This window comes from Sphingomonas sp. (genome assembly GCF_045810705.1).
In the GTDB taxonomy this organism is placed as follows: Bacteria; Pseudomonadota; Alphaproteobacteria; order Sphingomonadales; family Sphingomonadaceae; genus Sphingomicrobium.
This window is the reverse complement of the sequence record NZ_JBJMVI010000019.1, coordinates 277666-332578: the sequence shown is the minus strand read 5'-3', so window position 1 is coordinate 332578 and position 54913 is coordinate 277666. Positions and strand designations below refer to the sequence as shown.

Sequence of the window (54913 nt, the reverse complement as noted above, 5' to 3'; positions counted from 1 at the left end):
GCTTCGATGATCGCGCCGACCAGCCGCGAGACGCCAACGCCGTAACTGCCCATCATCGGCGTGACCGGGCTGCCGTCGCGGCCCGACACCTTGAGGCCCATCGCGGCGGAATATTTGTCGCCGAAATTGAAGATATGCCCGACCTCGATGCCGCGCCCGGTGCGTCGGCTGTCTTCCGGCAGCACTTCCCATTTGGCGACGTCGTGCGTCTCGTCGGTCGCGGCGTAGGTCGAGTTCACGCGGTCGAACAGGCCCTGCAGGCCAGCTTCATCGCCATAGCTCAAATTCGATTGCTGCCAGTCGAAGCCCTCGTAAGCGGCGTCGTAGAAGACTTCGCTCTCGCCGGTCGGCGCCAGCACGATGAACTCATGGCTGAGGTCGCCGCCGATCGGACCGGATGCGGCTTTCATCGGCACCGCCTGGATGCCCATGCGCTGGAAGGTGCGCAGATAGGCGAGCATCTGGGTGTAATAGCTCTGCCGGGCGCCGGCCTCGTCTAGGTCGAAGCTGTAGGCGTCCTTCATCAGGAACTCACGGCCGCGCATCACGCCGAAGCGCGGGCGGACCTCGTCGCGGAACTTCCACTGAATGTGGTAGAGCGTGCGTGGCAGGTCGCGGTAGCTCTTGACGTCGTCGCGGAAGAGCGCGGTGATCATCTCTTCGTTGGTCGGGCCGTAGAGCATTTCGCGCTCGTGACGGTCGCGAATGCGCAGCATTTCGGGCCCATAAGCGTCGTAGCGGCCGCTTTCCCGCCACAGCTCGGCCGACTGCAGCGTCGGCATCAGCATCTCGAGCGCGCCGGCGCGGTCCTGCTCCTCGCGCACGATCTGCTCGATCTTCTTGAGGACTCGGAAGCCCAGCGGCAGCCATGCGTAGATCCCGGCGGCGGTCTGGCGCACCAGGCCAGCGCGCAGCATCAGCTTGTGGCTGACGATCTGGGCGTCCGCAGGGCTTTCCTTGAGGACCGGAAGAAAGGCACGGGACCAGCGCATGGGGGCGGGCTCTAGCGGCCATTGATCGCGACTTGCAACCGCACCTCCCTGTGGCTGCACCGACACAGCGGGTCACAAAAGCAACTTCAATCAATTTCCAGCCGTGACAAGGCGGCCCGGGCGCGCTTAGTCACTCGCAGTCCAAACGAGCTGGGCTTGGGTCGAGTTCGGGGTGCGGCTGAGCGACTGGGGACGTTCGCCGCGACGACATCCAAGGGGGCTGACGAGCAATCGTCACGCAAGGCGCCCGGATCGCTGGTCGATCCGGGCGTTTGCTTTTCATGAACTCTGTTGACGCGACCCCAGACTTAAGTGATCAGCCCCGGCAGCCGAGCAAGGCGCAACGCGACCGTTGCTTCATGTTGGTTCCGGCCTATCATGGACCAAGAGGAATCTCGGTACTGACAAGAGGATAGCGGCAATGGCCAAAAATGTCGGACGGCAAGACCGGATAGTTCGAATCGTCGTCGGAGTTGTGCTCGCGGCCCTCGCCTATCTCGGCGTGCTTCCAGGCGTGGCCACGATCGTCATGTGGGTTCTTGCCGCCTACCTGCTCATCAGCGGCATTTTGTCGCGGTGCATCTTCTACAATCTCGCCGACATCGACACGACGATCCAGGAGCAACCCTACTCCAGCACGGACGATCGCGCCGGGCTGTGAGTTGATTGGGGAATCGTCCCGCTTCCTGCTTGCGTAGCGACCGCCTTCCTGAAGGCAGCGAATGACCGATCGCAAGACAGGCACGGAAACCAAGCTCGTCACCGGCGGACGCCGCAAGGAATGGCGCGGGCGGCTGGTCAACGTCCCGGTCGAGCGCGCCTCGACGATCCTGTTCGACAACGTCGACGAGCTTCGAAAAGCACGGCCGGGGCTGGGCCAGCATAATTACGGGCTTCAAGGCACCGCGACTCATTGGGCGCTGTCGGAAGCGCTGACCGAGCTGGAGCCCGGCGGTGCCGGAACGGCGCTTTACTCGTCGGGGCTCGCCGCCATCACGGGGGCGCTGCTCGCCGTGCTTTCTGCGGGCGATGAGCTGCTCGTCGTCGACAGCGTCTATGGCCCGACGCGGAAGTTCTGCGACACGATCCTGAAGCGGCTGGGGATCGGAGTACAATATTACGATCCGATGGTTGGAAGCGCGATTGCCGAATTCTTCACCGACCGCACCCGCGCGATCCTGCTCGAAAGCCCAGGCAGCCTGACCATGGAAGTGCAGGACGTGCCGGCAATCTGTGCGGCCGCCCGCGAGCGGGGGATCGTGACCTTGCTCGACAATACGTGGGCCTCGCCGTTTCTCTTTCCCGCACTCGCGGCGGGCGTGGACATCAGCATCCTCGCGCTCAGCAAATATGTCGGCGGGCACTCGGATGTGATGCTCGGCGCCGCAACCGCGAGTGCGGCCCATTTCGCGCACCTGCAGAAGACGGGCTGGGATCTAGGGCATTCGGTGTCGCCCGACGACGCCTGGCTCGGCTCACGGGGCCTGAGGAGCCTCGCCGTGAGGCTCCGGCAGCATGAGGAGAGCGCGCTAAAAATCGCCCATTGGTTGAAGGAGCAGCCGCAGGTTGGCCTGGTGCTGCACCCTGCCCTGCCCGACTGCCCCGGCCACGAGCTCTGGAAGCGCGATTTCAAGGGCTCGTCGGGCCTGCTCTCGTTCGAATTGAAGGACGCCGACGTTAAGCGGCGCGCTGCCTTCGTCGACAGCCTCGAGCTGTTCGGTATCGGGTTCAGCTGGGGCGGTTATGAAAGCCTGGTGCTGCCGGTCGACCCGGTGCGCACGGTGTCAAAAGCGCCTGCGGGGAACCTGGTCCGCCTGCATATCGGGCTGGAAGACCCCGACGACCTGATCGCGGACCTGGCGGCGGCCTTCGCTCAGGTGGGGCGCTGACCGGTGATGTTGCCGGCTTCGCTGTAGCGGCAGACGAGGAATTCCTCCTGCCGTCCAACCGCGGTGGCGCAACCGACACGGCGCGACCCGCGCCATATTAGCTGGGTGTAGTGGCCGACACGCTCGACATCGCCCGAGCGGCTGTTGTTGGGAAACAGGCCGGGACGATAGTCGGCCTTTTCGGCGGCCCAGAGCGCGACCATCGCTTCGGGCGCAAAGGCGCGCGGAGTTCCCGCCCACAAATTCTCGCCCTGAATCGGCCTGCCGGGCGCGTCGACGGAATGTTCGAAGCGGCCGGTCGCCGCGAGCTCGTCGGCCCAGCCACGCGCATCGGCGGCGAGCGCCGGGTCCCAGGCCAACGCCGGGACTCCCAGCCGCACTCGCTCGGCGTTGTGCGCCGCCAGAAGCCGCGCATTGAAGTCGGCGCGCTGCACGGTGCCACCGATCAGCAACGGGCTGCACAGCAATACAGCCAGTAACAAGGTAAAGCGGATTTTCGCCTGCACGGAAGCCCCTCTTCGAGAGAGGCATGCGTAGCGGCGGCTGCCTTGGGCTCGGGTTACGGCTTATGGTTAACGGCGCGCTTACGCTGTCGCCGCGCGGAGCGGGAGCCCGACGACGACGACCTCGTCGCCGACCCGGGTCGCATTGAACAGCCGCTCGGCGAACGGCATCGGGACACCAATGCATCCATGAGTCGCGGCGCCCCAACTGACGTTGCTGGCGTGGATCGAGACGCCATCGCCGGTGAGACGCAGCGTGTACGGCATCGCCGCGTCGTAAAGCGACGACCGGTGGTTCTGGGCCTTGGCGAGGATGTGAAGTTTGCCCGCGGGCGTCTGCTTGTTGTCGCCGCCGTAGACGATCACCGCTGTGCCGATCTCGTGCCCCGCGCGAAAGACGGAAATAAGCTGAGAGCGAAGATCGATGCGGAGCCAGGTCGTACCGGCGGGGACGCCGCGGTCATTCCACGAATAATCGCCGAAATGCAGCGGCACCCGGACGGCCAAGAGTGATTTGACTGGCCGATCGAGCGTACCGCTGGCAATCGCCTGGTCGAGCTGCGCCTTGGTCAGGAACAGGCGATCGTGCCCCGCCGGCCCGGATGCAGACGCGGCTTGTGCCGCAGCCTCGATGCTCGTTCCCCTGTCAGGCAGTGCAAAGGCCCAGGCCGCGGCGCTCGCAGCTACCACAGCGGCCGCGACGGCAATGACCCCGCCCCTCATCGTCTAGCCGATCGCCCGCCGCAGAACTGCCGCGTCCTTGCGCAGCACGCGGCCGATCAGCGCGAGGCCGACGAGCATCATCGCCCATGCTGCCGGCTCCGGCACCGGCGTCACCGGTATGGGAGGCGTGTCGGGCGCAGCCGCGACAACCGGCGGCGAGAAGATTCCGCCTCCGCCCCCACCAGGCAGCGGGATATCCGTGAGGACCGGCGGTCCTCCCGGCGTGCCTGGAACCACGCCAGTCGTCGGTGCAATCACAACCGGCGGGCCGCCCGCGACGACATTGTACAGGGGCGCTTTGGGTGGCGGTGCGATTACGGGATTGGGCGGTGCCGCGACCAGCGCCTCATAGGGGATCGCCGCGGGTCCGCGCACCTTGGGCAGCGCGCGCTCGTGAAGAGCGCTCTGGCGCTTGGGCTTGAGGTTGACGAGCGCACCGTCGGGACGCTCTCCCGGCGAACGTTCCGCCAGCATGGCCGCGACCGTCTTGACGCTCTCGATGCTGCTGCTGACGCCGTCGCCCACGGCGCGCCCCAACTTGGAATCGGACAGAATCGCGACCGACAGCGCCGTCGCCACAGCGATGCCGCCTATCGCAGCGGCGCCGCGGCGCCCGACCCGCGGGCCTGGCGATGCTGACAAGGCCGCGATTACCGACACTGCTCGACAGCCTTGATTGGGTTTGAAGGACTGTGGTTGCTTTCCGCGGCGAACAGCCGGATCCGGGTCGCCGCACCCACGCCGCGAACCTGGAGCCAATACGAGCCAGGCAACCCTTGTGCCCCGGAATCGGTGAAAGTGCCGCCGCGCCCGTTGGGCAGAAATGCCCAGGCGCGCCCCACGCCTTCCTCGGCTTTGGTGAAACAGGCACCGAACTCGTCGAGTGATCGTGCGGCCGTCGCATCGAGCAACGGCACCGACGCATTGGGCGACGCAAGCGCCAGCAGGATCAACACGCCAACCAACTGATCTCGATCCCCGTCCATCGTTATCGTTGCGTTAACCTTTGGGGACTGAATTGGTTGCGCACAACGCGCAGTCCCTCCGCTTTGGCGGGAATCGCTGAGCGAGACAGCGTCAAGCTGCCTGCTGGCGCCCGGGATCTCGATCTGACGCTTGATAGAAGGTGGTAGCGGAGGAGGGACTTGAACCCCCGACACGCGGATTATGATTCCGCTGCTCTAACCAGCTGAGCTACTCCGCCCCAAGGCTGAAACGCGCCGCCGCGAGGGCGCCGGAGGCGCGGGATATAGGTGGGCGCATCCTACCGGTCAACGCGAGGAACCGCTTACGGCTGCTCTCGTTGAGCGCAGCATTGGAGACCGACGTTCATGGACCCCCTGACCCCGCTCGACACGCTTTGCCGGATCATCCTCAGAGCCCGCGAATATGAAGCGCAAACCGCCAGCGACTATGACGCCGGCGAGGATCCGGACAATGTCGACGACGAACAGGAGGGCGCGCTCTCGGTGCTCGATGACGACATCAACACCAGCGTCGAGGAAGAGCTCCAGGCGGTGTTCGAGGACCTCGGCGAGGACCAGCTTGCCGAAGTCGTCGCTTTCTGTTGGGTCGGCCAGGGCACCTACGAAGCGTCCGATTGGGACGAGGCGATGGAGGAAGCGCAAGACGTGGTCCGTGGCGGCACCAGCAGCGCGATCGAGGAGCTGCTGGACCAGCCGATGCTGGCCTCGGTGCTTGAGGCCGGGCTCGCGGCGTTCGACCTCAGTTGCGCCGGGATTGGCGCAGTCTCCTAGCGACCGCGGAACGCATAGCTCGCGAGGGCCTCCCACGGGCCGCCAAGGTAACGGTGAAGGCCGAGGCCGGCGATGCGGAGCGGCCGCGGACGGAACTCAGCTCCGAGGCGAGCGAGCAGCGCCCGCGCTTCCTTGAGCGGCACCTTATTCTGGATCGTGATGTGCGGCCGCCAGCCGCCGCTGTCCTGTGCGCTCAGCAAGCCGCGAAAGTCTGCGGCGAGCTCGCGGCGGATCGCATCGAGCTCGGGTGAGACGACGCGGAATGCGACGCCGCCGCCGAGGTCCATCAGTCCCTCGGTGCTGGCGCGCGGCGACGGGTTCGAGGCAAGCCTGGCGAGGGTTCTGCGCGCCTCCCCTTCAGCCGATGGCGGCAAGGAATGGAACATGGTGAGGTGAGCGGGAAGCTGGTTGCGATCGGACGGATAATAAGCGCGCCGCAACTGATCGAGCCAAGCGAAATCGGCCGGCGCGAGTTCGGCCGTAACGATCAGCGCGCCGGCCATCGATCACGCGGCACTTGCTCGAGTTGGTCAAATCGAGCGTGGTCGAGAGTCGCGATGACCTGCTCGCCGTCGACGCTGGCGGCCGTCCAGGGCAGTCGACGCAAGGTTTCGCCGACACCGGCGACGCCGCCCTGCGAGACGACGACATAGCTGAGGCGCCCGCTGCGGCAGCCCGCCATGGCGTCGATGCAGCGGCCAAGCTCGACGCCGCCGCTCACGACCTCGGCGCGCGATAGCAGGGAGATCGGGAACAACGCCTCGCCCGGCGTTTGCTCGCTGGCTTCCGACGCGACCCGAGCGCCCTCCTCGACCTTGGTCTGCCGACCGAGCCAGCGCCAAATCCCGAAGATGTTGAGCAGCGTCAGCACGACATTGGTCCAGGTCAGCGCGGGCTGGTGGGTGATGAGCCCAGTCGCGAGCCAGGCGAGCGAGCCGATCAGGAACACGCAAAAACCGAAGCCGGTGATCCGCGAGCCGAGGTTTGCCGCGGTCATCGACGCGGCGATGATGGTCGCGATCGTCGCGATCCAGGAGATGGCGTCAGTCATGGCGCGGGTACGCGCGGACCGCCGCGATGGTTCAGATTTCCACCTGGCTGCCGAGCTCGACTACGCGGTTGGTCGGGAGCTTGAAGAACTCCATCGCGCTTTCGGCGTTGCGCAGCATCCAGGCGAACAATTTCTCGCGCCAGATGGCCATCCCCGGCCGCGACGAGGCGAGCAACGTCTGTCGAGCAAGGAAGAAGCTCGTATCCATCATCTTGCACTGGCTGCCGATGTCCTTGAGCTGCGCGAGCGCGGCGGGAACGTCGATTTCTTCCATGAAGCCGTAGCGCAGGATCACTCGGTAGAAGCCCGCGCCATAATCTTTGGTTTCGAGCCTTTTCTCTTCGGCGACATAAGGAACGTCCTCGATCCTGACGGTGAGCAAGATCACGCGCTCGTGGAGCACCTTGTTGTGCTTGAGATTGTGCAGGAGCGCGTGGGGAACGCCAGTCGCCGAGCTGGTCATGAACACCGCGGTTCCGGGAACGCGTGCCGCGCTCGGCGCCGCCGACTTGATGAAGATCTCCATCGGCAGGCTTGCCTCGTTCATGCGGCTGATCATCAGCTGGCGGCCCTTCGCCCAGGTCGTGAGGAAGGTGAAGGCGACGGCGCCGACGAGGAGCGGAAACCAGCCCCCGGCCGGGATCTTGAGGAGGTTTGCGGTGAGATAGGTGAAGTCGACGCTGAAGAAGAGGATCAGCAGGCCGGCCACGACCAACCGGTTCCATTTCCACATCTGCCGCAGGACGACCGAGATCAGGATGCTGTCGATGGCCATCGCTCCGACCACGGCAATACCGTAGGCCGCCGCCAGGTTGGACGAGCTGCGGAAGGTCAGGACGAGCAGGATGACCATGGTCATCAACGCCCAGTTGATGATCGGGATGTAGATCTGGCCGGCGGCGGCCTCGGATGTGTGAGTGATCCTCAGCCGCGGGACGAAGCCGAGCTGGATCGCCTGCTGAGTCACCGAGAAGGCGCCGGAGATCACCGCCTGGCTTGCGATGATCGTGGCGGCAGTGGCGAGCAGGACCAGCGGCAGCCGCAGCTGATCGGGTGCGAGATAGAAGAACGGATCCTTGACCTTGGCCAGCGCCGTCGCCGGGTCGGCCGAGAGAATCATCGCGCCCTGGCCCATGTAATTCAGCAGCAGCGCGGGAAGGACGAAATAGACCCACGAAATGCGGATCGGCTTGCGCCCGAAGTGCCCCATGTCGGCGTACAGAGCTTCGGCGCCAGTCACGGCAAGGACGACCGAGCCCATCGCGATGAACGCCCGCATGAAATCGGCGGTGAAGAAATGCACGGCGTTCATCGGATTGAACATCGCGCTGATTACCGCGGGATCGTTCCTGATGTGCATGACGCCGAGCACGGCCAGCGTGATGAAGTAGAAGATCATGACCGGGCCGAACATCAGGCCCACCCGGGCCGTCCCGCGCGCCTGGATCGCAAACAGCCCGACCAGGATCCCGATCGCTATCGGGATCACGAATGGCCCCAGGCTCGCATTGACCGTGGTCAGGCCCTCGACCGCCGACAGCACCGAGATCGCCGGGGTGATCATCGAATCGCCGTAGAACAAGGCCGTGGCGAACACGCCGAGCATGACGATGCCGCCGGTCCACTTCTTCTTGCCGCTAAGGGTGCGGTTGATCAACGCGAGCAAAGCGAGGCTGCCGCCCTCACCCTTGTTGTCGGCGCGCATGATGATCGTGACATATTTCAACGTGACGATGATCATCATCGACCAGAAGATGAGACTCAGCACGCCGTAGATGTGGAGCCGGTCGGGGATCAGGATGTGGTGTCCGGCAAAGGTCTCGCGGAAGGCGTAGATCGGCGAGGTGCCGATGTCGCCATAGACGATGCCGATGGAACCGATGACGAGCTTGTACAGGGGCCCCCGCGCATGGCCGTGCGCAGTGTCTTGTGGGGCTTCGGTGACGGCGCCCCCCGTCGCGGTGATGTTCATGTGTTGAGGTTCAGACTCGACAGACCGCGAACTCGCATCCCCTGAGCCGCGATCGAGACCTCGATCACGGACGCGCTCCACTAGCACTGCCGTTCCGGCCCCGCAATCGGACGGGACAGGGGCAAAAAGCCCGTCTATAGGCCCGCGCAACCATCGACGGAGCCAACGAATAAATGCGCATCGGAGTGCCAAAAGAGATCAAGGTCCACGAATATCGCGTCGGCCTGACACCCGCCTCTGTCGCGGAGTTGCTCGCGCACGGACACGAGCTGTTCGTCGAAACCAAAGCCGGCAACGGGATCGACTGCCCGGATTCGGCCTATGAGAAGGCGGGCGCGAAAATCCTTCCCGATGCCAAGTCGGTGTTCGATGCCGCCGAGATGATCGTCAAGGTCAAGGAGCCGCAGCCGCAGGAAATCGAACTCCTGAGGCCCGACCAAATCCTGTTCACCTATCTCCATCTCGCCGCCGACAAGCCGCAGGCGCTCGGCTTAATGAAATCCGGGGCGACATGTATAGCTTATGAAACGGTGACCGCGGCGAATGGCTCGCTGCCGCTTCTCAAGCCGATGAGCGAGGTCGCTGGCCGCATGTCGGTGCAGGTCGGCGCGCATTATCTTGAGAAGGAGCAAGGCGGCCGCGGCGTGCTGCTGGGCGGCGTTCCCGGCGTCGCACCGGCCAAGGTCGCGATTCTCGGCGGGGGCGTTGCCGGCGTGAACGCCGCGCAAATGGCGACAGGCATGCGCGCCGACGTCACCATTTACGACATCAACAACGATCGGCTCGCCGAGCTCGACATGTTCTTCTCGAGCCAGATCAAGACGGCCTATGCGTCACGCGCGGCGATCGCCAACGCGGTCAAGGAAGCCGAGCTGGTGATCGGCGCGGTGCTCGTGCCCGGCGCCGCCGCACCCAAGCTCGTCACGCGCGACATGCTGAAGACGATGAAGCGCGGGTCTGTGCTGGTCGACATCGCCATCGACCAGGGCGGCTGCTTCGAAACCAGCCACGCGACCACCCACGCCGACCCCGTCTACGTCGTCGACGGCATCATCCATTATTGCGTGGCGAATATGCCTGGCGCCGTCGCGCGCACCAGCGCCTTTGCGCTCAACAACGCGACCCTTCCGTTCGCGCTGAGGATTGCGAACCTCGGCGCAAAGGAAGCGATGCGGCAAGACGAGCATCTGGCGAACGGCCTCAACGTCTCGAGCGGCAAGATTCGCCACCAGGCGGTCGCCGAGGCGCTCGGCCTCAAGTTCGCGCCCGCCTAGCGCGCTCCGCCTCGCGGCGGCTCGCTGAGCGCGGCGACGCCCTGCTCGACGAGCGGACGCCATTCCGCATCCTTTGGGGCGGTCATCAGGATCCGCTGCCACTGCGCCACCGCGCCCTGCCTATCGCCTGAGCGGGCGAGCGCCAGCCCGTAGAAGAAGAGCGCGCCCGGATGGCCCGGCGCCATCTGAGCCGCGCGCTGAAAAGCGAGCTCGGCCGGCGGTGTCAGGCCGCGGGCATGATCGACCAGCGCATTGCCGAGGCCGACCCACAGCTGCGGATCACCCGGGTAGCGCTTCACCGCGTTCTGCAGGACCCCGACGGCGTCCTCGCTTTTGCCGTCGCGCGCGAGCGCCTCGGAAATCCGCAGCCAGCTCTCGGCCGGGGTGAAATGACCGTAGAAGGCGTGGCGTGCGTCAGTCAGCGGGACGATATTGTGACCTTCGCCCGCGGCCGCAGGCGCGCCAGGCACGCCGGGCCTTCCTTGCAGCGCATAGCCGGAGGCACCGAGAAACAGCGCCGCCGCGCTCGCGGTAAGCAATCCGCCGCGGACCCCGAGTCCCCAGAGAAGACCAAGGCTTGCAACCGCGAGGAGCAAGAGGAGCAGCCAACCCATCAGCTCTTCGCCCTCAGCAGGATGCGTCGGCCGACCAGCAACGCGCCGATCAGCAACAGCGCCAGCGGCGCGAGCCACAACGGCCATGCGGCAGGCTCGCCTGTCGGTTTGTAGCTGATCCATGTGCCGTAGCGCTGGACGAGCCAGGTGCGGATTGCGCTCGGCCTTTCTCCTGCGGCAATGCGCCGGCGAACGAGATCGCGCATGTCTCCGGCAAGCTCGGCGTCGGAATCCGCTATCGATTGCCCTTGGCAAACGAGACAGCGCAGTTCACCCATCAAGGATTGCGCTTGCGCCTCCTGTCTGGCGTCCGGCAGCTGGCGGTTAGCCCAATAAGCCGGAGGCAGGTTGCTGTCGGCGAACGAGGGCTCCGCGGCCAGTAGCGTCAAGGCCAAGGCGACGCGCTTCACCGCAGGCTCCTCAGTTCCTGGATCAGGCCCGGAGTGTTCGCGGCAGTCAGTGGCCCGATATACTGACGGCGAATGACGCCGCGGCCGTCGATCACGAACGTCTCCGGAACCCCCGAGGAACCGAGCGAAATCTGAACATCGCTCTGTGGATCAAGGCCAATCCGCTCGTAAGGATCTCCATGACTAGCGAGGAAGGCGGCAACTGCGTCAGGCCTGTCGCGGACGGCAATCGCGTCGATTTTAACGCCCTTCTGTCGCAGCTCGCCAAGGATCGGCGCCTCGGCGACGCAGGGCACGCACCAGCTCGCAAAGATGTTGAGCAAACGCGGTTCGCCGTGGCCAAAATCCGCCGATGCAAGCGCAGGCTTTGCCGGCACCGCCGGTGCGAGCACGAATTGTGGAAGCGCGCGTTCAACCAATTGCGACGGGATCGATGGGTCCGCGGGCTTAACGAGATTCCACGCGAGGCCGCCGACGACAAACAGGAGAAGGACGATCGGGATAAGGCGCAATCCGCGGCTCATGCATAGCGTTCCCGACGCCAGTCCCGCGGTTCGCGGCGACGCCGCAACCGCCACAATCGTCCGATCAGCGCGAGCGCCCCGCCGAGCGCGATCAGCGCGCCTCCCGCCCAGATCAGGGTCACGAACGGCTTCCACCACAACCGCAGCTGCCAGCCGCCCGAGGGATCCGATTTCCCCAGCACGGTATAGAGCTGGCCGTTCCAGAAGGTTTGGATGGCGGACTCGTTCGTCTCCGTCGGCGGGTCGCTGTAATAGTGCGTCTGCGGATTGAGCGTGACCACACCCTCGCCGCGTGTTGCGCGCAGCTCAGCCTCGAGCGCCGTGTAATTCTTGCCCGCTGCGGGCGTCACGTCGCGAAGCTGAACCAGCCATGGGCCGACGCCGAGCGTCTCGCCCGGCTTCGCGACCGCAAGCCGCTCGCTCGAAAAGGCCGCGTTGGCCGCCATGCCCGCAAGCGCGACGGCAATGCCGAAATGGGCGACGACCATGCCCCAGGTGGAAAGCGGCGAGCGGAGCGGATTGCGGCCGACGAGCGGGAGGATGCTGGCGGCTGCCAGAAATGCGGCCGCCGCAAAGCCGAGGCGCGGCAGAATGTGAATGTCGGGAGCAAGGATGATCGTGATCGCCAACGCGCTGGCGGCGAGAAGAGCCGGCAGTTTCAACTGGACGAGCACGGGCCTCCGTTGGCGCCGCCAGCTGAGCAATGGGCCGATCCCGACCAGCACCGCGAGGACCAACGCCAACGGGCCCGCCACCGCATTGAAGTAGGGCGCGCCGACCGACAGCTTCTCGCCGCTCACCGCCTCGACGAACAAGGGATAGAGCGTCCCGACGAAGACGATCCCAAGGATCACGCTCAGGATCAGGTTGTTGATCACCAGCCCGGTCTCGCGGCTGACCAGCTCGAACGGTGCGCCTTCCTTGAGGGTCGCTCCGCGCACCGCGAACAAGGTGAAAGCGGCGCCAACATAGATCGCGAGCAGCGCGAGCAGGAACGTGCCGCGCTGCGGATCGATCGCGAACGCATGGACCGAGGTCAGGATTCCCGAGCGTACGAGGAAAGTCCCGACCATCGACATCGAGAAGGCGATGACGGCGAGCATCATCGTCCACGCCTTGAGCGCGCCGCGCGCGGCAAGCACGTTGATCGAGTGGACAAGAGCAGTCGCCGCGAGCCACGGCATAAGCGAGGCATTCTCGACCGGGTCCCAGAACCAGTAGCCGCCCCAGCCGAGCTCGTAATAGGCCCAATAGCTGCCGGCGGTGATGCCGAGCGTCAGCAGCGTCCAGGCCCCCAGAACCCATGGCCGCATGGCGCGCGCGAGCTGGGCGTCGACCTCGCCGGTAAGAAGCGCGCCCACGGCGAGGCTGAAGGCGACCGACAGCCCGACATAGCCGAGGTAGAGCGTTGGCGGGTGGAAGGCGAGGCCGGGATCCTGCAGAAGGGGGTTGAGCCCCTGCCCGTCTGGCGGCGCCGGGAACAGCCGTGCGAACGGGTTCGAGGCGATCAGGAGGAAGGCATAGAAGCCGAGCGCCAGCAGGGCCTGGCTACCGAGTGCCGCTACGAGCGTGCGGTCGCTGGTCCGGCGCGAGAACAAGGCGAGACATGCGCCGGCGACGGCGAGGATCGTCACCCACATCAGCATCGAGCCCTCGTGGTTCCCCCACGTTCCGGCCAACTTGTAGATGAATGGCTTGGCGCTGTTGCTGTTGGCGTACACCAGCGCGACCGACATGTCGCTGCGCGCGAACACCAGCAGCAGCATCGCGAAGGCGACCAACGTCAACGCGCCCTGCACGACGGCGACGGCGCGCATGGGCCGCACGACATCGACCGCGCTTCTCAGCGCAAGCAGCATCAGGACGAACTGGTAGGCGGAAAGCCCGGCCGCGAGCCACAACGCCGCAAGGCCCGCTTCGGCGATCATTTCTCGAGCGTCTTTCCGGCCTTGTGCTCCGCCGCGAGGTTGCCAAGCTCCGGCGGCATGTAGCGCTCGTCATGCTTGGCGAGGATCGTGTCGGCGACGAACGTACCGCCCTGCAGCTTCCCTTCGGCAACGGCTCCGCTGCCTTCGCGAAACAGATCGGGGACGATGCCACGAAAGAGGACGAGCGTTTCGGCTTTGCCATCGGTAACGACGAAGCGGATAGTTACGCCATCGCCAGCGCGCCAAACCGAACCCTTTTTGACCATGCCGCCGAGGCGAGCCGGCTGCCCGTCCGTCGCCTTGCCCGCGACGATGTCCGCCGGCGTGTAGAAATATGAAGCGCGATCCCGCAGGCCCCACATGGCGAGAACGACCGCGAGCAGCACGGCGGCCATGGCCGCGCTGATCAGCACCAGCCGTTGGTTCTTGGGCTTCATCGGCGCTTGAGGGCGTCGGCGGCGGCTTCGGCGCGGCGCATCGACGCGAACGCCCACAACAGCAGCGCCGCAGTCAGCGCGACGGCCACGAAATACGCGGCAACGACAAACGGCCACGGGTTCATTCGCGTCCCATCCTCCGCATCCGCGCTTCGACCTTGGCCTCGGCGAGCTCGGCGCGCATGCGCATCAGCGTCGCCGCCGCGAACAGGCAGGTGAAGCCGATCATCGTCAGCGGCAGCGGCCACAGGATCGAATTGTCGATCGACGATCCGGTGAGCCCGATGCTCTCGCCCTGGTGGAGGGTTCGCCACCACAGCACGGAATAATGAATGATCGGCAGGTTGATCGCGCCGACCAGGCCGTAGATGGCGGCGATGCGCCCCTCCCCGCCGCGCTCGCGCTCCGCGGACGCGAGCGCGATGTAGCCTAGATAGAGGAAGAACAGGATCAGCACGGATGTCAGCCGGCCATCCCATTCCCACCACGTGCCCCAGGTCGGACGGCCCCAGATCGAGCCGGTTACGAGGCAGATGGCCGCGAAAGTCGCTCCTGCCGGCGCCACGGCGCGGCCAGCGACGGCGGCAAGTGGATGGCGCCACACCAGCTGGCTCACCGACGCGGCCGCGATGCCGAACCATCCGGCCATGCCGAGCCACGCAGCGGGCACATGGATATAGAGAATCCGAACGGTTTCGCCCTGCAGATAATCCGGCGGAGTCAGCGTGAGGCCCGCGGCCATACCCGCAATCGCGAGCGCGGCACCGATCAGCACCAGCCAGGTCGTGGCGGGCCGGGCGAAACGCAGGAAGCGGGCCGGGTTAGCTAAAGCGTGCACGGAGGCGCTTATGCCCTGCCGATCAGCCTTTGCGCCATAGCGTCGGCGACAGCCGCCGGATCGCGCCCGCTCTGCTGACTTTCGGCCCAGATCTGCTCGAGCCGCAGCGGGATGCCCTCGATCCGCTGGCGCACCAGACTGGCATCGCCATCCCCGAGATATTCGGTGCAAACATTGATGATCCCGCCGGCGTTGATGACGTAATCGGGCGCATAGAGAATGCCCCGCGCATGTAGCCGCTCGCCATCGCCAGGATTCGCCAGCTGGTTGTTCGCGCCGCCCGCCACGATCGGGGTTTTCAGCGCGGCGATCGACTGCTCGGTCAGGATTGCTCCAAGCGCGTTCGGGCTGACAACATCCGCTTCGAGGCCGAGGATGTCGTCGGTCGAGACGACCTGGCCATTGGTCGCATCGGCGAGCTTCTGCGCCTTCGCCTGGTCGACGTCGGCGATGCTGAGTTTCGCGCCTTCCGCTGAGGTATGCAGTGCAACGCCAGTCGCGACGCTGCCGGCGCCCTGGAGCGCGATGTGCAGGCCCGACAGATTGTCCTTGCCGAGCGCGTGCTTCACAGCCGCCTTGATGCCGAGGAACACGCCGAGCGAGGTGTGTGGGCCGGGATCACCGCCGACGTCGCTACCGCTGTTCGGCAGACCGGCGACAAAGGTCGTCGAACGGGCGATCTCGACCATGTCGGCGACGTTCATGCCGACGTCTTCAGCCGTCACATAGCGCCCCGCAAGCCCGCCCACTGCGTTGCCGAACGCGTGCAGCATTTCCGGTGTCTTGGTGCGGTTCTCGTCGGCCAGAATGACCGACTTGCCGCCGCCCAGCGGGAGTCCGGCCATGGCATTCTTGTAGCTCATCCCGCGCGACAGCCGCAGTGCGTCGGTCAGCGCTTCGTCATCCCGCGCATAGTGCCAGAACCGCGCGCCGCCAGCGGAGGGCCCTAGGTGGGTCGAGTGGACGGCTATGATCGCCTTGAGGCCGCACTTTCCATCCGTGACGAAGTGGATTTCCTCGTGCCCGTCGAAATCGGGCAGGCCCCAGGGCGTGGTCATTTGCGTTTGCTGTCCGTTGGGTTGAAAAATGGGGCGACCGAGGGGACTTGAACCCCCGACCCCTGGTACCACAAACCAGTGCTCTAACCAGCTGAGCTACGATCGCCACGGCTTACGCATAGAAGGCGCTTTCTTGGCCGCGCGCGCCACTTAAGGGGCCTCAATGGTGAAGGCAAGGATGGCTCTGCGGAGGTGAGGATGGAAGCCATTGGCAGCTTTCGATGAGTCGCCGCGTGCCTTCGATGTAGACTAGTGCGTCTGCCGTTTCGTGGGCGTATCGTTGCGCGGGGAGACCGCATGGCGAGTCGGCGCACCAGGGCGCTTGGGCAAACAGCATCGCTGCGCGAGACGTTGGTCTCGGCGGGTCTTGACCCGCGCCTCGCCGACCTTCTCGATGCGATGCCCCATCGCCTGATCGAGGTCGAGCCGCGACGGCCGTTTCGCGATCCTGGCGCGCCGCGCAATGAAGTCATGTTCGTCCGTTCGGGCATATTGGCGAAGTTCAAGCCCGACGCCTCGGGAGGGCGCCAGATCGTCGCGCTGCGCTTTCCCGGCGAAGGCATCCTTCCGCGCAACGGCCCCGCGCATTACGGCATCCAGGCAGTCATTCGCAGCGAAGTGATGATCGGTCAGGCTCGCGATTTCGATCCGCTGGTTCAGCAACACCGGGAGTTGCAGCATTTCTTCTGGTGCACGGTCCAGCGAAATGAAGAGGTCGGCTACGAATGGCTGGTCAATTGCGGTCGCCGTGATTCGACGGCACGCGTCGCTCACTTGCTGTGCGAGACAGCCGTCCGGATGCACTCCGGCGACGACCGCCTGGTCAATCCGTTCACCCAGCAACAGATCGCCGACATTACCGGCCAAACCTCGGTCAACGTCAATCGGGTGCTCGCCGATATGGAGCGCCACGGCTTGATCCGCCGCAAGGGACGCGACATCCAGTTCATGGACTGGGCCGAAATGCTTCGCGTCGGCAGCTTTCAGCCCGCCTATCTCGAAGCTTGAATTCGCCGCGCGCCAATGCCGGTCTGGTGGGCGCGACAGGGATTGAACCTGTGACCCCACCCGTGTGAAGGGTGTGCTCTACCGCTGAGCTACGCGCCCGCCGTGTTGCGGAAAGCGGCGGATATAGTGCCACCGCTTCTTCTGTCCAGCTATTGCACCGCGTCCTTGAGGACCTTGCCCGGGCGGAATTTCGGCTGCGAGCTGGCCTTGATCTGCATCGGCTCTCCGGTGCGCGGATTGCGACCGGTCGAGGGCTTGCGCCGGGTAACCGAGAAATTGCCGAATCCGACGAGGCGCACTTCATCGCCGCGCTTCAGCGTCGAGGTGATCACTTCGAGCATCGTTTCGACGGCGCGCATCGCGTCGTTGCGGCTGAGCCCCGAGCGATCTGCGACATTCCCGATCAGTTCCTGCTTGTTCATGCCCCAAGCTCTCCCTCACCGGCGGCCAGACTCGCACGCGCCAGCGCCGATCCTTAAGGCAAGACTCGACGGCTGAGTCCAGTGGCTCAAATGTCCATTCGCCGTTTCAGCATGGGACTCTCCCGAAGCCAGGCATCGCGTCTATAAGCCGCAAATCCCCGATTGAAGGCGAGGAGCCAAAAATGAGAAACGATGCACCCGACCAGCAAAATGCCACCTCGGGCGAGTTCGTCAGCCGCATCGAAACCGAGCTGCTTCGCACACGCAAGGTGCTCATCTTCGGCGACATCAACGACCGGCTGGCGCGCGACGTCTGTTCGAGGCTGCTGCTGCTTGCCGACCGCGACACGAACGAACCGATCGACGTCTATATCAACTCGCCGGGCGGGCACGTCGAATCGGGCGACACGATCCACGACATGGTCCGGTTCGTCCGCAACGACGTCCTGCTGAACATGATCGGTACTGGCTGGGTCGCGAGCGCGGGCGCGCACATCTTCCTCGCCGGAGCGAAGGACCGCCGCTTCTGCCTCCCCAATACGCGCTTCCTGCTCCACCAACCGGCGGGCGGGACGCGTGGGATGGCGGCGGACATCGAGATCGAAGCCAAGGAGATTCTCCGGATGCGCGAACGTCTCGTGCGCATCATATCGGAGGAAACCGGACAACCGATCGAACGCATCAACAAGGACATCCACCGCAATCACTGGATGACCGCCGAGGAAGCGATCGACTACGGCATGGTCACGAGCATCATTCGCGATCCGCGCGACATCCCGCGCGGCTGATCGCGCAGGCTAGTGGCGAATGGCCGGTTCGCCAGTCGTTCCGGGCGGATGGACCGGCGGTTCGGCCGCACGGTCGTCGTCCTCGGTCCACTCGATCGCATGCAGCGGCTCGACAAGCGCGCGCGCAAGCACCTGATCCACGTGGTCGACGGGAATGATCTCGAGCCCTTCCTTCACGGTTGAGGGAAGCTCGACGAGGTCCTTTTCATTCTCCGCCGGAATGAGGACGGTAGTGATCCCGCCGCGCAGCGCGGCCAGCAGCTTCTCTTTGAGACCGCCGATCGGGAGCACGCGGCCGCGCAGCGTGACCTCGCCGGTCATCGCAATGTCGCGCCGGACCGCGATCCCCGACAGGGTCGAGATTATCGCCGTCACCATCCCAATGCCGGCCGAAGGTCCGTCCTTGGGCACCGCACCTTCGGGCAAGTGAACGTGGATATCCTTGCGCGCGAAAATCGACGGCTTGACGCCATAGGCCGGCGCACGCGCCTTGACGAAGCTCATCGCCGCCTGGATCGACTCCTGCATCACCTCGCCGAGCTTGCCAGTGGTCTTGATCTGGCCCTTGCCGGGGACAGTTACGGCCTCGATCGTCAGGAGCTCGCCGCCGACCTCGGTCCAGGCGAGACCGGTAACCGCGCCGATCTGGTCCTCTTCCTCGCCGATTCCATAGCGGAATTTCCGGACGCCCAGAAAATCGCCAAGATTGTCCGGGGTCAGCTCGATCTTTTCGGCTTTGCCTTCGAGGATCTGGCGAAGCGACTTGCGCGCTACCTTCGCTAGTTCACGCTCGAGCGTGCGAACGCCGGCCTCGCGCGTGTAATGCTGGATCATCTTGCGAAGCCCATCGTCGGTGAACACGAGTTCTTCGGCCTTCAGCCCATGCGCCTCCATCTGCTTGGGGATCAGGTGCTGCTTGGCGATCTGCACCTTCTCGTCCTCGGTGTAACCCTCGAGCCGGATGATCTCCATGCGGTCCATCAGCGGCTGCGGCATGTCGAGCGAGTTGGCGGTGGTCACGAACATCACGTCCGAAAGGTCGTAATCGAGCTCCAGATAATGGTCCTGAAACTTGCTGTTTTGCTCAGGGTCGAGCACCTCCAGCAGCGCCGATGACGGGTCGCCGCGGAAATCCTGGCCGAGCTTGTCGATTTCATCGAGAAGGAACAGCGGGTTTGACGTCCCCGCTTTCTTGATGTTCGAGATGATCTTGCCTGGCAGCGAGCCGATGTAGGTCCGGCGGTGACCTCGAATCTCGGCTTCGTCACGAACGCCGCCGAGCGACTGGCGGACGAATTCACGGCCCGTGGCGCGCGCGATCGAGCGGCCGAGCGAAGTCTTGCCGACGCCGGGCGGCCCGACGAGGCACAGGATCGGGCCCTTGAGTTTGTTCGTCCTGGCCTGCACGGCCAGATATTCGACGATCCGGTCCTTGACCTTCTCCAGACCGTAATGGTCCTCGTCGAGCACCCGCTGGGCCTCGGCGATATCCTTCTTGAGCTTGGATTTCTTGCCCCACGGCAGGCCAAGCAGCACGTCGAGATAGTTGCGAGCGACGGTTGCCTCGGCCGACATGGGGGCCATGGCGCGGAGCTTCTTGAACTCGGCGTTGGCGCGGTTGCGCGCCTCCTTGCTGAGGCGCGTCTTGCGGATCTTTTCGGCAAGCTCCTGGAGCTCGTCGCCGCCTTCCTCGCTCTCATTGCCGAGCTCGCGCTGGATCGCCTTCAGCTGCTCGTTGAGATAATATTCGCGCTGCGTCTTCTCCATCTGGCGTTTGACGCGGCTGCGGATCTTCTTCTCCACCTGGAGCACGCCGAGCTCGCCTTCCATGAAGGCGAATACCATCTCCATGCGCCGCGCGGGATTGAGCTCGCCGAGCAGCGCCTGCTTGTCGGCGACCTTGATCGAGAGATTGGATGCGACCGCGTCCGCCAAGGCCGAGGCGTCCTCGATCTCGCCGAGCTGGATGCCGGTTTCCGGCGGAAGGCGCTTGTTGAGCTTGGCGTAATTCTCGAACTGGTCGATGACTGAGCGCATCAGAGCCTGCGCTTCGGGGCCGCCGGCCTCGTCCTCCTCGACCTCCTCGACCTCAGCGACCGTGTAGCTGTCGCGCGGGACCATATCGACAAGGCGCGCGCGCTTCACGCCCTCGACCAGCACGCGGACAGTGCCATCGGGGAGCTTCAGGAGCTGCATGGCGGTTGCGACGACGCCGAGGTCGTAGAGCGCGTCGCGGTCGGGATCGTCCTCGCCCGGATCGAGCTGCGCGACCAGGAACAGCTCCTTGTCGGCGGCCATTGCCGCCTCCAGCGCCGCGACGGACTTTTCGCGGCCGACGAACAGCGGAACGATACGATGCGGGAACACGACGATGTCGCGGAGTGGAAGGATCGGAAGAAAGCGAGTCATGGATGAGTATATGGGCTGCACCCTTCCCGCGCGCAACAAAGGCAGGAACATTCGCGCGGCCGCGCTCGCTATGCCTGGACACACAGGACGAGGAGCCTCGAAATGGCTGATGACCGCGAGAAGATCAGCACCGGCCCCAATGACCGGCCGCTCAACGAGACGATCGCCGGCACCGGGCCGGGAATTCCCGATGAGGCGCTTGCCCCGGGCGAGGAGCTCCCCGAAGCTCCAAGTGATGAGGAAGTCGAACGGATCGCCGAAAAACTTGGCGCTCGCACGGCAGAACGCGACACGCTTCCGCTGGAAGGTGAGTAAATCGCGGCGGAAGTGAACGGAAGATTCTGTAATCGTTCAGTTTCGATGCCTAATTATATCGTCATGACCATGCGCCATGCCCTTCTCGCGCTCAGCGCACTCACGATTCCGGCCGCTGCCATGGCGCAGTGGAACGGCAATTGGCCCGTGCCCGGCCCCGTAGCGCCCCCGCCACCGCCGGCTGCGGTTGCACCGCAGGTTCCGGTGGCCGAACCGTGGATGGCGCGGCCGGCCCCGTCCGGACAACCGTGGCAATCGCCAGCCGCGGAGCAGAACCGGGCGCCTGCCATCGAGCCGATCGACCTTCCCCCTGCGATCGAGCAGGGCGTCGACATGATCTATATCGACGAGGAGTTGGTTCCTCGCGCGGCCCGCGACAGCAGCCCGGCGGGTGACGCCTCGTTGGCCGCGTGGAGCGGCGCTCCGGTCGATTTCTTCACCTCGGTCAACCCGATCTACACCGACCTGCGGCGCGGCCTGGTCAAATATCAGCAGCGCTGGGGCAGCCTGCCGCAGCTCCCTATCCCCGCCGGACCGGCGCTCAAGGCCGGGATGAGCGGCGAGCGCGTCGCCATGCTGCGCACGCGCCTCGGCGCCGCCGCCGGGGATAAATATGATGCTGCGCTCGCGGCGCAGGTGAAGGAATTCCAGTCGGTCCACGGCTTCAAGCCCGACGGGATCGCGGGCGCCGGGACGATCGAAGCGCTCAACCGCGGCGCGCAATATTATGAGCAGCTGATCATCATCAACATGGAGAGGGCTAAACGCCTTCCCGCGCCGGAGGAACAACGCAAATATGTGCTGGTCGACGCCGGCGACGCGCGCCTGTCGATGTGGGAGAATGGGCGCAAGGTCGACGAGATGAAAATCGTCGTCGGCAAGGCCGAGACGGCAACGCCGATGATGGCGGCCTACATCAAATATGCGAGCGTAAATCCGTATTGGAACGTTCCGCCCGAGCTGGTGCGCAACCTCATCGGGCCGCGCATCGTCGCCCAGGGCGTCGGCTACCTGACCGAGCGCGAATACCAGGTGCTGGCCGATTATGGCGATGACGCCAAGACCATCGACCCGCACGATGTCGATTGGCAGGCGGTGGTCGACGGACGGCAGGACGTGCGGCTGCGCCGCCTCCCCAGCCCGGCCAACTCGATGGGCATGATGAAGTTCATGCTGCCCAATTACTTCGGCATCTACCTCCACGATTCGCCGGAGAAAGAGCATTTCACCAAGAACGAGCTGTGGATCAGCAACGGCTGCGTTCGGGTCGAGGACTATAGGCGCTTCGCGAACTGGCTGTTCGGCGGCTACGTGCCCAGGGGCAAGGACCCGAAGGTCGAGGAAGAGGTCGACCTGCCCAAGCCGGTCCCCGTGTACATGACCTACCTGACGGCACAGCCGACGGCGAGTGGCGTCCAGTTCATGGCGGACCCTTATGGCCGCGACCAGCATCTGATGGAGCGGTTCGGCACGCAGCTGCTGGCAGCGGTCCGCGGGCTGCGATAGCCGATGAATTCTTGCCGGGGTTTTGCCGCGCCCCTCTAGGCAGGACGCCGCCTAGGCCGCGTCGCCGGTCTTGTCCTTGGCGGCATAGACGCGAACCGGTTCCTTGCGCCCTTCGACCACATCGCGGTCGATGTGCACCTCGTCGACGCCGTCCATCGATGGAAGGTCGAACATGGTGTCGAGCAGAATCCCCTCGAGGATCGAGCGCAGCCCGCGCGCTCCGGTCTTCCGGTCGATCGCCTTGACCGCAATCGAATGCAGTGCGTCATCAGTAAACTCGAGCTGCACGTCTTCCATGTCGAACAGCTTGGCATATTGCTTGATGAGCGCGTTCTTCGGCTCGATCAGGATCTTCACCAGGGCCGTCTCGTCAAGGTCGAGCAGGGTCGCGATCACCGGCAGGCGGCCGACGAATTCCGGAATCAGGCCGAACTTGAGCAGGTCCTCGGGCTCGCAGTGCTGGAGGATCTCGCCGGTCTTGCGCTCGTCCGGCGCAGAGATATGGGCGCCGAAGCCCATCGACTTGCCCTGCATCCGGTCTGAGATGATCTTGTCGAGACCGGCAAAGGCCCCGCCGCAGATGAACAGGATATTCGTCGTGTCGACCTGGAGGAATTCCTGCTGAGGGTGCTTGCGGCCGCCCTGCGGCGGAACGCTCGCGGTCGTGCCTTCCATCAGCTTCAGGAGTGCCTGCTGGACGCCCTCTCCCGACACGTCGCGGGTGATCGATGGATTGTCCGATTTGCGGCTGATCTTGTCGATTTCGTCGATGTAGACGATGCCGCGCTGCGCCTTTTCGACGTTATAATCTGACGCCTGGAGCAGCTTGAGGATGATGTTCTCGACGTCTTCGCCGACATAGCCCGCTTCGGTGAGGGTCGTCGCATCGGCCATGGTGAATGGCACGTCGAGAATCCGTGCAAGCGTCTGCGCCAGCAACGTCTTGCCGCAGCCGGTCGGGCCGATCAGCAGGATGTTCGATTTGGCGAGCTCGACCTCGTTGCCGGTTTTCGCACCGTGCGACAGGCGCTTATAGTGGTTGTGGACCGCGACCGAGAGGACGCGCTTGGCGCGATCCTGGCCGATCACATAATCGTCGAGCACCTTGCAGATTTCGGACGGCGTCGGAACTCCGTCGCGGGTCTTCACCAACGCGGACTTCGACTCCTCGCGGATGATGTCGTTGCACAGCTCGACGCATTCATCGCAAATGAACACCGTTGGGCCGGCGATCAGCTTCCTGACCTCGTGCTGCGACTTGCCGCAGAACGAGCAGTAAAGAGTGCTCTTGCTGTCGCCGCCTGAAAGCTTGGTCATTCCTGTCCTTATACTCCGGTCGCGAACGGCCGGCCTCTCCTGGGCATGCTAGCCCGCTTTATGGCACAATCAACTCTGCAAGGCGGTTAACGTATCCGCCGCCGTAATTTGCCGCTTCAATTCAAGAATATGGAGGGAGCCCAGTCCACTAGCAAGGGGCCGACTGTCACGCTTTGAGACGGTCAAGCGCCTCGCGCATCGCATCCTGAAAGTCCGACCGGCGGTAGATGTCATTATGGCCGGCCCGCTCGATGGTGCGGTCGTAGACCAGATCGGGAACCACTTTGCGCAGCGCTTCAGTGCGGTCGCCCGGCACGATTTCGTCGCGCTCGGCAGCAATGATGGCGATCGGCATCTTGGCTTGGCCAAGCGGACCCGCGGCATCGATCTCGTGGTCGAAAAGCCGGCCGATTGGCAGCCACGGATACATCGACTGAGCAACGCCCTTCAACGAATCAAACGGAGTAACCAGGATCAGGCCGTCGAGCTTGCGGGCAGCGGTGAGCTGGGCGACTACGGCGCTGCCGATGCTGAAACCAACGCCGACCACCCGCCGCGGGTGCGCGGCCCGCACGGCAGAATCATAGACCAAGGGAGCGTCGGCGATCAGTGCCTCGGCCGATGGCGACCCGGTGGACGGCGCGTAGCCCCGATAGTGGAAGGCGACGACCGCATGCTCCGGGTACAGTTCGTGGAGATATTCGGCGACATCCTGCGCGTTCCAGGCGTTTCCGCCGAAGCCGAGGATCAGCGTTTGCGTCGCATCCGGCTCGTCCGGCGGGATCAGCACGCCCTTCACCGTTTCGCCGCTCGGAGTATGCGCAGAGAGCCGCTCCGCCCCGGGCGGCAAGGGACCCGCGGGAGGTACCGCGTGCGCGGGAAAGATCAAATGGCTCTGAAAATCGAACATGGTGATTGGATGGGCACGGCCGCGGCGGCGGCGATGAGCCTTAGGCGGCGAACGCGGCGTCGATGGCGGGCGTTACCCGGTCCACCGTGTATGGTTTTTCGATAACCGGCGCGTCCTTGAACTCCGGCGGCGGCGGGTCGACGTGGCCGCCCGTGGCAATGACGAAGGGCACGTTCTTCTGGCGCAGGCGGGTCGCGACCGGCCAGACATTTTCCCCCTTAAGGTTGACGTCGAGGATGGCGAGGTCAAACCCCCCTTTTTCGGTCTCATCCAACGCGCATTCGACGGTGTCGCAGGTGCCGTGGACCCTGTGGCCCAGCGAATCGAGGAAATCCTCCAACATCATGGCGATGAGCGGCTCGTCCTCGACGATCAGAATGGAACACGGACCGGACATGACCCCCTTCGCATAACCGGCGAGGGAGAAACCGCAAACAGCTTATTTGCCCATCACCGTGCGTCGCGCCGCTTCGGCAAGCTCGATCACCGAAAAGGGCTTGGGCAGGAAGTTGACGTTCTCGATATCGAGCGACTTCCTCAGCTGCTCCTCGGCATAGCCCGACATGAACAGGATCTTGAGATCCGGCCGGCTCTTCCGCGCCTCCTGCACCATGGTTGGACCATCCATCCCCGGCATGACGACATCGCTGATCAACAGGTCGACCGGTTCATTCTTTGCGAGGATCTCGAGTGCGTCCTCGCCATTGTCGGCGGTAATCACGGTATAGCCATGCCGGGTGAGAGCGCGCTCGGCGACGCTCCGCACCGTCGGCTCATCCTCGACCAGAAGGACGGTTCCGCTGCCCCACAGCTCGTCTTTTTTCGCTTGCCCCCGGATGCGGGAACGGGCCGCGCCCGCATCCTCGCTGTGAACCGGCAAATAGATTACGAAGCGCGTGCCTTCGCCGACCTTGGAATCGGCGAAGATGAACCCGCCCGACTGCTTCACGATGCCGTATACGGTCGATAGGCCGAGGCCCGTCCCCTTCCCCACTTCCTTGGTGGTGAAGAAGGGCTCGAAAATCTTGCCCAAGACGCTCGACGAGATTCCCGTCCCGGTATCGGCCACCGACAGCGCGCTGTAATCGGCTATCGGCAGGATGTCAGAGCCGAGCTCGGCCACCTGATTGGATTTGACCGCGTAGGTCTGGATTGTGAGCGTTCCGCCGCCCTTGACGGCCATCGCATCCCGCGCATTGACCGCGAGGTTCACGATGACCTGCTCGAGCTGGCCCGGATCGGCCCGGATCGGCCCTAAAGAGCGGCCATGCTTGACGACCAACTCGACCGTTTCGCCGAGCAGGCGCTTGAGCAGGTGCGACACCTCGGACACTACGTCCGGGAGCTGCAACACTTGGGGCCGCAGCGTCTGCTGCCGCGAAAAGGCGAGGAGTTGCCGCGTCAGTCCCGCGGCGCGGTTCGAATTCGACTTGATCTGCTGAATGTCGTCATAGTCGCTGTCACCCGGCGTATGGCGCATCAGCATCAGGTCGCAGTGACCGATGATCGCCGTCAGGATGTTGTTGAAATCGTGGGCGACGCCGCCCGCGAGCTGGCCGACCATCTGCATCTTCGTCGCCTGCGCAACCTGCCGCTTTAGCTTAGCCTCCTCGCTATTGTCCTTGAGCAGGAGGAGCACTGCGGCATCGCCAAGACCGCGCAGGCCGGCGATCGTCAGCGCGACCGGCTCGGTTCCCTGATGAATCAGCCGTACCGCAAGGTCTCCGGACATCGCCGGTCCCCGCGAATTGCGCCGGACCGCATCGGCAACCGCGGCCTTGTCCTCCTTGACCACCAGGTCGCCCGGATAGACCGGCATGGCCGACCCCTTGAGGCCCGCCGCCTGGCGAAACGCGCTATTCATGGTCAGAAATCGGCCATCGCGGTCGACCAGCGCGAGGCCGATCGGAAGTATGTCGAGCAACGCCTGCAGGTTCGACGATTGCCCAACGGAATCGGCGTGGCCGCGATCGAACAGCAGGAAGGTCCCCGCCCCGCCTTCGCCCATCGGATCGGCAGGAACGTGAACCGCGCGAAATGCGGAGCCCGCTTCACCTTCGGCGAGGAGCCGCATCTGTTCCTTATCGCTGACCTCGACCAGATCAGCGAAGCGGGCATGGTGAATGGCGTGCCCGGTTTGAATCGCCCGATCGGCGAACAGGCTGTTCGCGGCGATGACTTGGCCTTTCAAGTCGACGACGGCAGCAAGAACGCCCGCCGCGGCGAGCCGCTGGCCAGTCGGACCGCCGATCTGACGAGCGGCGGCGCTGAGGGGATCCCCCGCCGGCGCCGCCGGAAAGTGCCACAGCAACAGGTCGTTCATCGCGCCGACGCGGTCGACCTCCACCCGGCTCGTGCCCACTTTCGTCTCGACGCCCGCAACACAGCCGCCGCCATCGCGCCACGCCATCGACCGCGCGAGCGTCAACGCCTGGCCCGCCTGCTCGCTCGCCGCCAGAGCAAGCGGCGGCGCGGCGCCGAAGCGCTCGCGGTAAGCCACGTTCACCACGAGCAGCGTTCCCTCGCCGTCGGTCAGCGCGACAGGGTCAGCGGAGATCCCCAGCGCCGAACCGACCAGCGAATAGTCGGGCCCGGCCACCAGCGGTTCGGTCGATGCTAGTGCGGCGGGCGACCGGCGCGCGAGGATGACTGCAATTCCGATACCCACGATTATTGAGACGAGGCCGACGAGCGTCTGCCCGGCGATCTCGAAGACGACCGCGCCGGTGAGACCAGCGGCCGCCGCCAGCGCAGGAGCGAGCCAACGCTCCCAACCGTCGAGCGGGGTGGATTCGATACGAGGCAATTCCTGGTACAGCATGGGCGTCGCCGCCCATGCTACCAGAAGTGCATCATCCTACCAGATGCGGACACGGTCCGCCGGAGCGAGGTACAACTTCTGACCGGGCTGCACCTCGAACGCCTGGTACCAAGCATCCATGTTGCGGACGATATTCGCGCGCTGCTCCGACGGTGAGTGCGGATCGGTGAGCAGCCGCTGGCGCAAGTTCGCTTCGCGATAATTCCGCCGCCACACCTGCGCCCAGCCGAGATAGAAGCGCTGGTCGGCGGTGAAGCCGTCGATCAGCGGAGGCGCCTTGCCGCCCAACGAGGCGAGATATGCGTCGTGCGCAGTCGTCAGGCCGGCGAGGTCGGCGACGTTCTCACCCATCGTCAGCTTGCCGTTGACGTGCATCCCCGGCAGCGGTTCGTAGGCATTATACTCGGCCTCGAGCCGGTCGAGCCGCGACTTGAAGGCGGAGACGTCCGAGGGCGTCCACCAGTCGGTGAGCTTGCCCTGCAGATCGTACTTTGCGCCCTGGTCATCGAAATGGTGGCTCATTTCGTGGCCGATCACGGCGCCGATTCCGCCGTAATTCACCGCCGGGTCCGCATTCGGATCGAAGAACGGCGGCTGCAGGATTGCCGCCGGAAAGGTGATCGCGACGATCTCGAAATTCGCCTGCGCATTCACCGTCATCGGGGTCAGGCCCCATTCCCAGCGGCGGATCGGCTGTCCCAGCTTCGAGAGATTGTCGTCGCTATGCCACTGGACCGAACGAAGCTCGTTACCGAAGGCGTCGCCGGGGACGACTTGCAGCGTCGAATAATCGTGCCACTGCGAGGGATAGCCGATCCGCGGCGTGAATGCCGCGAGCTTCTGGTGCGCCTTGACCTTGGTGTCGGGGCTCATCCAATCGACCGCGTCGATGCGCCGGTTCATCGCCGCGATGATGTTGCGGACCATTTCGTCGGCCGCCGCCTTGGTTTCCGGCGGGAAATATTTGGCGACGTAGAGCTTGCTGACATCATCCGTCAGGCTGCCCAACGTATAGTCGACGGCGCGCTTCCAGCGTTCCTCCTGCTGCGGGGTTCCCGACAGGGTCGTTCCGTAAAAGGCGAAATTCTCCTTGTCGAACGCGGCCGGAAGCACATCTGCATAATTGTCCAGCGAGCGCACGAGCAGCTGGTCTTTCAGCACCTGGAGTGGCGTCGCCCCGACGAGCCGGGCAATCCCCTTCACGGCTGAAGGCTGGGCGACGATCAACTGGCCAATGTTCGCGCCGCGCGCCTTGAAATAAGACGGGAAATCGAAGCCGGGCGCGAAGCGCCCCAGCGCGGCGAGGCTCATCTTGTTGTAGGTTTTCTCGGAATCGCGGCTTTCGACCTTGGTCCAGTGGACTTTGGCAATGCCGGTTTCAAAGGCGACCAGCGCGCGGGCCCGTGCATCGGCGTTGGCCTCGCCGGCCAGCGACAGCATGGCGGCGACATGCTTCACATAGACGGCCTTGGTCTGAGCGAGCTTGGGATCGGCCGAGAGATAATAATCACGGTCCGGCATGCCCAACCCGGCCTGGGCCAAGTTCATGATGTAGCTGTTCGGATCCTTGTCGTCGGTCTTGACGAAGCTGGCGAGCGGCCCGCCGACGCCGTTGCGGCTCGCCACGGCGACAAGCGCGGAATAGCCGGCCTTCGACTTGAGCCCTCGGATCTGGGCCAGCCACGGCTGGATGGGCGCAAGACCCTTCGCCTCGATTGCCGCGCTGTCGAGATAGGTCCCATAGGCAGCGCCGATCTTCGAATTCGGGTCGGTCTTCGCCTGTTCGAGGATTTCCTGTGTGCGCGTGTGCGACAGATCGTCGAGTAAGTTGAAAGCGCCGTAGTTCGACTTGTCCGGCGGGATCGGCGTGTTCCGCGCCCAGGTGCCGTTCGCGAACTGGTAGAAATTGTCGCCCGGCGGAACGCCGCGGTCCATCCCCGCGACGTCGAAGCCGAACGTGCCGTATTGCGACTTCGGCACCGACGGGAGCTCGGCTGCCGCAGCTGGAGCCGGCACGGCGACGACAGTCGGCGGCGGCGACACCTGGTTGGCGCAAGCTGCCAGCGCCGTCGTTGCCAGTGCGAATGCGATTGTTCGAAACATGAATGACCCCTCCAGTGAACGGCTCCTGTTGAGCGGACGGCTCGACACCCTGCGAACATCAATCGACGACCGCAAGTCTATTGGCTGCGAACGGCGGTCATTCGGGCTTTGAGCGGCGGCGTTGCTGCCAGCGGCTCCCCGACCACAGTCGCCACCCAATCGTCGCAACGACATAGCCGATGACCGCGGCAATTGTGGCGATCGTCAGAATCCCCATTGCGATCGGCCCGGACGCCTGGTGAATCCAGAACAGCATGCGGCCGAGCTCGCCGGAAAAACGCTCGGCGGTGCCTGGATTGATCACGCTCGCGTCGTGATGGAGCTCCCACGAGCCGACGCGGTACGCGGCATAATAGAGCGGCGGGATCGTGAGCGGATTGACCAACAGGGTCAGAAGCGCCGCGACGGCGACATTGGCGCGAGCGGGAATCGCGAGGAGCGCGGCGACGAAGGTGTGCAGCACGGGGATGATGACAGCAACGAATAGCCCCACCGCCACGCCGCGCGGGACCGACCTGCGGTTCATTCGCCATAGTGACGGATGGCGAAGATGCGACGCGAACGGGCGCAGCAGTCGATATTGATCGATCGTCTCGCGGGTCGGGATATGGCCTTTCAGCCACTTGAGGAGCGAAAGGCGCGCCTCAGCCATTGCTTCTGAGCAGCCGCTGCTGCTCCCGCTTCCAGTCCCGCTCCTTCACCGTTTCGCGCTTGTCATGCACCTTCTTGCCCCGGGCCAGCGCCACCTCGACCTTCGCCCTGCCGCTCCCGTTAAAATAGACGGACAAGGGGACAAGCGTCAGGCCCTGGCGCGTGACCGCGCCGTGCAGCCTGGCGATCTCACGGTTCTTGAGCAACAATTTCCGCGGCCGCCGCGGCTCATGATTGAGGCGATTGCCGTGGCTGTATTCGGGAATGTGGCTGTTGATCAGCCAGATCTCGTCGCCTTCGGCGGTGGCATAGCTCTCGGCGATCGAGCCCTCGCCCTGGCGCAGCGACTTGACCTCGGTCCCGGTGAGCTGGATGCCCGCCTCGAACCTCTCCTCGATGAAATAATCGTAACGCGCGCGGCGGTTTTCGGCCACGACCTTTTGCTTGTCGAACGGCTGCGGAAGCGGCTTGGCCATCGCGTCGTCAGATCAGCCCCGCGTGCTCGAGCGCGGCATCGACCGCGCGCTTCGAGGCGTCCGACGCTTCGACCAGCGGCAGGCGAACATCCGCCGGAAAGCCAGGCCGCACCCGCGTCAGCGCATATTTGGTCGGCGCCGGCGAGGCATCCGTGAACAAGGCGGCGTGGAGCGGATAAAGCCGGTCCTGCAGCTTGAGCGCGTCGTCCCAGCGCGCTTCCTTCATCGCTCCTTGGAACTCGGCGCAGAGCTTCGGCGCGACATTCGCGGTGACCGAGATGCAACCGACACCGCCCATCGCGTTGAAGCCGAGCGCCATGTCGTCGTTGCCCGACAACTGGATGAACTCTTCGCCGCACGCGAGCCGCTGGGCAGACACGCGTCCGAGGTTGCCCGTTGCATCCTTCACCGCGACGATTTTCGGGTGCTTTGCGATCTCGGCCAGCGTTTCGACCGAGATGTCCGCGACCGTGCGGGAGGGCACGTTGTAGACCACGATCGGCAAGGGCGACGCATCCGCGATCGCGGTGAAATGCGCCGCGAGCCCGGCCTGGCTCGGCTTGTTGTAATAAGGCACGACGACCAGCGCCGCATCGGCCCCGACGTCGGCCGCGGCGCGAATGCGCTCGATCGAGCCGGCCGTCGAGTAGGTTCCGCAGCCAGCGATCACCGGCACCCGGCCCTTCGCGACCTGGACCGCGTGCGCGATCAGTTCGCGAAGCTCGTCGGCGCTCAGCGTCGGCACCTCGCCGGTCGTCCCGCACGGCACCAGCGCATTCGAGCCCTCGGCGATCTGCCATTCGACGAACTCGACGAATGTGTCTTCGGCGACACGGCCGCCCGAAAATGGCGTCACAAGCGCCGGAATCGAGCCGAAAAACATGAACTTGCCTCCTTGGAGGAGCGTTAAATTGCGCGCCGGGCCAGCGTTCACGGCCTGATAAGGAGCGGGACGGCAAGATGTCCAGCATGTGGCGTGTCGCTGTGATCATTCCGGTGCTGCTGGCCACCGCGCCTTCGAGCTCCGCGCAATATGCGCCGCCGGCGAGTTATGCCGCCGTGCCCGTTGGCGCACCAGGCGTCTCCTCGTCCCTCGGGTTGTGGCGCACGCTTCGCCAGAGCAGCAATTACCGTTTCAGCGATTATGCGGGCTTCTTGATCGCGAACCCGGACTGGCCCGATGCGGCCAGGATGCGCGGCTGGGCCGAACGCGCCATGCAGCCGGGAGAGAATCCGGCGACGGTCCTCGCCTTCTACGCTAGCCTAAAACCGAAGACGGGGACCGGCTGGGCAAGGCTCGCCGATGCTTTTGCCTCCGTCGGCCGGTCGGCCGACGCGCTCGATGCTGCACGCCGCGCATGGGGCTCGGCTGATCTCGGGCCTAACGACGAGCAGGCGATCTGGAATCGCTACGGGAGCAGCTTCACCCGCGCCGACAATGATGTACGCGTCGATGCGCTGTTGTTCGCCAAAAAGCCGGACGATGCCGCGCGTTTCCTCTCGGCGACGAGTCCTGAGCGGCAGGCGGCTTTCGCGGCGCGCGTCGCCATGCAGCAGGGCACGATCGACGCCGACAGCCGCTACCAGGCGGTAATCGGCAGCGTGACGACCGACGCCGGGCTGCTGATGGATCGTGCGCGCTGGCTTCGCGCCAACAATTATGCGGCCGCCGCGGCGCAGTTGGCGGCCCGGGATCATCAATTCACGGTCAGGCCGACCGATCCCGAACGATTCTACGACATGCTGATCCTGATCGCGGGCGACGCAGCCGCCGACCGTCAGTGGAACACGGCCTTCAATGTTGCCAGCCAGATCGACGACGTCCTGCCTGCGGGCGTTAGCGTCGCCGACCAGCCGATCGCGATCCGCGACGATTACACCACGCTCGCCTGGCTGGCGGGAACCGCCGCGCTCGACCGGCTCAACCGCCCCCAAAGCGCGATCGCGATGTTCGACCGCTACGCCCAGGCCGGGCGCTCGCTGCAAGTGCAGACCAAGGGCTATTATTGGGCGGGCCGAGCGGCGCTGGCTGCAGGCCGGCTCCAGCAGGCCAACGCCTATTTTCTCCGCGCCGCCGCTTATCCCGAGCTGTTCTACGGACAGCTCGCACTCGAGCGGCTCGGCCGTTCGGTCACGGCCCCGCCGGAAGCGCTGCCGCGATACGTCGCCAGCTCGCCGCAGCGCACGGCGTTCAACAATCGGAGGCTGGTGCAAGCGATCCGCCTGCTCGGACAGCAGGGCCGGTCGACCGAACAGGCCCTGTTCGTCAAGGCCTTGGCCGAGTCGCTCGACAATGACGGCGACCGCAACCTGGCAGTCCAACTCGGTCAGCAGATCGGCCGTGACGATCTTGCGGTGTGGACGTCGCGCATGGCGCGGGTGAAGGGGTCGGCCTTCTACGTCCGCCAGGCCTATCCGACGCTGCGCACCTCGGTTTCGGGCGAGCTGTGGTCGCTCGCCCACGGCATCAGCCGACAGGAAAGCTCGTTCGACCCCTATGCGGTCAGCCACGCCGGCGCGCGCGGCATGATGCAGCTGATGGTGGGTACCGCGCGCGAGCAGGCCGGCAAGATGGGTGTCGGCTTCGACAGTTACCGGCTAATCAGCGATCCCAGCTACAATGTGATGATCGGCTCGGCCTATTTCCGGCGCATGCTCAACATCTGGGGCGGCAACGTCCCGCTCGCCGTGGCCAGCTACAACGCCGGTTCCGGAAATGTCGGCAAGTGGGTCCGGCAATATGGCGACCCGCGCGGCCAGGTCGACGTGCTCAAGTGGATCGAGGCGATCCCGTACACCGAAACGCGCGCCTACGTTCAGCGCGTGATAGAGAATAGCGTCGTTTATGATTCGCTGCGGTCGAACCCGCCGCAGCAGGCGGCGGTCCACGTCTCCCGCTACCTTGGGAAGGACCGGCCGGCCTGATACGCAGCTGGCGTGGCGGACCGTTTCATCACACCCGGAGGGCTCGCGCGGATCCGCTCCGAATATGACGAATTATTCGCGGTCGAGCGGCCCAAGGTCGTCGAAACCGTCTCCTGGGCCGCGTCGCTCGGAGATCGGTCCGAGAACGCCGATTACATCTACGGCAAGCGACGCCTACGCGAGATCGATCGCCGGCTGGCGCACCTCGCGCGGATCATGAAGCAGGCCAAGGTGGTCGATCCCGCCGCCCAGCCGACGCGGGATCAGGTGAGGTTCGGCGCCACCGTCGAATTGGCCGATGAGGACGACAACCGCCGCAGCGTCACGATCGTCGGCGACGACGAAACCGATGCGTCGGCCGGACGGATCGGCTGGAGCGCTCCCATTGCCCGGGCGCTGATCGGCGCCAAGGTCAGCGATGAGCGCATCGTACGCCTGCCCGGCGGCGAGAAAAGCTACGAGGTGATCGCGATCCGCTATCCCGGCTAAGCCACGCGAGGGCTGGTCACGACCTGTGGCAGCCGGGCCGGCATAGCCTTCGACCAGGCCTCGGCCACCGCTTCGAGCGCGGCAAGCGCCGCCTGCTGTTCGTCGTCGCCATCGATCGTCCGCCACGGCGACCAGCGCGTGTCGGTGTTGCCACGCAATTGCTCCAGCGCGGTCTGGTACGCAGGCTCGTCGGCGCGGATGTAGTCGTCATCGGCACCCCGCACCCGCCAGGGACTTTGCCGCCGGCGCGCGACGCGCTGCTCCTGCACGTCGGCGCTGACGTCGAAGTAGAGCTTGACCAGCAAGGTGCCGTAATCGCGCTGCTGCGCCTCGAACTCGTTGATCTCGTCGAATACGCGCGGGATCGTTTCCTCGGCTGTTCGGCCAAGCACACGATCGTCGAGCACGCGGCGGTACCAGCTGCGGAAGAAGATCGTGGTGTTTCCGGCGCTTGGCAGTTGGCGCCAGAAGCGGGCCAGCCAATGCCCCTCGCTCGCCTCCCGCCGATCGAACGGCGTCGAATGGACGGTGAAATGGCACGGATCGAACGCCGCCGTGAGTTCCCTCAACGCGAACTTCTTGGCCGAGCCCTGGAGCCCTTCGAACAGGATGATTGCTCGACGGCCGTGCGCAATTTGCGGCAGCTGCAGCTCACCGACATGCTCGCGGAGCGCCGCGAGCGTGTCATCGCGCTGGGTTGTCCATTCCGCCACAAGGCGAATTTAAACGCCGCCGGCGCCGCGAACAATCGCTAACTGGCGTTGCTCAGTCCGCGACGATCTTGATGTGCAGCTCCTTGAGCTGCTTGGGCAGCACCGGTGACGGCGCGTTCATCATCAAGTCTTCCGCCTTCTGGTTCATCGGGAAGAGGATGACTTCGCGGATGTTGGGTTCGTCGGCGAGGAGCATGACGATGCGGTCGATGCCCGGGGCCGAGCCGCCGTGCGGCGGAGCGCCGAACTTGAACGCGTTGATCATGCCCGAGAAGTTCGTGTCGACCTCGTCGCGCGAATAACCGGCGATCTCGAACGCCTTGTACATGATGTCCGGCCGGTGGTTGCGGATCGCGCCCGAGCTCAGCTCCACCCCGTTGCAGACGATGTCATATTGCCAGGCGAGGATCTCGAGCGGGTCCTTGGTTTCGAGCGCGCCCATCTCTCCCTGCGGCATCGAAAACGGGTTGTGGCTGAAGTCGATCTTCTTTTGCTCTTCGTTATATTCGAACATCGGGAAGTCGACGATCCAGCAGAAGCGGAACTGGCCCTTTTCTATGAGCTCGAGCTGCTCGGCGACGCACGTGCGCGCAGCGCCGGCGAGCCTGACGGCCTCCGCTTCCTTGCCCGCGGCAAAGAAAATGCCATCGTCCGGGCCAAGGCCCATCTCCTCGGCAAGGCGGTTCATCCCCTCTTCGCCGTGGTTCTTGGCGATCGGTCCGCCCCACTCGCCGCTTTTGCAAGTCGCATAACCGAGGCCGGCGAAGCCTTCGCTCCGCGCCCACTCGTTCATGTCGTCGAAGAACTTGCGGCTCTTCTCGGCTGTGGCTGGCGCCGGGATGGCGCGGACGACCCCGCCGCCGTCGGCGATCTTGGCGAACAGACCGAAGCCGGAGCCTTTGAAATGCTCGCCGACGTCGCTGATCAGCAGCGGGTTTCGCAAGTCGGGCTTGTCGGTGCCGTATTTGAGCAGCGCTTCCTTGTACGGGATACGCGGAAATTCGCCCGCCGGCGTGACCGTGCGACCGTCGGCGAATTCCTCGAATACGCCCGACAGGACCGGCTCGATGGCCGCGAACACATCGTCTTGCGTCACAAAGCTCATCTCGAAATCGAGCTGGTAGAATTCGCCGGGGCTGCGGTCGGCGCGCGCGTCCTCGTCGCGGAAGCACGGGGCGATCTGGAAATAGCGGTCGAAGCCGGCGACCATGATCAGCTGCTTGAACATCTGCGGCGCTTGCGGAAGCGCGTAGAACTTGCCCGGGTGGACGCGGCTCGGAACGAGATAGTCACGCGCGCCCTCTGGCGAGCTCGCGGTCAGGATCGGCGTCTGAAACTCGGTAAAGCCCTGGTCGACCATCCGCCGCCGGATCGACGCGATCACCGCCGAGCGCAGCATGATGTTGGCGTGAAGCTGATCGCGCCGGAGGTCGAGATAGCGGTATTTGAGGCGGATTTCCTCGGGGTAGTCCTGCTCGCCGAAGACGGGCATCGGCAGTTCGGTCGCTGCCGACTGTACCGTCACTGAAGTGGCGCGAATTTCGATCTCGCCCGTCGGGAGGTTCGGATTTACCGTCTCAGCCGAGCGCGCGACCACTTCGCCATCCACCGTAACCACCGACTCCACGCGGAGCCGATCGAGCGTCTTGAACGCCGGCGATTCCGTGTCGGTGACGATCTGGGTGATTCCGTAATGATCGCGCAGGTCGACGAACAGCAATTGGCCGTGGTCGCGCTTGCGATGAACCCAGCCCGACAGGCGGACTGTCTCGCCGACGTTGCTCAGGCGCAACGCCGCGCAGCTGTGGGTACGATAGGCGTGCATGAGGAAGTCCAGCCCGTTCGCGATAAAATTGTGGAGAATGACGCGCGCCGCGCTTCACTGGAGCGAACCCTTTTGTCAACCGGCGAGGGCCCCGCTAAAGCCCATCGCAAGACTCATGCGTATCCATCCCCTGATTACCAAGTCGGACGAGCTGAAGGCCCTGGTGGGCCGTCTCTCCGAGCACCCGTTCATCGCCGTGGACACGGAGTTCATGCGGGAGAATACCTATTGGCCCGACCTCTGCCTGATCCAGGTCGCGAGCACCGACGAAGCGGCGGCGATCGATCCAAAAGCCGAGGGCATAGACCTCAAGCCCCTGCTCGATCTGTTCGTCAAGAACGAGGAAGTCCTCAAGATCTTCCATGCCGGCGGGCAGGATCTGGAGATCATCCACAATTTGACCGGCAAGGTCCCGCACCCGCTGTTCGATACGCAAATTGCCGCGATGGCGCTCGGTCACGGCGAGCAGATCGGCTATTCCAATCTGATCGAGAGCCTGCTCGGCCACAGCCTCGACAAGGGCGCGCGATTCACCGACTGGGGCCGGCGGCCGCTCGACAAGCGCCAGATCGATTATGCCATCGCCGACGTCACCCATTTGGCCACGGTGTTCCCGCGCATGGTCGAGAAGCTGAAGAAGACGGGCCGCGGGGCTTGGCTCGACGAGGAGATGGAACGGCTCGCGGACCCGTCGAGCTTCGCCTTCCCGCCAGAGGATGCGTGGAAGCGGCTGAAGCTACCGAGCCGCAACGCGACCATTCTCGGGCGGCTAAAGGCGCTCGCCGGGTGGCGCGAAACCGAGGCGCGGCAGAAGAACTTGCCGCGCGGCCGGATCATCAAGGATGACACGCTCAATGAAATCGTGCTCCATCCGCCAAAGACGCAGGACGATCTGGGGCGCATCCGCGGGCTCTCCTCGGGGTGGAAGACCAACGACATCGGCGCCCGCCTGATGGGCGCGATCCAGGGCGCGAAGCCGCTTGGTCCCGACGAAATGCCCGACCGCGAGCCGCGGCGTCCCGGGCTCACCAAGGATGCAGCGCTGGTCAGCGACCTCCTCAAGCTGCTGCTCAAGATCCGCTCCAAGGAGACGGGCGTCGCGGCGAAGCTGATTGCCCGTTCGGACGACCTGGAGGCGCTCGCCGCCGGCGTTCGCAAGAACCTCAAGATCCTTTCGGGCTGGCGCTTCGAGCAATTCGGCAAGGATGCCCTCGACCTCGTCGAAGGGCGGCTCGCGTTCGGAATCGAAAGCGGCAGGCTGAAAATGAACCGGGTTGTCGCCAAGGAGACGGTCGATGCGTAGAATCGTGGCTCCCGTCGCGGCGTTGCTCGCAGCCTGCGCCGTCAACCCGCCACCCACCTCAGCCGGAGCCCTTGAGGGCGGCCCGCCGCAACCGACGCCCGTCCATGGAGTCACTCCAGGGCACAAATGCGAGGCGACCGGAACCGACCGGTTTATCGGCCAGCCCCGGACGAGCGCCACAGGCACCGCAATCAAGCGCGCGACGAAGGCTGCGGTGCTCCGCTGGTCGCCACCAAACACCTTTCTGACGATGGATTATCGCGAAGATCGCGTCACCGTCTGGCTCGACGGCAACAAGAAGATCACCAAAATCCGCTGCGGCTAAGCGGCTTCGCCGATCATGCGCGCGTCGATCAGCGCGCGGCGGATCGTTGGCAGCGACAGCCGCGCGCGCTCCGCAATCGCATAGCGGTCGACCGCTTCGACCGCCCGTTCGATCGTCCAATAATCGCGGTGCAGCCGATCGGACATGAAGCGCAGCGCATCGCCGGGGATGTGCAGGCCGCGGTCGGCGAATTGAAGCTGGATCAGCGCCGGAAAGAGCACGTCGTCCGGATGATGGATCCGCACAACCGGTGTGATTGCGAGACGCGTCTTGAGGTCCGGCAAGCGCGGGCTCCAGGCCGGCGGCACGCCATCGGCGACCATGATCAGCGGGCGACCCGTGTCCTGGGCCTGGTTCCACGCGTGGAACAGCTCCTCCTCGTCGCGCCGGTCAGCTTCGTCGAATAACCGGCCGCCGACGCGCTCGATGAAGCTGCGCGCGAGCAATGTTCGTCCCGATCGCCGCGGGCCGGTGAGGATGGTCGCCTTGACCGGCCACAAGCTAAACTTGCGGAAATGGTCGAACGCGTCCTGATTGGCGGCCGAAACGATGAAGCGGGCGTCGCCATCGCTTTGCGGCCAGTCGAGCGGGAGCGCGATCTGGTCCGGCCCCTGCTTCATGGCCGCGGCGTTGCCTGATTGGTGGTTGGCTGTGCGTTCTGGGCTGGAGGCTGAGCAGGCGGCGGCTGAACCGGCGGGGGCGGCAGCGCCGGCGGCTTTTCCGAATTCGAATGCATCCGGACAACGGTTCCCGCGAAGTCGACCACCCAGCCGCGGCTGCTGAGCGCCGCGGCAAGCTGTGAAATATCGCCTTTATATTGCACCAATATGTAGCTGGTGCCGCCCGGATTGATCTGCTGCGGAGTGGCCGAAGCAATCCCGGGCAGCGTGCGCAGATGCGCCATCGCGAAATTGTAGACCGTGACATTGTTCCCGGTGACTTGCACCTGGACCGCGGTCAGGGCGTTCGCCGCGGGTCTTGTCTCCACCGGCAGCTCTGGCAACACCGGCGGCGGCGGCAAGTTGAGCGACGGGTCGCGCGACAGCCTTCCTGCCGCCAGCGCCTGTGCGTAAAGTTGGTCGATCCGCTGCGCGCCCTGCGCCAACATCGCGGGGATTGCATCACCGTTCGGTGCGGATAGCGTGAAGCCGCCGATGATTTCATTGTCAGGCCCGTGACGAGCGATGAATCGCCCTCGCGCCGGGCCGCCGGGATAGAGCCGTTGCAGCTGCACCTCGGCGACGAGCACATCGGCCGCTCCGTACATTTCAAGCAGGCTTCGCCACCAGCCCCGGCCCGGCCGCGCGGTTTGGGCGGCATTGATGAGCAAAGGATCGGCGCCCATGCCGCTGACGCGGACATAATCGATCGGGCTCTGCGAGGTGCGGAACTGAGCCCAGGCGCGCTGCCAGGCGTTGCGCTGCTCCACCGTGGTCGCGGTCCCACCCGAGACCATCACCGGGATCAGCAACATCGGCACGGATCGCTCGACCTGCCCTCCCTCGACGCCGAGGAAGGGCGCCGCGCGCACGCGATCGAACAACACACCGAGGTCGGCGATATAGCGGGTGGGTCCGATCTCCTCGCGCTCGACATTGATCGAGCTGACGATCTGGTCGAGCGTTCCGTCGGGAAGCGTCGGCGCCTGGCCGATGGGCGCATTGTGCATTTTCGCCCACAGCAACTTGAAGCCTTGTCGCTGAGCGACGCGCCAGCCGGCATAGCGCGCGCTCTGGGCGTCCGCACCGCCGACGTCGACGTGGATTCCGCCGATCTCCAGCGTGTTCGAGCTGTCGAGCGGCGGGATACCCCGTTCACCGGTCTCGAGTTGCGCGAACAGCACCCCGCCAATGCCGGCAAAGGCGAAGAGCACCATGAGGGGGACGGCGATATGGCGAGGCAGCATTCGCGCCGCCTTTTGGCGACAACGGCGTGGAAATCCAAGCGGCTTGTCTCTACTGCCCCTCGCGGATGAGTGAGAAGCCCCTGACCTATGCCGACGCCGGCGTGTCGATCGATGCCGGTAACGCGCTGGTCAGGGCCATCGGGCCCCTCGCCCGCTCGACCGCGCGTCCGGGTGCCGATGCCGAGCTCGGGGGGTTCGGCGGGTTCTTCGACCTAAAGGCCGCCGGGTACAGCGATCCGCTCCTCGTCGCCGCCAACGACGGAGTCGGGACCAAGCTCAAGCTGGCGATCGAGACGGGACGTCACGACGGCGTCGGCATCGATTTGGTGGCGATGTGCGCCAACGACCTTGTCGTGCAGGGCGCCGAGCCCCTGTTCTTCCTCGATTATTACGCGACCGGGAAGCTCGACAGCGAAGTCGCGAGGGAGGTGGTGGCATCCATCGCCGAGGGCTGCCGCCGCGCCGGCTGCGCGCTGATCGGGGGCGAGACGGCGGAAATGCCGGGCATGTACGCCGCGGGCGATTACGATCTGGCGGGCTTCTGCGTCGGCGCGGTCGAGCGTGACAAGGTGCTGACGGGCGTCGAGATCAAACCCGGCGACCTGATCCTCGGCCTCGCCAGCTCGGGGGTGCACAGCAACGGCTTTTCGCTGGTGCGGCGGATCATCGAGCAGGAGCGCTGGGACCTCGAGCAGACCTTCCCCAGCCTCGGCAGATCGCTTGGGGCGGCCCTGCTGGAGCCAACTGTGATTTATGTCCGCCGCTTGCTCCCGCTGGTGCAACGCCGACGCATCAACGGTCTCGCTCACATTACTGGGGGCGGACTTCTCGAGAATATTCCGAGGGTTCTGCCTATTGGTTGTCACGCGGTCGTAGATACTGGTCAATGGGAGCTACCCGCAATCTTCGCCTTGCTGCAGCAGGGCGGACGCATCGCTCCCGAAGAAATGGCGCGGACCTTCAACTGCGGGATAGGCATGGTCGCAATTGTCTCCGCGGACGCCGCCGAGGCCGTCGCGCGGGAGTTGGAAGGCGCAACGGAGGAAGAGGTGTTCGAGATCGGCCGAATTGAACCAGGCCGCCGCGGCTGCACCGTCAGCGGGTCGGCCGGGACATGGAACGCAGCGGAGGACTGGTCCGCGACTCACCATGTCTGAGCGAAGCCGCGTCGCAATCCTGATTTCCGGGCGCGGGTCGAACATGGCCGCCCTGATCTATGCCGCGCGCGCCGCCGATTGCGCTTATGAGGTCGTGCTGGTGACCGGGGACAGGCCGGACGCACCAGGGCTGGACCTCGCGGACGCGGAAGGCATTCCGACCGCCCGGTTCCCTCGACCCGCCGCTAAGGACAAGAGCCAGTTTTTCGAGGCGCTGACCGAGGCGCTTGAGGCGGAACAGGTCGACCTCATCGCCCTCGCCGGATTCATGCGCATCATCCCCGCGGATTTCGTCGAGGGCTGGCGCGGGCGAATCCTCAATATCCATCCCTCGCTGCTGCCCAAATACAAAGGCGTCGGCACGCACGAGGCGGTGCTGGGAGCCCGCGAGACATCGACTGGTGCAAGCGTTCACCTCGTCTCCAACGAGCTCGATTCGGGGGAAGTCCTCGGCCAGGTCGAGGTCGCGGTGTTGCCCGGAGACGATCCGAAGACGCTGGCTGAGCGCGTGCTCATCGCCGAACATCAGCTCTATCCCCGAATCCTGTCCGAATATGCGGCGCGCCCGTTCAACTCCGAATGGATCGAAGGCCAGGTCGACGGCCTCGCACGGCAACTGCCGGAAGTGGGGCGGAAAACCAGCCACGGATCGCCCGGATGGTCGGTCGGCGGAGAGAAAGGCAAGCTATTCGCGATCATCGCCAACCATCATCATGGCGAGGACGCGGTCGGGCTGCTGATCAAGGCTAGCGGCCCCGACGAGATGACCGGCCTTATAGAGGCGCAGCCGGACGTCTATTATTGGCCGAAATATTATGGCGCTAGCGGCTGGCTGGGCGTGAAGCTCAATCGCCGCGACGTCGACTGGGGCCAGGTCCGCGACTGGCTCGAGCGAAGCTGGCGAGCCTGCGCTCCGCCGCGGCTCACCAAGTTGATGCGCGCGGCGGACGAATTCTGATGCCGTGCCAATGGAAACTTGCGGCCCTCGGGCGCTTGCTCGAAGCTGGCCGACGATGAGCGAAACCGAATCACAGGCGCGCCGACGGCGCTGGATCAACCTTGGCGAGCTGATTGCGATCGCAGCCTTGGTCGTCTCGGGGCTTGGCGTGTGGATCGCCTGGAAGAATACAAATCAGGACAAGCCGACACGCGTGGTCGAAGAGAGATCCGCCGTGCCCCTGGCGCTGCGCGGCACCGCAGACAGCGACGGGCGAAGTCTCACGATCATGCCCGCGGACCCCGCGCACGCGCTGCAATCGCTGCGCCTGTCGATCAAGGGCGCCGCTCCGATCGACGTCGGCAGTGACGGGCGTCTCTCCGCGACCGATGTGGCGGTCGCGCTCAAGGACCGGGAGAAAGAACCGAAGGACGTCGCCCGCAGCGTGCCAGTGCGGATCGATGCGCGCTATGTCGAGCGAGGATCCGACCGTCGCGGCGGCGGCACCTACGTCCTGCGCTATAAATGGGAAGGCGGCGGATTGTTCGGCGGCCGCTCGCTTCGGCTGCTCGCGCTGGCCCGTTAGTCGAATCGCTGGACAGCCGCGCGCGGATGTGCGGCTGTGGCGGCCATGAGGCCGTTTGAATCGATCGGGACGAGCGTCCTCGCAATCGCCGAAGCGACCGTGTTCATCCGCGCGATTCTTCGACCGCACCGCGAGCCCGCTTCAAGGATCGCCTGGGCTGTCGTCATCGTCGCCCTGCCCGTGGTGGGCGTCCTCGCCTACCTGTTGCTCGGTGAGGTCCGCATCAGCCTCAGGCGGCGCCTGCGCGGCCGCGAGATCGAGGCGAGGCTGCCCCGGCCGTCGGGCGACGGAACGCTCGCCGAGAAGATCGGCGCCGGCTTCTATCGCGCGCCCTTCGCGCTCGGCCGGAGCATCAATCGCCTGGCGCCAACCAGCGGCAACAAGGTCAGCCTTGCCGCCGACAGCAATGCAGCGATCGACGAGATGGTTGCGGACATGGATGCCGCAACGTCGACCGTCCATTTGTGCGCCTATATCTGGCTCGCGGACAATAACGGCTGCAAGATCAAGGACGCGCTGGTGCGCGCGGCCGGGCGCGGCGTCGCGGTCCGCGCGCTCGCCGACGCGCTGGGTTCGCGCCGGTTGATCCGTTCGCGCCACTGGCGCGAGCTTGCGGTGGGCGGCGTCCAGGTCCGCGTGGCTCTTCCGGTCGGCAACCCGTTGTGGACCTTCATCCGCGGCCGAGTCGACCTCCGCAATCACCGCAAGCTGCTGATCGTCGACAACCGCGTCGCCTGGTGCGGGAGCCAGAATTTCGCCGACCCCGAGTTCCGCATCAAGCCGCGCTACGCGCCCTGGGTCGATGTGATGAGCCGCTGGGAAGGCGCGGTCGCTCGGCATTGCCAATATCTGTTCGTGTCGGACTGGATTGGCGACGGTGGCGACGACATCAGCGGGCTGCTGGCCGAAACGCCCGCAAAGCACGCCGGGAGTGGCGGCGGCGCGATTGCCCAGGTTATCGGGACGGGCCCGACGGTGAGCTTCGATTCGATGCCGTCATGCTTTGCCGAGCTGATGCACTCGGCACGCGAAGAGCTGGTCGTCACGACGCCCTATTTCGTGCCCAACGACCAGGTGCTGTTCGCGCTTACCTCAGCCGCCCGCCGCGGAGTGAAGGTCGTCCTCGCCTTGCCCAAGCGGAACGACAGCATCGTCGTCGCGGGGACCAGCCGAAGCTATTACCAGGACCTGGTCGCCGCCGGCGTCACGCTGTTCGAATATCGCCGCGGGCTGCTCCATGCCAAGACGATCGTCGTGGACCGAAAGATCGGACTCATCGGATCCGCCAACCTCGACCGCCGCAGCTTCGAGCTCAATTTCGAAAACAACATCCTGTTTGCCGATGAGGGCTTCGCATCTGTGCTCCGCGCACGGCAGGACGAATATCTGGCCGATTCCGACCCGGTCACCCAAGCGGTAGTCGACGGCTTCGGTATCTTCGGGCGACTGTGGCAGAACAGCCTGGCGATGATGAGCCCGATTCTTTGAGAGGGCTCAGCCGACGATTTCGTCGGGCTTGAAGAAGAAAGCGATCTCGGTCGCCGCGTTCTCGTCGCTGTCCGAGCCGTGGACCGAATTGGCCTCGATCGATTCCGCATACGTCTTGCGGATCGTTCCCTCGTCGGCCTGCGCCGGATTGGTGGCGCCCATCACCTCGCGGTTGCGCAGGACGGCATTCTCGCCTTCGAGCACCTGGACCACGACCGGACCCGACGTCATGAAGGTGCAGAGGTCGTTGAAGAACGGCCGCTCCTTGTGAACCGCGTAGAAGCCCTCGGCCTGGTCGCGGGTCATGCGGATGCGCCTGGAGGCGACGATGCGCAGCCCGGAGTCCTCGAGCATCTTGGTCACCGCACCGGTCAGGTTGCGGCGGGTGGCGTCGGGCTTGATGATCGAAAAGGTGCGCGTCACGGCCATGACCGGGCGATCTCCTGTGATTGACGGGTGTGGAATTGGTCGGGCGCCTAGCCGTGCGTGCGCCCGGCTGCAAGCCTCACCCCTTCTTCACCCATTTGCCGCCCTCGCGCGCCCAGTAACGGCGCTCGATCCCATCTCGGCCGGCGAGCAGCTTCCACGCCAGCCGCGCGCCTTCCAACGCCTCATCGTCGAACAGGTAGAAGCTCCGGTCGTAGGTCAGCGCCGCCTCGCGCCACAAACCGTCGACGATCAGCATGTTGCGGGCTTGGTTGGGAGCGTCCGGGCTGGTCGACAGCAGGATCGGCTGGCTCGCGTCGTCGGCGCCACCCGCCACGCCGTGGGGCAGGAAGCTCGACGCGCCCTGGTCCCACAGCATCCGATCAAGGCGAGCAAGATTGGCTTCGTCCTCGCCCACGATCAGCAGGCGGCCGTCACCTTCCAATATCTTTTCGGCGAGCGTCGCGATCACCTGCTCCGCGGGCGTCCCGGCAAGGTGGTAGAAGTCGACCTGCACTTGTTGTTCCGGTTCAGCGCTCCAGCACGTCGGCGACATATTGGTCGAGCAGCCGCACACCGTACCCTGTCGCACCCTTGTCGTATGTCGACGCGGCCTTGTCCGACCAGGCCTTGCCGGCCATGTCGATATGCGCCCATTTGACGCCGTTCTCGACGAAGCGCTGGATGAACTGCGCCGCGGTAATCGAGCCGCCTTCGCGCGGCCCGACATTCTTCATGTCGGCGATGGGCGAATCGATCAAACGGTCGAAGCTTTCCGCGAGCGGCATACGCCACAATTTGTCGCCCGACTGATCGCCGGCCACCTGAAGCTTGGCCGCAAGCTCGTCGTTGTTCGAGAACAGGCCCGCCCATTCGTGGCCGAGGCTGATGAGGATCGCCCCGGTCAGCGTGGCCAGATCGATGATGGTCGCGGGCTTGTAGTTGCGCTGGACGTAGGTGATGGCGTCGCCGAGCACGAGCCGGCCCTCGGCATCGGTATTGATCACCTCGACCGTTTGCCCCGACATAGTGGTGACGACGTCGCCGGGACGCTGCGCATTGCCGCCCGGCATGTTCTCCACCAGCCCGCAAATACCCACGATGTTGGCCTTGGCCTTGCGGAGCGCGAGCGCCTTCATCGCGCCGACCACGGCGCCGGCGCCGCCCATGTCCCACTTCATCGCTTCCATGCCAGCGGCCTGCTTGATCGAGATGCCGCCGGTATCGAAGGTGACGCCCTTGCCGACGAACGCGGTCGGCTGGCCACCGTCGCCTGCACCTTTCCATCTCAGAATCATCAGGCGCGCTTCGCGGACGGAGCCCTGCGCGACGCCGAGCAGCGCACCCATGCCGAGCTTCTCCATCGCCGTTCGGTCGAGGACCTCAATCTCAAGGCCGGTGCCATCGACCGCAGCGCGGACGCGCTCGACGAAGGTCTCGGGATAAATGATGTTCGCGGGCTCGGTCACCAGCTCGCGAGTCAGCGATACGCCCTCGACCACTGGCGCCCAGCGCTGATCGTAGCGCTGCGCCGCGCCGGCATCGCCGCCGACAACGACGATCTCGTCGAGGGTTGGCTTCTGATTGTCCTTGAGCTTGGTCCGATAGCGGTCGTAGCGCCACGACCGCAGCGCCGCCCCAAGTCCGACGCGCGCCGCCGCGTCAGCATCGTAGCCGAGCCCGGAAAGGTCGATGACGGCGGTCTTCTCGCCCGACGTCTGGAGCCGCGCGGCCGCAGTTCCGCCCAGCTTCTCGGAAGTCTCGCCGCCCGAGGCGCCCGCGCCCACGCCAACGACCAGTAGCCGACGGGTGCTGCCGTTATCGTCGATAAATTGCTCGGAGACACTCGACGCCTCGCCTTCGAAACGCTGGCGATCGAGCGCCGTGCTCACCGTCTGCTGCGCAGCGTCGAGCACGGCCAGCCCCGAACGGTCCTTGCCCGCAACAGGGACCACGAGCGCATGGTCGCCCTGCGGTCGGGCGTCTGCGAAACGAATTTGCATTGGCTAAATTCCTGAATGGGCGAACATCTGCTGCGCCTTTAGGATGCTCGCCGAAACTTGGCAAAGCAGCGCCCCAGCCGAGTTTCGGGCGATTGTCGCCACGCCTGCGAGGTGCGATAGGCACGCTTGAGAGGCGTCATCAAAGGGTCGGGGCGAATAAGCGTTGCGCGCGAGATTGGTCTGGTGGTCGGCGCTTCCGATGTTGCTAACGCTTCCGGTCCCGGCGGCGGCGCAGGACAGCTCTACGCCGCCGACAGCCGCGCAGAGCGAAACCGTCACGTTCAGCGCTGACCAGGTCACCTACGACAGCAATGCCGACCTTGTGACCGCGAGTGGTGATGTCCGGATGAACCGCGACGGCAACTACCTCGCCGCCGACGAAGTCGTCTGGGATCGCAAATCGGGCGAGGTGCGCGCGCGCGGCAAGGTCGTGTTGCTAACGCCGCAGGGTGACAAGCTGGTTGGCGACGACGTCCAGCTGACAGACACCTTGCGCGACGGGACGGTCGACAATCTTATGGTCGTGCTCGAAAGCGGGGGCCGCATCGCGGCGAGCCGGGGGACGCGGCTGAACGGCGTGTCGACCTTCGCCAATGCGATCTACTCGCCATGCCCGGTCACCACGGCGACCGGATGTCCCAAGCGGCCAAGCTGGTCGATCACCGCGGCGCGGGTGATCGATGACCCCAACAGCCCGCGCATCCGGTTCGAAGGCGCGAGGCTGCAGCTGTTCGGACTGAACCTGCCGCTGCTCCCGGTGTTCAACATCGCCAAGGGCAACGAAGGCGTGACCGGCCTGCTCATCCCCGACATCGCCCTCTCCAGCCGCAACGGCCTCGAGCTCGCTTTGCCCTACCATTGGCAGATTGCGCGCAATCGCGACGCGACGGTCACGCCGCATGTCTACACCGCCGTGCTTCCGGCAATCGAAGCGAAATACAGGGAGCTCAACAGCCTGGGCGCGTTCCAGGTGAGCGGGTTCCTGACCTACGGAACGATCGACAAGCTAAGCTCGACAACCCCGCCCACGGCTCGAGGGTTCCGGGGCTATGTCGACGCCAACGGTCGCTGGCAACTCGATCCGGCGTGGACGGTCACGGCCTCGCTCCGCGCCGCGAGCGACAAGACGGTCACGCGCAGGTACGACCTGACGAACGACGATCGTTTGCGCAACGTCATCAACGCCGAGCGGATCACGCCCGATAGCTATGTCTCGATTGCCGGCTGGGTGTTCCAGGGGCTGCGCGTCGACGATCGCCAGAAGCAAATCCCGATCGCATTCCCGGCGATCGACGCCCGCTTTCGTCTCGACGATGTCGCCGGCGGCCATGTCGAACTGCAGGCGAACAGTCTTGCTATCGAACGGATCGAGGGACAGGACACGCAACGCGCTTTCATGAGCCTTCGCTGGGACCTGAGGCGGATCACGCCCTGGGGTCAGGAACTGACGCTTACAGCGTACGGCCGAGGCGATCTTTATCATACGCAGGGCGCCGAAGACACGACCGTCGCGATCTATCGCGGCACCGACGGTTGGCACGCCCGAGCGATCGGCGCCCTCGCCGCGGACGTCAAATGGCCGTTCATCGGCTCTCTGTTCGGTGGCATCCAGCAGCTCGTTCCCCGCGTCCAGCTGGTCCTCACTCCGCCGACCGCGAACATGGACATCCCCAACGAGGACGCCCGTTCGGTCGACCTCGAGGACAGCAACCTGTTCGCGCTCAACCGCTTCCCCGGCTACGATCGTTGGGAGGATGCATCGCGCATCACCTACGGCGTCGACTGGTCGCTCCAGCGGGGGAACCTGTCGATCGCGAGCACCGTCGGCCAGAGCTATCGGTTCGGCAGCCTGCGCGATATTTTCCCCGAAGGTACCGGGCTCACTGGGCGCGTGTCGGACGTCGTAGGGCGCACCCGCTTCCGCTACGGCCGCTTCATCGACATCACGCATCGCTACCGCATCGACAAGAACAATTTTGCGGTCCGGCGAAACGAGATCGATCTCACCGTCGGAACGACCCAGACCTATGCCCAGATCGGCTATCTCAAGCTCAACCGCAACATCGACCCGGCGATCGAAGACCTGCGCGACAAGGAGGAGCTTCGCGTGGCCGCGCGGATCCTGTTCGCGCGCTACTGGTCAGTGTTCGGTGCCAGCGTGATCGATTTGACCGACAGGACCGAGGACCCGCTCTCGCTCGCGAACGGCTGGCAGCCCGTCCGCAACCGCCTCGGCATCGAATATGAGGACGATTGTTTGCAGCTTGGCGTAACCTGGCGACATGATTATGAGCAGATCGGCACCTTCCGCAAAGGCAGCACCTTCGCCATTCATTTGGCTTTGAAGGGCGTGAGCCGCTAAGCCTGCGTTCAGCGGGCCAGCAGCATGGCAGACATTGGGAAATAAGGAAAATTCGATCGTGGCAGCAGGTTTTGGAGTGACAAAGGCGCGTCTGTGGGTTGTCGCCGGGGCGGCAATGATTGCGGCCGGCAGCGGCGCGGTCGCGCAAGATGCCGGGCAGGGTCAAACTCAGCAGCAGCCGAGCGACACCAACAGCGCGCAATCACTGAAGCTGCCGCAGAATGCGCAGATATTCGGCAATGCCATGCCCTCGATCATCAAGGCGACCGCGATCGTCAACGGCGAGGTCATCACTCCGACCGATATCGAGCTTCGGCTCGCGTTGCTGGTCATTTCCAATGGCGGGCAGATTTCCCCTGAGGAGGCCCAGCGTCTCCGGGATCAGGTGCTGCGCAACCTGATCGATGAAAATCTCCAGATCCAGGCGGCCAAAGCCGACAAAATCGAAGTCAAGCAGTCGGACATCGACCGCACCATCCAGCGCGTCGCGGCCAACGTGAAACAGACACCGGAACAGCTTGCCGCCTACCTTGAGGCGAACGGCTCGAACATCAAATCGATGCGCCGTCAGATCGAGGGCGAAATTGCCTGGCAGCGCCTGCAGCACGCGAAAATCGAGGTCAGCGTCGGCGACGATGAGGTGAAAGCCGTCCTCGACAAGATGACCGCCTCCAAGGGGACCGAGGAGTTTAAAGTCGGCGAGATTTTCCTTTCTGCCACTCCCGCAACGGAGTCGCAGACGCTCGACAACGCCAACAAGATTCTCGCCCAGCTTCGGCAGGGCGCGTCGTTCGCCGGCTACGCGCGGCAATATTCGGAAGCCTCGACGGCGGCGGTCGGCGGCGACCTCGGCTGGGTCCGCCCCGAGCAGCTGCCGGCCCCTTTGGCGACCGTGCTTCAGCAAATGCCCGCCGGCGCGATCAGCAACCCGATCCAGGTACCAGGCGGTTTCTCGATCCTCGCCGTCCAGGACACTCGCAAGATTCTGACCGCCGATCCGCGCGACGCGATCCTCAGCCTCAAGCAGGTTTCGGTGGCCTTTCCGAAAGGTACGGCCCGCGCAGCCGTCGAGCCGATCGTGGCCCGTTTCGCCGAAGCCGCGCGGAGTATCGGCGGCTGCGGCGGGGCCGAGAAGCTCGCAGCGGAATTCCATGGTGAAGTCGTCACCAGCGACCAGGTGAAGATGCGCGACCTGCCGCCGGCGCTGCAGCGGCTCATGCTGCCGATGCAGGTCGGGCAGGCGACTCAGCCGTTCGGCTCGCTCGAGGAGGGTATCCGGACGCTGGTCATCTGCGGCCGCGACGAACCCAGTTCCACCGCCCCAAGCTACGACGACGTCTATAATCAGCTGAACGATGAGCGGGTCAATTCGCGCGCGCGGCGTTACTTGCGTGACTTGCGCCGTGATGCGGTGATCGAATTCCGCTAATCCGCGTTTTCGGTTAAGGGCCGCTGGCAATGGCTCGCGCGCCCCTTACCCCGCTTGCCGTTTCGCTTGGCGATCCAGCCGGTATCGGCCCGGAAGTCATCTCCAAATGCTGGGATAATCGTTCGGCGTTCGCGCTGCCGACTTTTGTGGCGATCGGCGATCCCCGGTCGATCGCGGCCGTATGGGATGGTCCGATCGAGCTGGTCGAGGATCCGCGACAAGCCGACGCCGCGTTCGACTATGGACTGCCGGTGATCCAGCTCAACGCGCCGCGCTCCGATGTGCCGGGCCAGCCGAGCGTCGCAGGGGCCCACACGTCTCTCGACTCACTGGAAATCGCCGTGGGGCTCGCGCGCTCGGGCTCAGCAGCGGCGGTCGTCACCGGACCGGTCGCCAAGGAACAGTTGTACGCGATCGGTTTCTCACACCCCGGCCAAACCGAATTCGTCGCCGAGCGCTGCGGCGTATCGCCGGGAAATGTCGCGATGATGCTTGCCGGGCCGACGCTGCGCACGGTGCCGGTCACAACCCACCTGCCGCTAAGCGAGGTGTCTCGACATCTCAACAGCGCGCTGATCGAAGCGCGGGCACGAGCCGCGCTTCGCGGACTTGAACGCAACTTCGGGATTGTCGAGCCGCGCCTCGCGGTCTCCGGCCTTAACCCGCATGCGGGTGAAGGCGGCCAGCTCGGGCGCGAGGAGATCGAGATCATCGCGCCGGCAATCGCGGCGCTCGCCGCCGAGGGTTGGCGGGTGACCGGCCCCCACCCTGCAGACACGATGTTCCATGCTCGTGCCCGTGCCAATTACGACGCGGCACTATGCATGTACCATGACCAGGCCCTGATCCCGATCAAGGCCCTCCACTTCGAGGATGCGGTCAACGTGACGCTTGGCCTGCCGATAGTACGCACCGCACCCGACCACGGAACGGCTTTCGATATCGCCGGTCAGGACCGCGCCGACCCGCGGCCCATGGCTGCTGCGATCCGGATGGCGGCCGAGAGCGCGGCCCTGCGCGCGCAAGCCCCTTGAGCGGTCCGGCCGAGCCGCCGCGCCCTGAACCGCTGAGGGAGGTCATCGCGCGTCACGGGCTCAGCGCAAGCAGAGCGCTTGGACAGAATTTCATCCTCGACCGCCAGTTGCTCGAGCGGGTCGCGGCCATACCCGGGCCGCTTATCGGTGAGCGAGTCTATGAGGTCGGCCCTGGACCCGGCGGACTGACCCGCGCCTTGCTCGACGCGGGGGCGTCAGTCGTTGCGGTCGAGCGCGATCGCCGCTGCATTCCCGCGCTCGCAGAGCTTCAGGAGTCTTCAGGGGACCGGCTCCAGATCATCGAAGCCGACGCACTGACCGTCGACGAGCCTGCGATTGTCGGCCGGGGCGCCCACGTCGTCGCCAACCTGCCCTACAACATCGGCACGGCCTTGCTGCTCAAATGGCTAGGTGGCGACTGGCCGCCATGGTGGTCGTCTTTGACATTGATGTTCCAGAAGGAGGTCGCCGAGCGAATCGTCGCTGACCCCGGCAGCGCCGCTTACGGACGCCTATCGATCGCCGCGCAGTGGCGGTCGCGCCCGCGTCTCGCGATGACCGTAAACCGGTCGGCCTTCGTGCCACAGCCGAAGGTAACCTCGGCCGTGGTTCACATCGTTCCTGCCGATCAGCCGGAGGACGTGGACCCACGCGTAATTGAGCGCCTGACCGGAGCGGCGTTCGGCCAACGGCGAAAGATGCTCCGCTCAAGCCTCAAGCAGTTCCCCAGCGCGCTCGACGCGCTCGAGCAGCTGCGAATCGACCCGCAACGACGGGCCGAGACGCTCAGCGTCAATGAATGGATCGCAGTCGCTCGCGCGCTGAGCAGTTAGTTCGACTTCGTGCTTTGCGAAGCCTTGGCAGCGGCCACTGTCGGGCCGCGGCTGATCGCGCCCGAAAGCTGAGCGATTTGCGGACAGCCGCCCTTACAAATCGTCTGCAGCTTTTGGAGATTTGCCTGAGCGCGTGCGATGGCACCCATCTCGACCATCGCCTCCCCCTGCACGGCAATTGCGTCGGGATCGTTGGGTTCGAGCATCAGCGCCTTGTTGGTCATGCGGATCGCCTTGCCGAACAAATGCTGCTTCTCGGCCACGCGCGCGATATCGACGAAGGCGCCACGGTTGCGTGGATCGACGGCAAGGGCGGTCTCGAGCGCATCCTCAGCCTGTTCGAACTTGCCCGCGGCGACCAACTCGCGCGCCTGACGTTGCAGCTCCGCCGACTTGGGCAGAATCTGGTCGTCGGCACGCTGACTCGCGGCGGGCGCGGCGAGTGCAAAGGCACCGACGCCGATCAGCAGTAAGCGGAGAAAGGACTGCATCAAACTCTCCATCAACCGTCGTCGCCTAGCATGCACGCAGCAGCCGCGCGACGAAAAATCCATCGGTTCCGTCATACGCCGGCGTCAGCAGCGTGCCCAGACCGTCCGAACGCCCCGCAGCAATGGGCGACGCCTCACTAATCCACGATGAATGGGTGTGGAGGAAGGCATCAATCTGCGCTGCCCCTTCGCGGGACAGAAGCGAGCACACGGCGTAAACCAGGAGGCCGCCAGGCTTCACCAACTCGGCCGCCATGTCGAGCAGCCTTTTCTGAAGCGCGACGACCTGGTCTAGCCGCTGAGGCGTGAGGCGCCAGCGGCCTTCCGGATTGCGGCGCCAGGTTCCGCTTCCGGAGCAAGGCGCGTCGACGAGGACGAGGTCTGCGGACGCGCGCCAGTCGGCAAGCTCGTCGAGCTCGGCCGGCGGGCTGAGCAGACGCGTCTCGATTCGGGCGCCAGCCCGCTGGGCGCGAGGCGCAAGCTTTGAAAGCCGCTGGCGGTTGCTGTCGGCCGCGAGGATCGTTGCGCCCGGCGCCGAAGCGGCCACCGCCAGCGATTTCCCGCCCGCGCCCGCACAAAGGTCGACGATACGTTCATCGCCGTCGTCCACTGCGCAAGCGAGCGCGATTAGTTGACTCCCTTCGTCCTGCACCTCGACGAGCCCGGCAGCATATGCAGGATGATCGTCGACACTGGTGTCCGAAGGCAGGCGTATGCCCCACGGACTCAATCGGGTCGGCTCGGCGGCCTCGAACTCCTTCAAGAGGTCATCGCGCGATGCCCGTGCGACGTTCACCCGCAAATCGAGCGGCGCGCGTTCGAGCAGCGCGGGCCATTCCGCTTCGCTGACCAGCGGAGACAGATCGGGGACGAGCCACAGAGGGACAAGAGCCGCCTCTGCGGCCTCTTCTCCTGCCTCGATCGGGTTCGGACCGCGCGGTAGGCCGAACAACTCGAGCAACGCGCCGTCGTCCTGAGCGAGGCCGAGAATGGCAGAGCGCCCGCCGGTGGGTCGCTCTGCCGACCGCCGGATCGCGCGAAACGCCAATTCGCGCACCGCTCGGCGGTCCTTCGAGCCCGCGTAGCGCCGCTGCTTGAAGTATCGCGTGATGATGCTGTCCGCCGGCGGCCCGTCATCGCGCGCCGACGCGATTACCTCGTCGAGTATCTCGATTGCCGCCTGCAGGCGCGCCGCGGGCGTCATGGTCTAACGCGTGGGATAGTTCGGCGCCTCGCGCGTGATCGTCACGTCGTGCACGTGGCTCTCCGACAGGCCGGCGTTGGTGATTCGCACGAACTTCGCCCGCCGCTGAAGCTCGGCGATCGTGGTCGATCCCGTATAGCCCATGGCCGCCTTCACCCCGCCGACCAGCTGGTGGATGATGTCGCGCACCGGGCCCTTGTATGGCACCTGGCCTTCGATGCCCTCGGGCACCAGCTTGAGATGATCTTTGATGTCCTGCTGGAAATAGCGGTCGGCAGAACCGCGGGCCATCGCTCCGGCCGATCCCATCCCACGATAGGATTTATAGCTGCGGCCCTGATAAAGGAACGTCTCTCCAGGGGCTTCCTCGGTACCGGCTAGGAGCGACCCGACCATCACGCTCGACGCGCCCGCCGCCAGCGCTTTCGCCACGTCACCGCTGGTGCGGACGCCACCATCAGCGATGATCGGCACGCCATTAGCTGCCCGCGCCGCATCCATGATCGCGGTAAGCTGGGGAACTCCCACACCGGCGATAATCCGGGTCGTGCAAATTGATCCCGGCCCGATCCCCACCTTGATCGCATCGGCGCCCGCATCGGTCAGTGCCTTGGCGGCGTCGGCCGTGGCAACGTTTCCGGCGACGACCTGTACCGAGTTCGACAGGGCCTTCACCCGCTCGACGGCAACACCGACGTCGCGATTGTGACCGTGGGCGGTGTCGATCACGATGCAGTCGCAGCCCGCCTCGATCAGCGCTTCCGAACGGGCGAAGCCGGCA

Annotated in this window: 56 protein-coding genes and 3 tRNA genes (2 of these 59 running past the window's edge); 20 read left to right on the top strand and 39 right to left on the bottom strand. The window is 65.0% G+C overall.

Annotated elements, in window-relative coordinates; translation table 11 throughout:
- A protein-coding gene (gene proS / locus ACJ8FR_RS11225; protein WP_407828708.1) for a proline--tRNA ligase crosses the window boundary here: on the bottom strand, positions 1-992 show its 5' portion. It extends 331 nt beyond the left edge of the window; 992 of the gene's 1323 nt are visible here — the first part of the coding sequence; its start codon is at positions 990-992; the stop codon falls past the left edge of the window.
- Between the two features lie 421 nt (positions 993-1413).
- On the opposite strand from proS, the gene ACJ8FR_RS11220 reads away from it, so the two are divergent.
- Both ACJ8FR_RS11220 and metC read left to right on the top strand, forming a co-directional pair.
- Positions 1414-1653, top strand: coding sequence for a YgaP-like transmembrane domain (locus ACJ8FR_RS11220; protein ID WP_407828707.1), 240 nt, complete (start codon positions 1414-1416; stop codon positions 1651-1653).
- 61 nt (positions 1654-1714) lie between these two features.
- On the top strand, positions 1715-2881 hold the full coding sequence (gene metC, locus ACJ8FR_RS11215; RefSeq protein WP_407828706.1) for a cystathionine beta-lyase: 1167 nt from the start codon (positions 1715-1717) through the stop codon (positions 2879-2881).
- Here the strand turns inward: metC and ACJ8FR_RS11210 are convergent.
- The 5 genes from ACJ8FR_RS11210 to ACJ8FR_RS11190 all read right to left on the bottom strand — a co-directional run bounded on the left by ACJ8FR_RS11210 (position 2866) and on the right by ACJ8FR_RS11190 (position 5311).
- Positions 2866-3387: a CAP domain-containing protein gene (locus ACJ8FR_RS11210; protein WP_407828705.1), complete on the bottom strand. Its 522-nt coding sequence runs from the start codon at positions 3385-3387 to the stop codon at positions 2866-2868. The genes metC and ACJ8FR_RS11210 overlap by 16 nt on opposite strands.
- A gap of 78 nt (positions 3388-3465) precedes the next feature.
- A complete protein-coding gene (locus ACJ8FR_RS11205; protein WP_407828704.1) occupies positions 3466-4107 on the bottom strand; it encodes a L,D-transpeptidase family protein in 642 nt (213 codons plus the stop codon).
- A 3-nt stretch (positions 4108-4110) separates the two neighbouring features.
- Positions 4111-4767 (bottom strand): PEPxxWA-CTERM sorting domain-containing protein, encoded by a 657-nt coding sequence (locus ACJ8FR_RS11200; protein WP_407828703.1) that lies wholly within the window; start codon positions 4765-4767, stop codon positions 4111-4113.
- A complete protein-coding gene (locus ACJ8FR_RS11195) occupies positions 4758-5060 on the bottom strand; it encodes a hypothetical protein (RefSeq protein ID WP_407828702.1) in 303 nt (100 codons plus the stop codon). Before ACJ8FR_RS11195 ends, ACJ8FR_RS11200 begins: the two co-directional genes overlap by 10 nt.
- 174 nt (positions 5061-5234) lie before the next feature.
- Positions 5235-5311 (bottom strand) — tRNA-Met (locus tag ACJ8FR_RS11190).
- A 127-nt stretch (positions 5312-5438) separates the two neighbouring features.
- Here ACJ8FR_RS11190 and ACJ8FR_RS11185 point away from each other — a divergent pair.
- Positions 5439-5864, top strand: a complete 426-nt coding sequence (locus ACJ8FR_RS11185; RefSeq protein ID WP_407828701.1) for a DUF3775 domain-containing protein — start codon at positions 5439-5441, stop codon at positions 5862-5864.
- Here ACJ8FR_RS11185 and ACJ8FR_RS11180 read toward each other — a convergent pair.
- Genes ACJ8FR_RS11180 through ACJ8FR_RS11170 form a run of 3 tightly spaced genes read right to left on the bottom strand, consistent with a single transcriptional unit; the run spans position 5861 to position 8887 of the window.
- A complete protein-coding gene (locus tag ACJ8FR_RS11180; RefSeq protein ID WP_407828700.1) occupies positions 5861-6367 on the bottom strand; it encodes a 2'-5' RNA ligase family protein in 507 nt (168 codons plus the stop codon). The genes ACJ8FR_RS11185 and ACJ8FR_RS11180 overlap by 4 nt on opposite strands.
- Entirely contained in the window at positions 6352-6915 is a 564-nt protein-coding gene (locus ACJ8FR_RS11175) for a PRC-barrel domain-containing protein (protein WP_407828699.1), read from the bottom strand. The genes ACJ8FR_RS11180 and ACJ8FR_RS11175 overlap by 16 nt, the downstream gene beginning before the upstream one ends.
- Before the next feature lie 31 nt (positions 6916-6946).
- Positions 6947-8887: a potassium transporter Kup gene (locus ACJ8FR_RS11170; protein WP_407828698.1), complete on the bottom strand. Its 1941-nt coding sequence runs from the start codon at positions 8885-8887 to the stop codon at positions 6947-6949.
- Positions 8888-9060: 173 nt separating this feature from the next.
- Between ACJ8FR_RS11170 and ald the strand changes: the two genes are divergently transcribed.
- On the top strand, positions 9061-10161 hold the full coding sequence (gene ald / locus ACJ8FR_RS11165) for an alanine dehydrogenase (RefSeq protein WP_407828697.1): 1101 nt from the start codon (positions 9061-9063) through the stop codon (positions 10159-10161).
- On the opposite strand, the gene ACJ8FR_RS11160 is transcribed toward ald, so the two are convergent.
- From ACJ8FR_RS11160 to ACJ8FR_RS11120, 9 genes are all read right to left on the bottom strand, one after another.
- On the bottom strand, positions 10158-10775 hold the full coding sequence (locus tag ACJ8FR_RS11160; RefSeq protein ID WP_407828696.1) for a tetratricopeptide repeat protein: 618 nt from the start codon (positions 10773-10775) through the stop codon (positions 10158-10160). The two genes, ald and ACJ8FR_RS11160, sit on opposite strands and share 4 nt — an antisense overlap.
- Positions 10775-11185, bottom strand: a complete 411-nt coding sequence (locus tag ACJ8FR_RS11155) for a cytochrome c-type biogenesis protein CcmH (protein ID WP_407828695.1) — start codon at positions 11183-11185, stop codon at positions 10775-10777. Before ACJ8FR_RS11155 ends, ACJ8FR_RS11160 begins: the two co-directional genes overlap by 1 nt.
- Positions 11182-11709 carry a redoxin family protein gene (locus tag ACJ8FR_RS11150; protein ID WP_407828694.1) on the bottom strand — a complete coding sequence of 176 codons (528 nt, stop codon included), beginning with the start codon at positions 11707-11709 and terminating at the stop codon, positions 11182-11184. Before ACJ8FR_RS11150 ends, ACJ8FR_RS11155 begins: the two co-directional genes overlap by 4 nt.
- A complete protein-coding gene (locus tag ACJ8FR_RS11145) occupies positions 11706-13637 on the bottom strand; it encodes a heme lyase CcmF/NrfE family subunit (RefSeq protein ID WP_407828693.1) in 1932 nt (643 codons plus the stop codon). Before ACJ8FR_RS11145 ends, ACJ8FR_RS11150 begins: the two co-directional genes overlap by 4 nt.
- Positions 13634-14074 (bottom strand): cytochrome c maturation protein CcmE, encoded by a 441-nt coding sequence (ccmE, locus tag ACJ8FR_RS11140; protein WP_407828692.1) that lies wholly within the window; start codon positions 14072-14074, stop codon positions 13634-13636. The genes ACJ8FR_RS11145 and ccmE overlap by 4 nt, the downstream gene beginning before the upstream one ends.
- Positions 14071-14199, bottom strand: a complete 129-nt coding sequence (locus ACJ8FR_RS11135; protein ID WP_407828691.1) for a hypothetical protein — start codon at positions 14197-14199, stop codon at positions 14071-14073. Before ACJ8FR_RS11135 ends, ccmE begins: the two co-directional genes overlap by 4 nt.
- Positions 14196-14912 (bottom strand): heme ABC transporter permease, encoded by a 717-nt coding sequence (locus tag ACJ8FR_RS11130; RefSeq protein WP_407828690.1) that lies wholly within the window; start codon positions 14910-14912, stop codon positions 14196-14198. Before ACJ8FR_RS11130 ends, ACJ8FR_RS11135 begins: the two co-directional genes overlap by 4 nt.
- Before the next feature lie 8 nt (positions 14913-14920).
- Positions 14921-15970 (bottom strand): Glu/Leu/Phe/Val family dehydrogenase, encoded by a 1050-nt coding sequence (locus ACJ8FR_RS11125; RefSeq protein ID WP_407828689.1) that lies wholly within the window; start codon positions 15968-15970, stop codon positions 14921-14923.
- Positions 15971-15999: 29 nt separating this feature from the next.
- Positions 16000-16076 (bottom strand) — tRNA-His (locus tag ACJ8FR_RS11120).
- Positions 16077-16267: 191 nt separating this feature from the next.
- On the opposite strand from ACJ8FR_RS11120, the gene ACJ8FR_RS11115 reads away from it, so the two are divergent.
- Positions 16268-16978 (top strand): Crp/Fnr family transcriptional regulator, encoded by a 711-nt coding sequence (locus ACJ8FR_RS11115; protein ID WP_407828688.1) that lies wholly within the window; start codon positions 16268-16270, stop codon positions 16976-16978.
- Between the two features lie 24 nt (positions 16979-17002).
- Here the strand turns inward: ACJ8FR_RS11115 and ACJ8FR_RS11110 are convergent.
- Together ACJ8FR_RS11110 and ACJ8FR_RS11105 are read right to left on the bottom strand one after the other, a co-directional pair.
- A tRNA-Val gene (locus ACJ8FR_RS11110) sits at positions 17003-17077 on the bottom strand.
- 50 nt (positions 17078-17127) lie between these two features.
- On the bottom strand, positions 17128-17400 hold the full coding sequence (locus ACJ8FR_RS11105; protein ID WP_407828687.1) for an HU family DNA-binding protein: 273 nt from the start codon (positions 17398-17400) through the stop codon (positions 17128-17130).
- 182 nt (positions 17401-17582) lie between these two features.
- Between ACJ8FR_RS11105 and ACJ8FR_RS11100 the strand changes: the two genes are divergently transcribed.
- The gene (locus ACJ8FR_RS11100) at positions 17583-18188 is read left to right on the top strand and encodes an ATP-dependent Clp protease proteolytic subunit (protein ID WP_407828686.1); all 606 of its coding nucleotides are present in this window, start codon (positions 17583-17585) and stop codon (positions 18186-18188) included.
- A gap of 9 nt (positions 18189-18197) precedes the next feature.
- On the opposite strand, the gene lon is transcribed toward ACJ8FR_RS11100, so the two are convergent.
- Entirely contained in the window at positions 18198-20597 is a 2400-nt protein-coding gene (gene lon / locus ACJ8FR_RS11095; RefSeq protein ID WP_407828685.1) for an endopeptidase La, read from the bottom strand.
- 102 nt (positions 20598-20699) lie between these two features.
- Here lon and ACJ8FR_RS11090 point away from each other — a divergent pair, with 102 nt between their 5' ends.
- Complete coding sequence (locus ACJ8FR_RS11090; RefSeq protein ID WP_407828684.1) at positions 20700-20912, top strand: hypothetical protein; 213 nt, start codon at positions 20700-20702, stop codon at positions 20910-20912.
- A gap of 63 nt (positions 20913-20975) precedes the next feature.
- Positions 20976-22418 carry a L,D-transpeptidase family protein gene (locus ACJ8FR_RS11085; RefSeq protein WP_407828683.1) on the top strand — a complete coding sequence of 481 codons (1443 nt, stop codon included), beginning with the start codon at positions 20976-20978 and terminating at the stop codon, positions 22416-22418.
- 51 nt (positions 22419-22469) lie between these two features.
- Here ACJ8FR_RS11085 and clpX read toward each other — a convergent pair whose 3' ends face one another.
- The 8 genes from clpX to dapA all read right to left on the bottom strand — a co-directional run bounded on the left by clpX (position 22470) and on the right by dapA (position 31579).
- Positions 22470-23735 carry an ATP-dependent Clp protease ATP-binding subunit ClpX gene (gene clpX / locus ACJ8FR_RS11080; protein WP_407828682.1) on the bottom strand — a complete coding sequence of 422 codons (1266 nt, stop codon included), beginning with the start codon at positions 23733-23735 and terminating at the stop codon, positions 22470-22472.
- Positions 23736-23901: 166 nt separating this feature from the next.
- Positions 23902-24645 carry an alpha/beta hydrolase gene (locus ACJ8FR_RS11075; protein WP_407828681.1) on the bottom strand — a complete coding sequence of 248 codons (744 nt, stop codon included), beginning with the start codon at positions 24643-24645 and terminating at the stop codon, positions 23902-23904.
- Positions 24646-24685: 40 nt separating this feature from the next.
- Positions 24686-25042, bottom strand: a complete 357-nt coding sequence (locus ACJ8FR_RS11070) for a response regulator (protein WP_407828680.1) — start codon at positions 25040-25042, stop codon at positions 24686-24688.
- A 42-nt stretch (positions 25043-25084) separates the two neighbouring features.
- Positions 25085-27466: a response regulator gene (locus tag ACJ8FR_RS11065; protein ID WP_407828679.1), complete on the bottom strand. Its 2382-nt coding sequence runs from the start codon at positions 27464-27466 to the stop codon at positions 25085-25087.
- 36 nt (positions 27467-27502) lie between these two features.
- A complete protein-coding gene (locus tag ACJ8FR_RS11060; RefSeq protein ID WP_407828678.1) occupies positions 27503-29569 on the bottom strand; it encodes a M13 family metallopeptidase in 2067 nt (688 codons plus the stop codon).
- Positions 29570-29666: 97 nt separating this feature from the next.
- Positions 29667-30221: a DUF2062 domain-containing protein gene (locus tag ACJ8FR_RS11055; protein ID WP_407828677.1), complete on the bottom strand. Its 555-nt coding sequence runs from the start codon at positions 30219-30221 to the stop codon at positions 29667-29669.
- Entirely contained in the window at positions 30214-30696 is a 483-nt protein-coding gene (gene smpB, locus ACJ8FR_RS11050) for an SsrA-binding protein SmpB (RefSeq protein ID WP_407828676.1), read from the bottom strand. The genes ACJ8FR_RS11055 and smpB overlap by 8 nt, the downstream gene beginning before the upstream one ends.
- A gap of 7 nt (positions 30697-30703) precedes the next feature.
- Complete coding sequence (dapA, locus tag ACJ8FR_RS11045; protein ID WP_407828675.1) at positions 30704-31579, bottom strand: 4-hydroxy-tetrahydrodipicolinate synthase; 876 nt, start codon at positions 31577-31579, stop codon at positions 30704-30706.
- Between the two features lie 77 nt (positions 31580-31656).
- Between dapA and ACJ8FR_RS11040 the strand changes: the two genes are divergently transcribed.
- Both ACJ8FR_RS11040 and greB read left to right on the top strand, forming a co-directional pair.
- Positions 31657-33621 carry a lytic transglycosylase domain-containing protein gene (locus tag ACJ8FR_RS11040; RefSeq protein ID WP_407828674.1) on the top strand — a complete coding sequence of 655 codons (1965 nt, stop codon included), beginning with the start codon at positions 31657-31659 and terminating at the stop codon, positions 33619-33621.
- Between the two features lie 12 nt (positions 33622-33633).
- Positions 33634-34110: a transcription elongation factor GreB gene (gene greB / locus ACJ8FR_RS11035; RefSeq protein WP_407828673.1), complete on the top strand. Its 477-nt coding sequence runs from the start codon at positions 33634-33636 to the stop codon at positions 34108-34110.
- Here greB and ACJ8FR_RS11030 read toward each other — a convergent pair.
- Positions 34107-34823 carry a polyphosphate kinase gene (locus tag ACJ8FR_RS11030; protein ID WP_407828672.1) on the bottom strand — a complete coding sequence of 239 codons (717 nt, stop codon included), beginning with the start codon at positions 34821-34823 and terminating at the stop codon, positions 34107-34109. The two genes, greB and ACJ8FR_RS11030, sit on opposite strands and share 4 nt — an antisense overlap.
- 52 nt (positions 34824-34875) lie before the next feature.
- Entirely contained in the window at positions 34876-36648 is a 1773-nt protein-coding gene (gene aspS, locus ACJ8FR_RS11025; protein WP_407828671.1) for an aspartate--tRNA ligase, read from the bottom strand.
- Positions 36649-36763: 115 nt separating this feature from the next.
- Between aspS and rnd the strand changes: the two genes are divergently transcribed.
- Positions 36764-37951, top strand: a complete 1188-nt coding sequence (rnd, locus tag ACJ8FR_RS11020) for a ribonuclease D (protein WP_407828670.1) — start codon at positions 36764-36766, stop codon at positions 37949-37951.
- On the top strand, positions 37944-38276 hold the full coding sequence (locus ACJ8FR_RS11015; protein WP_407828669.1) for an I78 family peptidase inhibitor: 333 nt from the start codon (positions 37944-37946) through the stop codon (positions 38274-38276). The genes rnd and ACJ8FR_RS11015 overlap by 8 nt, the downstream gene beginning before the upstream one ends.
- On the opposite strand, the gene ACJ8FR_RS11010 is transcribed toward ACJ8FR_RS11015, so the two are convergent.
- Together ACJ8FR_RS11010 and ACJ8FR_RS11005 are read right to left on the bottom strand one after the other, a co-directional pair.
- Positions 38273-38896, bottom strand: coding sequence for an HdaA/DnaA family protein (locus ACJ8FR_RS11010; protein ID WP_407828668.1), 624 nt, complete (start codon positions 38894-38896; stop codon positions 38273-38275). The two genes, ACJ8FR_RS11015 and ACJ8FR_RS11010, sit on opposite strands and share 4 nt — an antisense overlap.
- Entirely contained in the window at positions 38893-40182 is a 1290-nt protein-coding gene (locus ACJ8FR_RS11005) for a heavy-metal-associated domain-containing protein (protein WP_407828667.1), read from the bottom strand. Before ACJ8FR_RS11005 ends, ACJ8FR_RS11010 begins: the two co-directional genes overlap by 4 nt.
- Before the next feature lie 65 nt (positions 40183-40247).
- On the opposite strand from ACJ8FR_RS11005, the gene purM reads away from it, so the two are divergent.
- The 4 genes from purM to cls are packed head-to-tail and all read left to right on the top strand — an operon-like array spanning position 40248 to position 44350.
- On the top strand, positions 40248-41339 hold the full coding sequence (gene purM / locus ACJ8FR_RS11000; protein WP_407828666.1) for a phosphoribosylformylglycinamidine cyclo-ligase: 1092 nt from the start codon (positions 40248-40250) through the stop codon (positions 41337-41339).
- A complete protein-coding gene (gene purN, locus ACJ8FR_RS10995) occupies positions 41332-42297 on the top strand; it encodes a phosphoribosylglycinamide formyltransferase (protein WP_407828665.1) in 966 nt (321 codons plus the stop codon). The genes purM and purN overlap by 8 nt, the downstream gene beginning before the upstream one ends.
- A gap of 55 nt (positions 42298-42352) precedes the next feature.
- On the top strand, positions 42353-42862 hold the full coding sequence (locus ACJ8FR_RS10990) for a hypothetical protein (protein ID WP_407828664.1): 510 nt from the start codon (positions 42353-42355) through the stop codon (positions 42860-42862).
- A gap of 45 nt (positions 42863-42907) precedes the next feature.
- Complete coding sequence (gene cls / locus ACJ8FR_RS10985) at positions 42908-44350, top strand: cardiolipin synthase (RefSeq protein WP_407828663.1); 1443 nt, start codon at positions 42908-42910, stop codon at positions 44348-44350.
- A 6-nt stretch (positions 44351-44356) separates the two neighbouring features.
- Here the strand turns inward: cls and ndk are convergent, their stop codons facing one another.
- From ndk to ACJ8FR_RS10970, 3 genes are all read right to left on the bottom strand, one after another.
- The gene (gene ndk / locus ACJ8FR_RS10980) at positions 44357-44779 is read right to left on the bottom strand and encodes a nucleoside-diphosphate kinase (RefSeq protein WP_407828662.1); all 423 of its coding nucleotides are present in this window, start codon (positions 44777-44779) and stop codon (positions 44357-44359) included.
- 76 nt (positions 44780-44855) lie between these two features.
- A complete protein-coding gene (locus ACJ8FR_RS10975) occupies positions 44856-45293 on the bottom strand; it encodes a DNA polymerase III subunit chi (RefSeq protein WP_407828661.1) in 438 nt (145 codons plus the stop codon).
- Between the two features lie 13 nt (positions 45294-45306).
- A complete protein-coding gene (locus ACJ8FR_RS10970) occupies positions 45307-46779 on the bottom strand; it encodes a leucyl aminopeptidase (RefSeq protein WP_407828660.1) in 1473 nt (490 codons plus the stop codon).
- A gap of 199 nt (positions 46780-46978) precedes the next feature.
- Here ACJ8FR_RS10970 and ACJ8FR_RS10965 point away from each other — a divergent pair, with 199 nt between their 5' ends.
- From ACJ8FR_RS10965 to rsmA, 4 genes are read left to right on the top strand one after another with little or no spacing between them, the layout of a single operon-like run.
- Positions 46979-49141: an LPS-assembly protein LptD gene (locus tag ACJ8FR_RS10965; RefSeq protein WP_407828659.1), complete on the top strand. Its 2163-nt coding sequence runs from the start codon at positions 46979-46981 to the stop codon at positions 49139-49141.
- A 58-nt stretch (positions 49142-49199) separates the two neighbouring features.
- Complete coding sequence (locus tag ACJ8FR_RS10960) at positions 49200-50570, top strand: peptidylprolyl isomerase (RefSeq protein WP_407828658.1); 1371 nt, start codon at positions 49200-49202, stop codon at positions 50568-50570.
- Between the two features lie 29 nt (positions 50571-50599).
- Complete coding sequence (pdxA, locus tag ACJ8FR_RS10955) at positions 50600-51604, top strand: 4-hydroxythreonine-4-phosphate dehydrogenase PdxA (RefSeq protein WP_407828657.1); 1005 nt, start codon at positions 50600-50602, stop codon at positions 51602-51604.
- Positions 51601-52437: a 16S rRNA (adenine(1518)-N(6)/adenine(1519)-N(6))-dimethyltransferase RsmA gene (gene rsmA / locus ACJ8FR_RS10950; protein ID WP_407828656.1), complete on the top strand. Its 837-nt coding sequence runs from the start codon at positions 51601-51603 to the stop codon at positions 52435-52437. Before pdxA ends, rsmA begins: the two co-directional genes overlap by 4 nt.
- Here the strand turns inward: rsmA and ACJ8FR_RS10945 are convergent.
- The 3 genes in view from ACJ8FR_RS10945 to guaB are tightly spaced (at most 25 nt apart) and all read right to left on the bottom strand, a layout consistent with a single transcriptional unit that may run on beyond the window.
- Complete coding sequence (locus ACJ8FR_RS10945) at positions 52434-52928, bottom strand: tetratricopeptide repeat protein (protein ID WP_407828655.1); 495 nt, start codon at positions 52926-52928, stop codon at positions 52434-52436. The genes rsmA and ACJ8FR_RS10945 overlap by 4 nt on opposite strands.
- Before the next feature lie 25 nt (positions 52929-52953).
- The gene (locus ACJ8FR_RS10940; RefSeq protein WP_407828654.1) at positions 52954-54132 is read right to left on the bottom strand and encodes an RsmB/NOP family class I SAM-dependent RNA methyltransferase; all 1179 of its coding nucleotides are present in this window, start codon (positions 54130-54132) and stop codon (positions 52954-52956) included.
- Between the two features lie 3 nt (positions 54133-54135).
- Positions 54136-54913 carry the 3' portion of an IMP dehydrogenase gene (gene guaB / locus ACJ8FR_RS10935; protein ID WP_407828653.1) on the bottom strand. 695 nt of this gene lie beyond the right edge of the window, so only the last 778 of its 1473 coding nucleotides appear in the window; its start codon lies off the right edge, out of view — the gene reads right to left on this strand; its stop codon occupies positions 54136-54138.

Excerpts from the sequence above, each read along its gene's own strand:
- ACJ8FR_RS11220 (WP_407828707.1), top strand. The coding sequence starts at position 1,414 with ATGGCCAAAAATGTCGGACGGCAAGACCGGATAGTTCGAATCGTCGTC.
- metC (WP_407828706.1), top strand. The coding sequence starts at position 1,715 with ATGACCGATCGCAAGACAGGCACGGAAACCAAGCTCGTCACCGGCGGA.
- ACJ8FR_RS11205 (WP_407828704.1), bottom strand. The coding sequence starts at position 4,107 with ATGAGGGGCGGGGTCATTGCCGTCGCGGCCGCTGTGGTAGCTGCGAGC.
- ACJ8FR_RS11185 (WP_407828701.1), top strand. The coding sequence starts at position 5,439 with ATGGACCCCCTGACCCCGCTCGACACGCTTTGCCGGATCATCCTCAGA.
- ACJ8FR_RS11180 (WP_407828700.1), bottom strand. The coding sequence starts at position 6,367 with ATGGCCGGCGCGCTGATCGTTACGGCCGAACTCGCGCCGGCCGATTTC.
- ACJ8FR_RS11175 (WP_407828699.1), bottom strand. The coding sequence starts at position 6,915 with ATGACTGACGCCATCTCCTGGATCGCGACGATCGCGACCATCATCGCC.
- ACJ8FR_RS11170 (WP_407828698.1), bottom strand. The coding sequence starts at position 8,887 with ATGAACATCACCGCGACGGGGGGCGCCGTCACCGAAGCCCCACAAGAC.
- ald (WP_407828697.1), top strand. The coding sequence starts at position 9,061 with ATGCGCATCGGAGTGCCAAAAGAGATCAAGGTCCACGAATATCGCGTC.
- ACJ8FR_RS11160 (WP_407828696.1), bottom strand. The coding sequence starts at position 10,775 with ATGGGTTGGCTGCTCCTCTTGCTCCTCGCGGTTGCAAGCCTTGGTCTT.
- ACJ8FR_RS11150 (WP_407828694.1), bottom strand. The coding sequence starts at position 11,709 with ATGAGCCGCGGATTGCGCCTTATCCCGATCGTCCTTCTCCTGTTTGTC.
- ACJ8FR_RS11145 (WP_407828693.1), bottom strand. The coding sequence starts at position 13,637 with ATGATCGCCGAAGCGGGCCTTGCGGCGTTGTGGCTCGCGGCCGGGCTT.
- ccmE (WP_407828692.1), bottom strand. The coding sequence starts at position 14,074 with ATGAAGCCCAAGAACCAACGGCTGGTGCTGATCAGCGCGGCCATGGCC.
- ACJ8FR_RS11135 (WP_407828691.1), bottom strand. The coding sequence starts at position 14,199 with ATGAACCCGTGGCCGTTTGTCGTTGCCGCGTATTTCGTGGCCGTCGCG.
- ACJ8FR_RS11125 (WP_407828689.1), bottom strand. The coding sequence starts at position 15,970 with ATGACCACGCCCTGGGGCCTGCCCGATTTCGACGGGCACGAGGAAATC.
- ACJ8FR_RS11115 (WP_407828688.1), top strand. The coding sequence starts at position 16,268 with ATGGCGAGTCGGCGCACCAGGGCGCTTGGGCAAACAGCATCGCTGCGC.
- ACJ8FR_RS11105 (WP_407828687.1), bottom strand. The coding sequence starts at position 17,400 with ATGAACAAGCAGGAACTGATCGGGAATGTCGCAGATCGCTCGGGGCTC.
- ACJ8FR_RS11100 (WP_407828686.1), top strand. The coding sequence starts at position 17,583 with ATGAGAAACGATGCACCCGACCAGCAAAATGCCACCTCGGGCGAGTTC.
- lon (WP_407828685.1), bottom strand. The coding sequence starts at position 20,597 with ATGACTCGCTTTCTTCCGATCCTTCCACTCCGCGACATCGTCGTGTTC.
- ACJ8FR_RS11090 (WP_407828684.1), top strand. The coding sequence starts at position 20,700 with ATGGCTGATGACCGCGAGAAGATCAGCACCGGCCCCAATGACCGGCCG.
- ACJ8FR_RS11085 (WP_407828683.1), top strand. The coding sequence starts at position 20,976 with ATGACCATGCGCCATGCCCTTCTCGCGCTCAGCGCACTCACGATTCCG.
- clpX (WP_407828682.1), bottom strand. The coding sequence starts at position 23,735 with ATGACCAAGCTTTCAGGCGGCGACAGCAAGAGCACTCTTTACTGCTCG.
- ACJ8FR_RS11075 (WP_407828681.1), bottom strand. The coding sequence starts at position 24,645 with ATGTTCGATTTTCAGAGCCATTTGATCTTTCCCGCGCACGCGGTACCT.
- ACJ8FR_RS11070 (WP_407828680.1), bottom strand. The coding sequence starts at position 25,042 with ATGTCCGGTCCGTGTTCCATTCTGATCGTCGAGGACGAGCCGCTCATC.
- ACJ8FR_RS11065 (WP_407828679.1), bottom strand. The coding sequence starts at position 27,466 with ATGCTGTACCAGGAATTGCCTCGTATCGAATCCACCCCGCTCGACGGT.
- ACJ8FR_RS11060 (WP_407828678.1), bottom strand. The coding sequence starts at position 29,569 with ATGTTTCGAACAATCGCATTCGCACTGGCAACGACGGCGCTGGCAGCT.
- ACJ8FR_RS11055 (WP_407828677.1), bottom strand. The coding sequence starts at position 30,221 with ATGGCTGAGGCGCGCCTTTCGCTCCTCAAGTGGCTGAAAGGCCATATC.
- smpB (WP_407828676.1), bottom strand. The coding sequence starts at position 30,696 with ATGGCCAAGCCGCTTCCGCAGCCGTTCGACAAGCAAAAGGTCGTGGCC.
- dapA (WP_407828675.1), bottom strand. The coding sequence starts at position 31,579 with ATGTTTTTCGGCTCGATTCCGGCGCTTGTGACGCCATTTTCGGGCGGC.
- ACJ8FR_RS11040 (WP_407828674.1), top strand. The coding sequence starts at position 31,657 with ATGTCCAGCATGTGGCGTGTCGCTGTGATCATTCCGGTGCTGCTGGCC.
- aspS (WP_407828671.1), bottom strand. The coding sequence starts at position 36,648 with ATGCACGCCTATCGTACCCACAGCTGCGCGGCGTTGCGCCTGAGCAAC.
- rnd (WP_407828670.1), top strand. The coding sequence starts at position 36,764 with ATGCGTATCCATCCCCTGATTACCAAGTCGGACGAGCTGAAGGCCCTG.
- ACJ8FR_RS11015 (WP_407828669.1), top strand. The coding sequence starts at position 37,944 with ATGCGTAGAATCGTGGCTCCCGTCGCGGCGTTGCTCGCAGCCTGCGCC.
- ACJ8FR_RS11010 (WP_407828668.1), bottom strand. The coding sequence starts at position 38,896 with ATGAAGCAGGGGCCGGACCAGATCGCGCTCCCGCTCGACTGGCCGCAA.
- ACJ8FR_RS11005 (WP_407828667.1), bottom strand. The coding sequence starts at position 40,182 with ATGCTGCCTCGCCATATCGCCGTCCCCCTCATGGTGCTCTTCGCCTTT.
- purM (WP_407828666.1), top strand. The coding sequence starts at position 40,248 with ATGAGTGAGAAGCCCCTGACCTATGCCGACGCCGGCGTGTCGATCGAT.
- purN (WP_407828665.1), top strand. The coding sequence starts at position 41,332 with ATGTCTGAGCGAAGCCGCGTCGCAATCCTGATTTCCGGGCGCGGGTCG.
- ACJ8FR_RS10990 (WP_407828664.1), top strand. The coding sequence starts at position 42,353 with ATGAGCGAAACCGAATCACAGGCGCGCCGACGGCGCTGGATCAACCTT.
- cls (WP_407828663.1), top strand. The coding sequence starts at position 42,908 with ATGAGGCCGTTTGAATCGATCGGGACGAGCGTCCTCGCAATCGCCGAA.
- ndk (WP_407828662.1), bottom strand. The coding sequence starts at position 44,779 with ATGGCCGTGACGCGCACCTTTTCGATCATCAAGCCCGACGCCACCCGC.
- ACJ8FR_RS10970 (WP_407828660.1), bottom strand. The coding sequence starts at position 46,779 with ATGCAAATTCGTTTCGCAGACGCCCGACCGCAGGGCGACCATGCGCTC.
- ACJ8FR_RS10965 (WP_407828659.1), top strand. The coding sequence starts at position 46,979 with ATGTTGCTAACGCTTCCGGTCCCGGCGGCGGCGCAGGACAGCTCTACG.
- pdxA (WP_407828657.1), top strand. The coding sequence starts at position 50,600 with ATGGCTCGCGCGCCCCTTACCCCGCTTGCCGTTTCGCTTGGCGATCCA.
- ACJ8FR_RS10945 (WP_407828655.1), bottom strand. The coding sequence starts at position 52,928 with ATGCAGTCCTTTCTCCGCTTACTGCTGATCGGCGTCGGTGCCTTTGCA.
- ACJ8FR_RS10940 (WP_407828654.1), bottom strand. The coding sequence starts at position 54,132 with ATGACGCCCGCGGCGCGCCTGCAGGCGGCAATCGAGATACTCGACGAG.